The sequence below is a fragment of the Enterobacter sp. JH25 genome (genome assembly GCF_021725435.1).
GTDB lineage: Bacteria > Pseudomonadota > Gammaproteobacteria > Enterobacterales > Enterobacteriaceae > Enterobacter > Enterobacter intestinihominis.
This window is the reverse complement of sequence record NZ_CP091319.1, coordinates 686,904-744,574: the sequence shown is the minus strand read 5'-3', so window position 1 is coordinate 744,574 and position 57,671 is coordinate 686,904. Positions and strand designations below refer to the sequence as shown.

General features: G+C 55.3%; 46 protein-coding genes, 1 pseudogene and 1 riboswitch (1 of these 48 only partly in view). Of the genes and pseudogenes, 23 read left to right on the top strand and 24 right to left on the bottom strand.

The genetic code is table 11. The features are described 5' to 3' along the window. Positions 1-157 precede the first annotated feature (157 nt). The 4 genes from cra to leuO all read right to left on the bottom strand — a co-directional run bounded on the left by cra (position 158) and on the right by leuO (position 4,880). Complete coding sequence (cra, locus tag L2Y28_RS03560) at positions 158-1,162, bottom strand: catabolite repressor/activator (protein WP_003856369.1); 1,005 nt, start codon at positions 1,160-1,162, stop codon at positions 158-160. Between the two features lie 176 nt (positions 1,163-1,338). Next, on the bottom strand, positions 1,339-1,833 hold the full coding sequence (gene ilvN / locus L2Y28_RS03555) for an acetolactate synthase small subunit (RefSeq protein ID WP_001252742.1): 495 nt from the start codon (positions 1,831-1,833) through the stop codon (positions 1,339-1,341). Between the two features lies 1 nt (position 1,834). After that, positions 1,835-3,559, bottom strand: coding sequence for an acetolactate synthase 3 large subunit (gene ilvI, locus L2Y28_RS03550; RefSeq protein ID WP_022647037.1), 1,725 nt, complete (start codon positions 3,557-3,559; stop codon positions 1,835-1,837). 376 nt (positions 3,560-3,935) lie between these two features. Further along, complete coding sequence (gene leuO / locus L2Y28_RS03545) at positions 3,936-4,880, bottom strand: transcriptional regulator LeuO (protein ID WP_022647036.1); 945 nt, start codon at positions 4,878-4,880, stop codon at positions 3,936-3,938. Positions 4,881-5,507: 627 nt separating this feature from the next. Between leuO and leuL the strand changes: the two genes are divergently transcribed. From leuL to leuD, 5 genes are all read left to right on the top strand, one after another. Beyond that, on the top strand, positions 5,508-5,594 hold the full coding sequence (gene leuL / locus L2Y28_RS25550) for a leu operon leader peptide (protein WP_057979999.1): 87 nt from the start codon (positions 5,508-5,510) through the stop codon (positions 5,592-5,594). A gap of 91 nt (positions 5,595-5,685) precedes the next feature. Continuing rightward, the gene (gene leuA, locus L2Y28_RS03540) at positions 5,686-7,257 is read left to right on the top strand and encodes a 2-isopropylmalate synthase (protein WP_022647035.1); all 1,572 of its coding nucleotides are present in this window, start codon (positions 5,686-5,688) and stop codon (positions 7,255-7,257) included. Continuing rightward, entirely contained in the window at positions 7,257-8,348 is a 1,092-nt protein-coding gene (gene leuB / locus L2Y28_RS03535) for a 3-isopropylmalate dehydrogenase (RefSeq protein ID WP_022647034.1), read from the top strand. The genes leuA and leuB overlap by 1 nt, the downstream gene beginning before the upstream one ends. A gap of 2 nt (positions 8,349-8,350) precedes the next feature. Then, the gene (gene leuC / locus L2Y28_RS03530; RefSeq protein WP_022647033.1) at positions 8,351-9,751 is read left to right on the top strand and encodes a 3-isopropylmalate dehydratase large subunit; all 1,401 of its coding nucleotides are present in this window, start codon (positions 8,351-8,353) and stop codon (positions 9,749-9,751) included. Between the two features lie 10 nt (positions 9,752-9,761). Next, the gene (gene leuD / locus L2Y28_RS03525) at positions 9,762-10,367 is read left to right on the top strand and encodes a 3-isopropylmalate dehydratase small subunit (protein ID WP_022647032.1); all 606 of its coding nucleotides are present in this window, start codon (positions 9,762-9,764) and stop codon (positions 10,365-10,367) included. A 90-nt stretch (positions 10,368-10,457) separates the two neighbouring features. Here leuD and L2Y28_RS03520 read toward each other — a convergent pair whose 3' ends face one another. From L2Y28_RS03520 to sgrT, 3 genes are all read right to left on the bottom strand, one after another. Next, the gene (locus L2Y28_RS03520) at positions 10,458-10,610 is read right to left on the bottom strand and encodes a Hok/Gef family protein (RefSeq protein WP_010427008.1); all 153 of its coding nucleotides are present in this window, start codon (positions 10,608-10,610) and stop codon (positions 10,458-10,460) included. Between the two features lie 217 nt (positions 10,611-10,827). Continuing rightward, positions 10,828-12,006, bottom strand: a complete 1,179-nt coding sequence (locus L2Y28_RS03515; protein ID WP_022647031.1) for a sugar efflux transporter — start codon at positions 12,004-12,006, stop codon at positions 10,828-10,830. Positions 12,007-12,126: 120 nt separating this feature from the next. Further along, positions 12,127-12,279 (bottom strand): glucose uptake inhibitor SgrT, encoded by a 153-nt coding sequence (gene sgrT, locus L2Y28_RS03510; protein WP_003856388.1) that lies wholly within the window; start codon positions 12,277-12,279, stop codon positions 12,127-12,129. Positions 12,280-12,367: 88 nt separating this feature from the next. Between sgrT and sgrR the strand changes: the two genes are divergently transcribed. From sgrR to thiQ, 4 genes are all read left to right on the top strand, one after another. Next, the gene (gene sgrR / locus L2Y28_RS03505) at positions 12,368-14,023 is read left to right on the top strand and encodes an HTH-type transcriptional regulator SgrR (protein ID WP_022647030.1); all 1,656 of its coding nucleotides are present in this window, start codon (positions 12,368-12,370) and stop codon (positions 14,021-14,023) included. A gap of 36 nt (positions 14,024-14,059) precedes the next feature. Next, positions 14,060-14,160: riboswitch (TPP riboswitch) on the top strand. A gap of 31 nt (positions 14,161-14,191) precedes the next feature. Further along, the gene (gene thiB / locus L2Y28_RS03500; protein ID WP_022647029.1) at positions 14,192-15,175 is read left to right on the top strand and encodes a thiamine ABC transporter substrate binding subunit; all 984 of its coding nucleotides are present in this window, start codon (positions 14,192-14,194) and stop codon (positions 15,173-15,175) included. Further along, positions 15,151-16,761, top strand: coding sequence for a thiamine/thiamine pyrophosphate ABC transporter permease ThiP (thiP, locus tag L2Y28_RS03495; RefSeq protein WP_022647028.1), 1,611 nt, complete (start codon positions 15,151-15,153; stop codon positions 16,759-16,761). The genes thiB and thiP overlap by 25 nt, the downstream gene beginning before the upstream one ends. Then, on the top strand, positions 16,745-17,446 hold the full coding sequence (gene thiQ / locus L2Y28_RS03490; protein WP_032621321.1) for a thiamine ABC transporter ATP-binding protein ThiQ: 702 nt from the start codon (positions 16,745-16,747) through the stop codon (positions 17,444-17,446). Before thiP ends, thiQ begins: the two co-directional genes overlap by 17 nt. Before the next feature lie 43 nt (positions 17,447-17,489). Here the strand turns inward: thiQ and L2Y28_RS03485 are convergent, their stop codons facing one another. After that, positions 17,490-18,257 (bottom strand): DedA family protein, encoded by a 768-nt coding sequence (locus L2Y28_RS03485; RefSeq protein WP_017383796.1) that lies wholly within the window; start codon positions 18,255-18,257, stop codon positions 17,490-17,492. A 118-nt stretch (positions 18,258-18,375) separates the two neighbouring features. Next, complete coding sequence (gene araC, locus L2Y28_RS03480) at positions 18,376-19,221, bottom strand: arabinose operon transcriptional regulator AraC (protein WP_022647026.1); 846 nt, start codon at positions 19,219-19,221, stop codon at positions 18,376-18,378. Positions 19,222-19,556: 335 nt separating this feature from the next. On the opposite strand from araC, the gene araB reads away from it, so the two are divergent. The 6 genes from araB to rluA all read left to right on the top strand — a co-directional run bounded on the left by araB (position 19,557) and on the right by rluA (position 29,780). Beyond that, positions 19,557-21,266, top strand: coding sequence for a ribulokinase (gene araB, locus L2Y28_RS03475; protein WP_022647025.1), 1,710 nt, complete (start codon positions 19,557-19,559; stop codon positions 21,264-21,266). A gap of 10 nt (positions 21,267-21,276) precedes the next feature. Then, positions 21,277-22,779, top strand: a complete 1,503-nt coding sequence (gene araA, locus L2Y28_RS03470; protein WP_015572656.1) for an L-arabinose isomerase — start codon at positions 21,277-21,279, stop codon at positions 22,777-22,779. Between the two features lie 86 nt (positions 22,780-22,865). Beyond that, entirely contained in the window at positions 22,866-23,561 is a 696-nt protein-coding gene (gene araD, locus L2Y28_RS03465) for an L-ribulose-5-phosphate 4-epimerase (RefSeq protein ID WP_022647024.1), read from the top strand. A gap of 155 nt (positions 23,562-23,716) precedes the next feature. After that, on the top strand, positions 23,717-26,074 hold the full coding sequence (polB, locus tag L2Y28_RS03460) for a DNA polymerase II (protein WP_022647023.1): 2,358 nt from the start codon (positions 23,717-23,719) through the stop codon (positions 26,072-26,074). 127 nt (positions 26,075-26,201) lie between these two features. Then, positions 26,202-29,108 carry an RNA polymerase-associated protein RapA gene (gene rapA / locus L2Y28_RS03455; RefSeq protein ID WP_022647022.1) on the top strand — a complete coding sequence of 969 codons (2,907 nt, stop codon included), beginning with the start codon at positions 26,202-26,204 and terminating at the stop codon, positions 29,106-29,108. 12 nt (positions 29,109-29,120) lie between these two features. Further along, on the top strand, positions 29,121-29,780 hold the full coding sequence (rluA, locus tag L2Y28_RS03450; RefSeq protein WP_003856412.1) for a bifunctional tRNA pseudouridine(32) synthase/23S rRNA pseudouridine(746) synthase RluA: 660 nt from the start codon (positions 29,121-29,123) through the stop codon (positions 29,778-29,780). A 31-nt stretch (positions 29,781-29,811) separates the two neighbouring features. Here the strand turns inward: rluA and djlA are convergent, their stop codons facing one another. Beyond that, entirely contained in the window at positions 29,812-30,627 is an 816-nt protein-coding gene (gene djlA, locus L2Y28_RS03445) for a co-chaperone DjlA (protein WP_023299305.1), read from the bottom strand. A gap of 239 nt (positions 30,628-30,866) precedes the next feature. Between djlA and lptD the strand changes: the two genes are divergently transcribed. Genes lptD through apaH form a run of 6 tightly spaced genes read left to right on the top strand, consistent with a single transcriptional unit; the run spans position 30,867 to position 37,602 of the window. Beyond that, positions 30,867-33,224: an LPS assembly protein LptD gene (lptD, locus tag L2Y28_RS03440; RefSeq protein WP_022647020.1), complete on the top strand. Its 2,358-nt coding sequence runs from the start codon at positions 30,867-30,869 to the stop codon at positions 33,222-33,224. A 53-nt stretch (positions 33,225-33,277) separates the two neighbouring features. Next, entirely contained in the window at positions 33,278-34,564 is a 1,287-nt protein-coding gene (gene surA, locus L2Y28_RS03435) for a peptidylprolyl isomerase SurA (RefSeq protein ID WP_003856417.1), read from the top strand. Further along, positions 34,564-35,550, top strand: a complete 987-nt coding sequence (gene pdxA, locus L2Y28_RS03430) for a 4-hydroxythreonine-4-phosphate dehydrogenase PdxA (RefSeq protein ID WP_022647019.1) — start codon at positions 34,564-34,566, stop codon at positions 35,548-35,550. The genes surA and pdxA overlap by 1 nt, the downstream gene beginning before the upstream one ends. Continuing rightward, positions 35,547-36,368 carry a 16S rRNA (adenine(1518)-N(6)/adenine(1519)-N(6))-dimethyltransferase RsmA gene (rsmA, locus tag L2Y28_RS03425; RefSeq protein ID WP_022647018.1) on the top strand — a complete coding sequence of 274 codons (822 nt, stop codon included), beginning with the start codon at positions 35,547-35,549 and terminating at the stop codon, positions 36,366-36,368. The genes pdxA and rsmA overlap by 4 nt, the downstream gene beginning before the upstream one ends. A 3-nt stretch (positions 36,369-36,371) precedes the next feature. Next, entirely contained in the window at positions 36,372-36,749 is a 378-nt protein-coding gene (apaG, locus tag L2Y28_RS03420; RefSeq protein ID WP_003856425.1) for a Co2+/Mg2+ efflux protein ApaG, read from the top strand. Positions 36,750-36,753: 4 nt separating this feature from the next. Beyond that, positions 36,754-37,602, top strand: a complete 849-nt coding sequence (apaH, locus tag L2Y28_RS03415; RefSeq protein WP_022647017.1) for a bis(5'-nucleosyl)-tetraphosphatase (symmetrical) ApaH — start codon at positions 36,754-36,756, stop codon at positions 37,600-37,602. 39 nt (positions 37,603-37,641) lie between these two features. Here the strand turns inward: apaH and folA are convergent, their stop codons facing one another. The 3 genes from folA to kefF all read right to left on the bottom strand — a co-directional run bounded on the left by folA (position 37,642) and on the right by kefF (position 40,624). After that, positions 37,642-38,121, bottom strand: a complete 480-nt coding sequence (gene folA / locus L2Y28_RS03410; protein WP_003856431.1) for a type 3 dihydrofolate reductase — start codon at positions 38,119-38,121, stop codon at positions 37,642-37,644. A 114-nt stretch (positions 38,122-38,235) separates the two neighbouring features. Further along, positions 38,236-40,101 carry a glutathione-regulated potassium-efflux system protein KefC gene (gene kefC / locus L2Y28_RS03405; RefSeq protein WP_022647016.1) on the bottom strand — a complete coding sequence of 622 codons (1,866 nt, stop codon included), beginning with the start codon at positions 40,099-40,101 and terminating at the stop codon, positions 38,236-38,238. Next, positions 40,094-40,624 (bottom strand): glutathione-regulated potassium-efflux system oxidoreductase KefF, encoded by a 531-nt coding sequence (gene kefF / locus L2Y28_RS03400; RefSeq protein WP_022647015.1) that lies wholly within the window; start codon positions 40,622-40,624, stop codon positions 40,094-40,096. Before kefF ends, kefC begins: the two co-directional genes overlap by 8 nt. A 362-nt stretch (positions 40,625-40,986) precedes the next feature. Here kefF and L2Y28_RS03395 point away from each other — a divergent pair, with 362 nt between their 5' ends. Next, positions 40,987-44,010, top strand: a complete 3,024-nt coding sequence (locus tag L2Y28_RS03395) for an autotransporter outer membrane beta-barrel domain-containing protein (RefSeq protein WP_369702455.1) — start codon at positions 40,987-40,989, stop codon at positions 44,008-44,010. Between the two features lie 49 nt (positions 44,011-44,059). Here the strand turns inward: L2Y28_RS03395 and L2Y28_RS03390 are convergent, their stop codons facing one another. The 10 genes and pseudogenes from L2Y28_RS03390 to L2Y28_RS25545 all read right to left on the bottom strand — a co-directional run bounded on the left by L2Y28_RS03390 (position 44,060) and on the right by L2Y28_RS25545 (position 56,380). Then, positions 44,060-44,293, bottom strand: coding sequence for a YgdI/YgdR family lipoprotein (locus L2Y28_RS03390; protein WP_003856439.1), 234 nt, complete (start codon positions 44,291-44,293; stop codon positions 44,060-44,062). 182 nt (positions 44,294-44,475) lie between these two features. After that, positions 44,476-47,700: a carbamoyl-phosphate synthase large subunit gene (gene carB / locus L2Y28_RS03385; RefSeq protein ID WP_022647013.1), complete on the bottom strand. Its 3,225-nt coding sequence runs from the start codon at positions 47,698-47,700 to the stop codon at positions 44,476-44,478. Between the two features lie 18 nt (positions 47,701-47,718). Continuing rightward, positions 47,719-48,867: a glutamine-hydrolyzing carbamoyl-phosphate synthase small subunit gene (carA, locus tag L2Y28_RS03380; RefSeq protein ID WP_022647012.1), complete on the bottom strand. Its 1,149-nt coding sequence runs from the start codon at positions 48,865-48,867 to the stop codon at positions 47,719-47,721. A gap of 454 nt (positions 48,868-49,321) precedes the next feature. Then, a complete protein-coding gene (gene dapB / locus L2Y28_RS03375) occupies positions 49,322-50,143 on the bottom strand; it encodes a 4-hydroxy-tetrahydrodipicolinate reductase (RefSeq protein ID WP_022647011.1) in 822 nt (273 codons plus the stop codon). Positions 50,144-50,348: 205 nt separating this feature from the next. Then, positions 50,349-51,299: a 4-hydroxy-3-methylbut-2-enyl diphosphate reductase gene (gene ispH / locus L2Y28_RS03370; RefSeq protein WP_022647010.1), complete on the bottom strand. Its 951-nt coding sequence runs from the start codon at positions 51,297-51,299 to the stop codon at positions 50,349-50,351. 1 nt (position 51,300) lies between these two features. Next, a complete protein-coding gene (gene fkpB / locus L2Y28_RS03365; RefSeq protein ID WP_022647009.1) occupies positions 51,301-51,750 on the bottom strand; it encodes an FKBP-type peptidyl-prolyl cis-trans isomerase in 450 nt (149 codons plus the stop codon). Positions 51,751-51,866: 116 nt separating this feature from the next. Continuing rightward, positions 51,867-52,367: a signal peptidase II gene (gene lspA, locus L2Y28_RS03360; RefSeq protein ID WP_022647008.1), complete on the bottom strand. Its 501-nt coding sequence runs from the start codon at positions 52,365-52,367 to the stop codon at positions 51,867-51,869. Beyond that, complete coding sequence (gene ileS, locus L2Y28_RS03355) at positions 52,367-55,183, bottom strand: isoleucine--tRNA ligase (RefSeq protein WP_022647007.1); 2,817 nt, start codon at positions 55,181-55,183, stop codon at positions 52,367-52,369. The genes lspA and ileS overlap by 1 nt, the downstream gene beginning before the upstream one ends. Before the next feature lie 45 nt (positions 55,184-55,228). Beyond that, the gene (gene ribF / locus L2Y28_RS03350) at positions 55,229-56,155 is read right to left on the bottom strand and encodes a bifunctional riboflavin kinase/FAD synthetase (RefSeq protein ID WP_022647006.1); all 927 of its coding nucleotides are present in this window, start codon (positions 56,153-56,155) and stop codon (positions 55,229-55,231) included. Between the two features lie 7 nt (positions 56,156-56,162). Continuing rightward, positions 56,163-56,380: pseudogene (locus tag L2Y28_RS25545) on the bottom strand (DUF2575 domain-containing protein). A gap of 101 nt (positions 56,381-56,481) precedes the next feature. Between L2Y28_RS25545 and rpsT the strand changes: the two are divergent. Beyond that, the gene (gene rpsT / locus L2Y28_RS03345) at positions 56,482-56,745 is read left to right on the top strand and encodes a 30S ribosomal protein S20 (RefSeq protein ID WP_003856458.1); all 264 of its coding nucleotides are present in this window, start codon (positions 56,482-56,484) and stop codon (positions 56,743-56,745) included. Positions 56,746-56,803: 58 nt separating this feature from the next. Here the strand turns inward: rpsT and nhaR are convergent, their stop codons facing one another. After that, positions 56,804-57,671, bottom strand: the 3' portion of a protein-coding gene (gene nhaR / locus L2Y28_RS03340) for a transcriptional activator NhaR (protein ID WP_003856462.1). The gene runs 32 nt beyond the window's last position; the window shows 868 of its 900 coding nt (coding positions 33-900); its start codon lies off the right edge, out of view — the gene reads right to left on this strand; it ends in the stop codon at positions 56,804-56,806.

Sequence of the window (57,671 nt, the reverse complement as noted above, 5' to 3'; positions counted from 1 at the left end):
CAGTCAAAAATTTATAATTGTGCTTTTTAACACCAAAATGGATTCAGAAAAATAGCAGGCTATGAATCTTAGAGATAAATCCTAATTTTTATCCGGGAATTATTTATCGCAATAAATTCGCCGCAAAAGGGGCAGTTATACCGCCCCTGTGGAAATATTAATGGCGGCTCAAAATTCCGCGCCGATAGAGATTACGTTTGATACGCGTAAGCCCGGGTTTCGGCTTGCGGGGTTCATCCAGGCTTGCCAGAACAATCTCCAGCACGCGCTCGGCGACGTCGCGGTGACGCTGAGCCACCGCCAGCACTGGACATTGCAGGAAGTCGAGCAGTTCGTTATCACCGAAGGTAGCAATCGCCAGATCGGATGGCAGCTTGCCATCGCGACGTAACGTCACGTCCATCACTCCCTGCAACAGAGCAAACGAGGTGGTAAACAACGCCTGCGGCATCGGGTGCGTTTCCAGCCATTTCTCGAACAGCTGGGCAGCCGCTTCGCGCTCATAACTGTTGGCATAGAGATAATGAACGTCACGCGGATCGTCTTTCCATGCCGTACGGAACCCTTGTTCACGCAGGAAGCTTACCGAAAGTTCAGGCAAAGCGCCAAGATACAGCACCGTTTCAGCCGGGAAGGTACGCAGCTCGGCAGCCAGCATTTCTGCATCGTCCTGATCGGCACCCACCACGCTGGTGAAATGTTCACGATCGAGCGCACGATCCAGCGCCACTATCGGGAACGGATCGTTCGCCCAGCGCTGATAGAACGGATGCTCGGGTGGTAAAGAGGTCGACACGATGATGGCATCAACCTGACGTTGCAGCAGATGCTCAATGCAGCGCATCTCGTTGTCGGGCTGATCCTCGGAGCAGGCAATCAACAGCTGATAGCCCCGCTGACGAGCCTGACGTTCCAGATAGTTGGCGATGCGGGTATAGCTGGTGTTTTCCAGGTCCGGGATCACCAGGCCAATAGAGCGGGTGCGCCCGGCACGTAAACCTGCGGCGACAGCATTCGGATGGTAATTATGCTCACGAACGACTGCCATCACTTTCTCAACGGTCTTATCGCTGACACGATACTGCTTTGCTTTACCGTTAATCACATAGCTGGCCGTGGTTCTCGACACGCCGGCGAGCCGGGCGATTTCATCCAGTTTCACAATTGCCCCTCAAAAAAAGAAAAGAGTCCATGGCCCTGTCAAGGTTATGGTTAAATATTTTAACATCTAAACGCAGAATAGCCTTCACGGCAACCGCTTTTGTCTGCGTTGTCGGCGGATTACGCAAAAAAAAGCCCGGCTTTGGCTACCGGGCTGAAAGAGGCGAACCTATTGCGCTACTCACGCATGATTTTATCGCCGCGCGAGAGGCCAACAACGCCAGAGCGCGCAACTTCAACAATTTTTGCCACATCCCTGACAGAGGCCAGGAAAGCGTCCAGCTTATCGCTCGTTCCGGCAAGCTGGACAGTATATATAGAAGGCGTGACGTCAATAATCTGCCCACGGAAAATATCCGTGTTGCGCTTGACCTCTTCACGGCCGTAACCGCTGGCCTGAATTTTCACCAGCATCACTTCACGTTCGACGTAAGCCCCCTGCCCCAGCTCGCTGACGCGCAGTACGTCCACCAGCTTGTGCAATTGCTTTTCGATCTGCTCAAGCACTTTCGCATCGCCGACAGTCTGGATCGTCATGCGCGAGAGCGTAGGGTCATCGGTCGGTGCGACGGTCAGGCTTTCAATGTTATAGCCGCGCTGGGCAAAAAGCCCAATAACCCGCGACAGTGCGCCCGACTCATTTTCCAGTAATACAGATAATATCCGGCGCATATCAGGTTCTCTCCGTTTTGCTTAACCACATTTCATCCATACCACCGCCACGAATATGCATCGGATAAACGTGCTCTGTGCCATCGACGATAACGTCCATGAAGACGAGGCGATTGTTTTTAACGTGCTCAAGCGCTTCGCCGAGCTTCGCTTCCAGCTCTGACGGATCGGTTACCCGCATGCCAATATGACCATAGGCTTCAGCCAGACGGACAAAGTCCGGAAGTGATTTCATATAGGACTGGGAGTGACGGCCCGAATAAATCATATCCTGCCACTGTTTTACCATGCCGAGGTAACCGTTATTCAGGTTCAGCACCAGCACTGGCAGTTCATATTGCAGCGCAGTGGAAAGTTCCTGAATATTCATCTGTATACTGCCGTCACCCGTTACGCAAATAACCGTTTCGTTTGGCAACGCCAGCTTTACCCCCAGCGCGGCGGGCAAACCAAAGCCCATCGTGCCGAGCCCGCCTGAGTTGATCCAGCGACGCGGTTTATCAAACGGGTAATACAGCGCAGCAAACATCTGATGCTGGCCCACGTCAGAAGTGACATACGCATCGCCATTAGTCAGACGCCAGATCGTCTCGATCACCGCCTGCGGTTTGATGTTCTCACTTTGCGTGTTGTATTTAAGGCACTGACGGCCACGCCATTGCTCGATTTGTTGCCACCAGTCGCGGATCTCGTCCAGCGGTTGAGAGGCGGTCTCCTGCGCCAGCAGATCCAACATTTGATCCAGCACCTGTCGTGCGTCTCCCACGATCGGCACATCCGCCGGCACCGTTTTAGAGATAGAAGTAGGATCGATATCAATGTGCAGCACCGTCGCATTCGGGCAGTATTTCGCCAGGTTGTTCGTGGTGCGATCGTCAAAACGCACGCCGACGGCAAAAATCACGTCAGAATTGTGCATCGTCATATTGGCTTCGTAGGTGCCGTGCATGCCCAGCATGCCCAGCGCCTGCCGATGCGTGGCAGGGAATGCCCCCAGCCCCATCAGTGATGACGCGACAGGAAGATTGAGCCTCTCGATCAGTTCGCGTAGTTGCGTTTCGCAGGCTGCATTGACGGCGCCGCCCCCCACATAGACCACCGGTTTTTTCGCAGACAGCAGCGTTTGAAGCGCACGTTTAATCTGTCCTTTGTGCCCTTGCGTGGTCGGATTATACGAACGCATACTCACCGACTCAGGCCAAAGGTAAGGCAGTTTATTCGCCGGATTGAGAATATCTTTTGGCAGATCGACAACCACTGGCCCAGGACGACCGCTGGCGGCCAGCCAGAAGGCTTTTTTCAGTACGCCCGGGATATCTTCAGTTTGTTTAACCAGAAAGCTGTGCTTCACCACGGGGCGTGAGATCCCCACCATGTCGCACTCCTGAAACGCATCATAGCCAATCAGCGACGTCGCCACCTGTCCGGAAAGAATGACCAGTGGAATAGAGTCCATATACGCAGTCGCTATGCCGGTAATGGCATTGGTCGCCCCCGGCCCGGAAGTGACCAGCACAACACCCACTTCGCCCGTGGCGCGGGCCAGGCCGTCAGCCATATGCACAGCAGCCTGTTCATGACGAACCAGAACATGATCAATACCGCCTACCGTGTGCAGCGCGTCGTAAATATCGAGAACCGCGCCTCCGGGATAGCCGAACACTTGTTTCACGCCCTGATCGATAAGCGATCGGACGACCATTTCCGCGCCAGACAACATCTCCATGCTTTGCCTCCAGGCTTTTGTTATAGACGGTCTACAGAATTCATTTCCGCGCCGTCTTCTGACAGGGTAAACCCATCTTATAATGTGCAGAGTGATGGATACCTTAACCGCTCGTTATGAGGCAGGCAATTAGCAAACGGGATGCGGGAATGAGCAATAAAAGCAGAAAAAACAGCTGACAGACATGAATATGGTGAATTCGTCTGGTATGAGTGGAGACAATAATAATTCATCTCTTAAAAAGAGGATGGATCAGGAAATCATCTATTTTTGAGCATGCATAAGTAACTGAAAAAATGAACACAGAACATAATATCGCCAGTTTTAAAAATCACAGAATAAACCGCATGATGCCATGCGGTTTATTCACCAGGACCTAGCGACGACAAATATTGATCAGCAGCTCTTCCATCCACTGATGCCCTTTATCCCGACCCGCAGCCTCATGCCAGGAAAGATAACAGGTACGGCTATTAAGCTTGAGCGGCAGAGGTAAAATTTGCAGATTCAGTGAATCGGAGAACTCTTCAGCAAGCCAGCGCGGCGCAATAGCGACTAACTGCGTCTGAGAAACGACATTTAATACACTGACCATGGCCATTCCCTGATAAGCCACGCTGGCTTGTTTATCGGCGGTGTCATACCACGGCTGACTGAATGAGGCATATCTGTCAAGAGCAACAACGGCGTGTTGCTCACTGTAAACATCGCTTTCACGCAGCGGCGAATTCATACGGGGATGTTTTTTACTGGCGACTAACACCATTTCGTCTTTGAACAACGGAACACAGGCAAACTCTGGACGGCGGAACTCTTCGTATCCCAGAACAAACTCTGTTTCCTGATAACGAAGCTGGTGTTCAGTGTTTTGATTTAATGATGATTTAAAAACGAGATGAATATTTGGGGCGATCTGTTCAACTTTATTATATATAACAGACGTCAAATAATTATCTAACGGACTGCAAACACAGAGATGGAAAACCCGCTCACTGCTTAAGGGTTCAAAGCCCGAACCGGGAAGTTCATTTTGAACTAGCTGTAGCGCCTGACGAATCGAACCGAATAGCTGGAATGCACGCGCTGTGGGCTGAATCCCCCTCCCATAACGAACGAATAACTCGTCGTTAAACATCACCTTAAGTCTGGCTACGGCATTACTCACGGCAGGCTGAGACATTCCCAGAGATTGCGCTGCTCGCGTAATATTCTGCTCCTGCATCACTGCATCGAATACAGTTAACAAGTTAAGATCCACTGTGCGTAACTGAGGCTTAACCCCATCATAAGTCTGTGGTTGGTTAATATTATTTTCTGGCATTTCTGACTCCACCGTCACGCTAAATTCCCTTTGCCCAGGTACAGTAATAACTTCGAAAAATATGATTTACCATGCATATACAACAAGCGAAAGGAAATTATTTAAAATTCGGAATATATAAAGAGCCCCATTCACCGAGTGGCTTTACGCACCCCATAAATGAAGAGTTAAAAATCGTTCAAAAGATATCTCAAACTTTATTGTGAGCATGAAACCATAAACCAGACAAATACACAATCAACGCTCTCATTAATAATGACTTAAGCGTTAATAAACTATTAATAGTATACAACGCATATTCATTAACAAATTGATATCAATTTTGATAACTTACTTACCCGTAAATCATTCATGAAGTTTATAAATCAATGATATGAAACACATTCCATTTCATAGCATGTTGGTGAAAATAGTATGTTCAATTGCTACCAATTATATTCAAATTATTCCAGAGATGAATCCCCAGTCCAATAATAGACAATAAAATCGGTTAGCCACGCAAAAACCAGCACAATTAGCTAATGTATTCTCCCTGCGCTGGGTCTCCGTTTTGTCCGGGAGGGGTTGACATGAGTCGGCGTATCCAGTACCACTAAAAGCATATCGCATTCACCTGGAGCAGGATTCATGATTCGCACCCTTCGTTTCACCGGTCTACTACTACTAAACGCATCCACTGTGCGCGGTAGACTGGCGGGCGAAATTCAGCGTTGAATCGTCTTCAGTAAAACTAAAAACCCGCGCCACTGCGCGGGTTTTTTTATGCTCGTAGCAAGGCGCCCTAAGACTGACAAGGACCTAACCCATGAGCCAGCAAGTCGTTATTTTCGATACTACTTTACGTGACGGTGAACAGGCATTACAGGCGAGCCTGAGTGTTAAAGAAAAACTGCAAATTGCGCTGGCCCTGGAACGCATGGGTGTAGACGTAATGGAGGTCGGTTTTCCTGTCTCCTCGCCGGGTGATTTTGAGTCAGTGCAGACTATCGCCCGCACCATCAAAAACAGCCGCGTGTGCGCTCTGGCTCGCTGCGTTGAGAAAGATATCGATGTGGCCGCGGAATCCCTGAAAGTTGCAGAAGCTTTCCGTATCCATACTTTTATAGCCACCTCCCCCATGCACATTGCAACCAAGTTGCGCAGCACGCTGGATGAAGTGATCGAACGTGCGGTGTATATGGTTAAACGGGCGCGTAACTACACTGACGACGTGGAATTTTCCTGTGAAGATGCAGGCCGCACGCCGATTGACGATTTGGCCCGTGTAGTGGAAGCCGCTATTAATGCCGGAGCCAGAACCATCAACATCCCGGATACCGTCGGCTACACCATGCCGTTTGAGTTTGCCAACATCATTACTGGTCTGTATGACCGCGTACCAAATATTGATAAAGCCATTATCTCTGTACACACCCACGATGACCTGGGTCTGGCCGTTGGCAATGCTATCGCGGCGGTGCACGCCGGCGCGCGTCAGGTAGAAGGCGCGATGAACGGCATCGGCGAACGCGCAGGCAACTGTTCGCTGGAAGAAGTGATCATGGCGATCAAAGTGCGCAAAGACATCATGGACGTGCACACACGCATCAATCACAACGAAATCTGGCGCACCAGCCAGACCGTCAGCCAGATTTGCAACATGCCGATCCCGGCCAACAAAGCGATTGTCGGTACGGGCGCGTTCGCTCACTCTTCCGGTATCCACCAGGATGGGGTGCTGAAGAACCGTGAAAACTACGAAATCATGACTCCGGAATCCATCGGTCTGAACCAGGTTCAGTTGAACCTGACCTCACGCTCTGGTCGCGCGGCAGTGAAGCACCGTATGGAAGAGATGGGCTACAAGGACAGCGATTACAACATGGATCAGCTGTACGACGCCTTCCTGAAGCTGGCGGACAAGAAGGGCCAGGTGTTCGATTACGATCTGGAAGCGCTGGCATTCATCAACAAACAGCAGGAAGAGCCAGAGCACTTCCGTCTGGACTACTTCAACGTCCAGTCCGGCTCAAGCGACATCGCCACCGCCTCCGTGAAGCTGGCCTGCGGGGATGAAATTAAAGCGGAAGCCGCCAACGGCAACGGCCCTGTGGATGCCATTTACCAGGCGATTAACCGCGTCACTGAGTACGACGTAGAGCTGGTGAAATACGACCTGACGGCTAAAGGGCACGGTAAAGACGCCCTGGGTCAGGTGGATATCGTCGTCAATTATAACGGTCGCCGCTTCCACGGTGTGGGTCTGGCGACAGATATCGTCGAATCCTCCGCGAAAGCGATGGTGCATGTCCTGAATAACATCTGGCGCGCCGCCGAAGTCGAAAAAGAGTTGCAACGCAAAGCTCAGAATAAAGAGAACAACAAGGAAACCGTGTGATGTCGAAGAATTACCATATTGCTGTGTTGCCGGGTGACGGTATTGGCCCGGAAGTGATGGCACAGGCGCTGAAAGTACTGGAAGCCGTTCGTTCGCGTTTTGCGATGAAAATTACCACCAGCCACTACGATGTGGGCGGTATTGCGATTGATAACCACGGTACGCCATTGCCGAAAGCCACTGTGGAAGGCTGTGAAAATGCCGATGCCGTGCTGTTTGGCTCCGTGGGCGGCCCAAAGTGGGAACACTTGCCGCCAGCAGAGCAGCCGGAGCGCGGTGCGCTGCTGCCGCTGCGTAAACATTTCAAACTGTTCAGCAACCTGCGTCCGGCGAAGCTGTACCCGGGGCTGGAAGAGTTTTGCCCGCTGCGCGCGGATATCGCGGCCAACGGTTTCGATATCCTGTGCGTGCGTGAGCTGACCGGCGGCATCTACTTCGGTCAGCCAAAAGGTCGCGAAGGCAGCGGTCAGCATGAGAAAGCGTTTGATACCGAGGTCTATCACCGTTTTGAAATTGAACGTATCGCCCATATCGCGTTTGAGTCAGCGCGCAAACGCCGCCGTAAAGTGACCTCTATTGATAAAGCGAACGTGCTCCAGTCTTCCATTTTGTGGCGCGAAATCGTCAGTGAAGTCGCTAAGCAGTACCCGGACGTTGCGCTGTCGCATATGTATATCGACAACGCAACGATGCAGCTGATCAAAGATCCGTCTCAGTTTGACGTGTTGCTGTGCTCCAACCTGTTCGGCGATATTCTCTCGGATGAATGCGCCATGATCACTGGCTCCATGGGCATGCTGCCCTCCGCCAGCCTGAACGAAGAAGGCTTTGGCCTGTACGAACCGGCGGGGGGCTCCGCGCCGGATATCGCAGGCAAAAACATCGCCAACCCGATTGCGCAGATCCTCTCCCTGGCTCTGCTGCTGCGCTACAGCCTGGATGCAGGCGATGCAGCAACCGCAATTGAAAACGCCATTAACCGGGCGTTAGAAGAAGGCGTCCGTACCGGTGATTTAGCACGCGGCACGGCGGCAGTCAGTACCGATGAAATGGGCGACATCATTGCCCGCTATGTCGCTGAAGGGGTGTAATCATGGCTAAGACGTTATATGAGAAGTTGTTTGATGCGCACGTTGTTTACGAGACGCCAGACGAAACCCCACTGTTGTACATCGACCGTCATCTGGTACACGAAGTGACGTCTCCTCAGGCATTTGACGGCCTGCGTGCGCACAAGCGCCCGGTGCGTCAGCCGGGTAAAACCTTTGCCACGATGGATCACAACGTTTCCACCCAGACCAAAGACATTAATGCATCTGGCGAGATGGCGCGTATCCAGATGCAGGAGCTGATTAAGAACTGTAACGAGTTTGGCGTGGAGCTGTACGATCTGAACCACCCCTATCAGGGCATCGTCCACGTAATGGGGCCTGAACAGGGTATTACCCTGCCGGGCATGACCATTGTCTGCGGCGACTCCCACACCGCGACGCACGGCGCATTTGGCGCCCTGGCGTTCGGGATTGGCACCTCTGAAGTGGAACACGTTCTGGCGACGCAGACCCTGAAGCAGGGCCGCGCCAAAACCATGAAGATTGAAGTGAAGGGGAAAGCCGCGCCGGGTATCACCGCGAAAGATATCGTGCTGGCGATTATCGGCAAAACCGGCAGCGCAGGCGGTACCGGTCACGTCGTTGAGTTCTGCGGCGACGCTATTCAGGCGCTGAGCATGGAAGGTCGTATGACCCTGTGCAACATGGCCATTGAGATGGGTGCCAAAGCAGGCCTGGTGGCCCCAGACGACACCACCTTCAACTATGTGAAGGGGCGTCTTCATGCGCCGAAAGGACAGGATTTTGACGACGCGGTAGCGTACTGGAAAACCCTGAAAACGGACGAGGGGGCAATTTTTGATACCGTTGTGACGTTGCAGGCGGAAGAGATCGCCCCGCAAGTCACCTGGGGCACCAACCCGGGCCAGGTCATTTCCGTCAACGACAGCATTCCTGACCCGGCTTCCTTCGCCGATCCGGTCGAGCGCGCGAGTGCGGAAAAGGCGCTGGCCTATATGGGGCTGAAACCCGGCGTACCGCTGACCGACGTGAGCATTGATAAAGTGTTCATCGGCTCCTGCACTAACTCCCGTATCGAAGATTTACGCGCTGCGGCAGAAATTGCAAAAGGCCGCAAAGTGGCACCGGGCGTGCAGGCGCTGGTTGTGCCGGGCTCCGGTCCGGTGAAAGCCCAGGCGGAAGCGGAAGGTCTGGATAAGATCTTTATCGAAGCAGGCTTCGAGTGGCGCCTGCCCGGCTGCTCCATGTGTCTGGCGATGAACAACGACCGCCTGAATCCGGGCGAGCGCTGTGCCTCCACCAGCAACCGTAACTTTGAAGGCCGTCAGGGCCGCGGTGGGCGCACCCACCTGGTCAGCCCGGCAATGGCCGCCGCTGCGGCAGTCACCGGTCATTTCGCCGATATTCGCAGCCTGAAATAAGGAGACAATCATGGCAGAGAAATTTACCCAACATACGGGCCGTGTTGTCCCGCTGGACGCCGCTAACGTCGATACTGACGCGATCATTCCTAAACAGTTTTTGCAGAAAGTGACGCGCACGGGTTTTGGGGCGCATCTGTTCAACGACTGGCGCTTCCTCGACGATAAAGGCGAAGTGCCGAACCCGGAGTTCGTCCTGAACTTTCCGCAATACAAAGGCGCCTCCATTCTGCTGGCGCGGGAAAACTTTGGCTGCGGATCGTCGCGTGAACACGCGCCATGGGCATTGACCGACTACGGTTTTAAAGTGGTTATCGCCCCAAGCTTCGCGGATATCTTCTACGGCAACAGCTTCAACAACCAGCTGCTGCCGGTGACGCTGAGTGACGAACAGGTCGATGAACTGTTTGCGCTGGTGCAGGCAAATCCGGGGATGTCGTTTGAAGTGGATCTGGAAGCAGAAGTGGTGAAAGCCGGTGACAAGACCTACAGCTTTAGCATTGATGCGTTCCGTCGCCACTGCATGCTGAACGGTCTGGATAGCATTGGCCTGACGCTGCAGCACGAAGAGGCTATCTCCACCTACGAGAAAAAACAACCTGCGTTTATGGGCTAAAGGCAATGGCCCGCAGGGCGCGGGCCATTGATAAGGGTGCGTTGAGGCGTAACCACTCTGGAGAGGCGGGGAAAAAACCCGCCAATACCGCTAACGTTTTGCTTCGTAAGCCAACACTGCCGCCAGCTCTGTTTTCTCCTGTCTGAAGTGCAGCTCACACAGCGAGTCACGCACCATCCAGGTGAAGATCAACAACGTCGTACAGATCAGAAACAAACCTAACAGCAGAGTACGTTTTGGCATTCCAGCCTCCTTATTGCTTTTCGGCAATGAAGAGACTAACCTCGCAATGTTGGTTGTGAAGTTGGTCTCCCCATCAGTTTTTTTGATGTGGGACTCTCCACTGTTTGCCTCTTGCGAAAGCCTGAGGCAAACAGCCTCAAGCACCCGTCACGCACTTTATGCGCCTTCTCTGCTCCTGTCAGAAAATCGTTTCATTTCGTGAAGCCGCCTTCCAGAATCAAACGTCTTTAACCCGGCACGTTAACACAAGCGTGATGACCGAAATCGCTGCGATCACCCAGTACACGGATGCATGTCCATAGCTTTGCGACAGCGCCCCCTGAATCACCCCTGCCAGAATCACGCCGGTAGAGATACTGTTAGTAAACAGCGTGGTCGCGGAGCCTGCTCGCCCCGGCATTAAATCCTGGAACCAGAGCATGCCGATCCCGGCAACGATTCCGATAAATACCGCGTTAAATAGCTGTAACGCCAGCAAAGCTTCACGCGAATGGAAAAGGATTAACCCCGCGTAGAACACCACCCCAGCCGCCACGGCGACGACCATCATCCGACGCTTTCCGAAACGTTTTACGTAGTAACCCGCCAGAATCATCGCCGGGATCTCCAGCCCGGCAGCGGTGCCCATCAGGATCCCCGCGAGCTTGTCGGGCAGTCCCAGATCGCTGCTGATCCACAGCGGCATATCGATAATGTACATGGTGTTGCAGGTCCACATCAGCGTGGAGGCGATAAACAACATGCGGACGTTTTTATCCTGCCAGCCGCTTACCTGGGTGATGGGCTTGTCCGTCACCTGCTCTACGCGCGCCACCGATGGCAGCACAAAGGCTATCAGCGCCAGGCTGATGGCAAAAATTCCCGCGGCGATGGTGAACATGACGGTGAAACCGTAGTTCAGCGCCAGCATGAACGCCAGCGGGGGGCCGATGACCCATGCGAGAGAGAGCTGCGCACGCATCACCGAGCTGAACATCACCACTTCCCGCGCCGAGTTGTCGGCGTACTCCCGGGCCAGGGCGAAGAGCTGCGGCATGGCGGTGTTCGCCAGAGAGGCCAACAGCACGCCACAGGTGATAAGCGTCAGGTAGTGACGATTAAAGGCAAACAGCAACGCGTTGCCCACGGCCATGGCGCAACAAAAGAGGATCAGCTTGCGGCGATCGCCCTGGCTGTCGGATCGTTTCGCCAGCCACAGGCTGACGAGGATCCCGGCAATGGCGTTGACGGTGTAGAACAGGCCTACCCAAAATGGCTGCGCCCCAACCTCACGACTGAGAAACAGGCTCAGCGTCGGCGCCTGTAGCGCACCGGCCACGCCCATCATGAAGGCCACCAGCATAAAAGCGGCGTACACGCCGTTCAGGCGTCGCCCCATCGTCATCAACCAGAGCATGCGCAAGTCCTTATGAAAGCGAATCGAAATTGGGTGAAATAGTAAACGAAAAAAGCCAGCAAAAACATTTTGCTGGCGGGTGATTAGCACCAATACTCAGTCACACATGATCGAGGCGAGTTAGCGAGAAGAGGTCGGTTTCGTAACGTCCCACTGCATCAGATCTTCCAGTATTCTCAGCCGCTGCTCTGCGCACTGGCGGGCCAGCCAGGACACTCCCTTTGTCGCTGAAAAATAGTGCTGATAAAACTGACGTGCGGTAGACCTCTTCATAATTTACCTCCTCGCTTCATCGATAAGGATTATTGGCTTAATATAGGGATTAATAAATTGCTGATTTTTTGTCAGGAGTTCCTCTTTTATGCCTTCTGGTCGTCTGCAACAACAATTTATCCGCCTCTGGCAGTGCTGCGAGGGGCAATCGCAGGAGACCACGCTGAACGAGCTGGCTGAGCTCCTCAACTGCTCCCGGCGTCATATGCGTACCCTCCTTAACACCATGCAGCAGCAGGGCTGGCTAAACTGGGAGGCCGAAGCCGGACGCGGTAAGCGCTCGCGCCTGACTTTCCTCTATACCGGCCTGGCGTTGCAGCAACAGCGGGCGGAGGATCTGCTGGAGCAAGACCGCATCGATCAGCTGGTCCAGCTGGTGGGCGACAAAGCCGCCGTGCGCCAGATGCTGGTCTCGCATCTGGGACGCAGCTTTCGTCAGGGACGCCACATTCTGCGAGTGCTTTACTATCGCCCAATGAAAAATCTGTTGCCCGGTACGGCGTTACGTCGCTCTGAAACCCACATGGCCCGGCAGATTTTTAGCGGCCTGACGCGGATAAATGAGGAAAACGGGGAACTGGAAGCGGATATTGCCCATCACTGGCAACAGGTGTCTCCGTTGCACTGGCGCTTCTTTTTACGTCCCGGCATTCATTTCCACCATGGACGCGAGCTGGAGATGCGCGACGTTATCGACTCCTTAGAACGCGCCCGCACGCTGCCGCTCTACTCGCATATCGCGCGGATCCACTCCCCAACGGCATGGACGCTGGATATTGAGCTATCGCAGCCGGACAAATGGCTTCCGTGGCTTCTGGGCTACGTGCCCTCGATGATCCTGCCTGCCGAGTGGCGATCCCTGAACAATTTTTCCAGCCAGCCGATTGGTACGGGCCCCTACTCCGTTTCACGGAACAACAGTAATCAGCTGAAGATCCGCGCCTTTGATGATTACTTTGGCTATAGGGCGCTGATCGACGAAGTCAACGTCTGGGTACTGCCGGATCTCAACGAAGAGCTGAGCGCAGGCCTGACGCTGGAAGGGCCAACAGCCGGTGAAAAGGCGTTCGAAAGCCGCCTGGAGGAGGGCTGCTACTACCTGCTCTTCGATAGCCGCAGCCATCGCGGGGCGAATCACGACGTACGCAGGTGGATCAGCCATGTTCTGGCGCCCGCTAACCTGATTTATCACGCAGAGGAGCAATACCAGACCTGGTGGTTCCCGGCCTATGGCCTGCTTCCGCGCTGGCACCATGCGCAGCCAGTACGCAGTGAAAAACCTGCCGGACTGGAGACCATCACCCTCAGCTACTATCGCGATCACATTGAACACCGGTTTATCGCAAGGATCATGAGTAAGCTGCTGGCAGCCGAGGGCGTGACGCTGGCGATACAGGAAGTGGACTATGATGAATGGCACCGTGGAGATGTTATCAGCGATATCTGGCTCAACAGTGCGAACTTCACGCTGCCGCTTGATTTTTCGCTCTTCTCTCACCTGTATGAAGTGCCCCTGATTCAGCACTGTATCAATCGGGACTGGCAGCGAGACGCCGCACGGTGGCGGGCAGGAGAAATGGATCTGGCCGCCTGGTGTCAGGAGCTGCTGGCCGGGCAGACGATCGTACCGCTGATTCACCACTGGCTGCTGATCCAGGGTCAGCGCAGCATGCGCGGCCTGCGAATGAATACCCTGGGCTGGTTTGATTTTAAATCCGCGTGGTTTGCGCCGCCGGAGCCATAACGCTTTCGTAATATTCACCAAATCATTACAATAGCGCCGTTCTCAACGGGGTGCTGCATCACTGATGTGCGCTGAGATAATACCCGTCGAACCTGATCCGGATAACGCCGGCGAAGGGATTTGAGGCTGTCTCTCAAAATCCTTTGCCACTCAACCCTGAGGTGCAAAGTGTTAAAAAACGTTCTTCCTCTGCTGGCGCTGTTTGCGCTGCCTGTTTTTGCTAAGCCTGTCCTGACGGTCTACACCTACGACTCCTTCTCCGCCGACTGGGGCCCCGGCCCGGCGGTGAAAAAAGCCTTTGAAGCCGACTGCAACTGCGAGCTGAAATTCGTGGCACTGGAAGATGGTGTCTCTCTGCTTAACCGGCTGCGTATGGAAGGCAAAAACAGCAAAGCCGACGTGGTGCTCGGGCTGGATAACAACCTGCTGCAAGCCGCCACTCAAACCAGACTGTTCGCCAAAAGCGGCGTGGCGGCAGATGCCGTCAACGTGCCGGGCGGCTGGAAAAACGACACCTTCGTTCCCTTTGATTACGGTTACTTTGCGTTTGTCTACGATAAAAACAAGCTGAAGAATCCGCCCAAAAGCCTGAAAGAGCTGGTCGAAAGCGATCAGAAGTGGCGCGTGATTTATGAAGATCCGCGCACCAGCACGCCGGGTCTGGGGCTGCTGTTGTGGATGCAGAAAGTCTATGGCGACAAAACGCCTGAGGCGTGGCAGAAACTGGCTGCGAAAACCGTTACCGTCACCAAAGGCTGGAGCGAAGCCTACGGCCTGTTCCTGAAAGGCGAAAGCGACCTTGTGCTGAGCTACACGACTTCTCCGGCCTACCACATTATCGCCGAGAAGAAAGACAACTACGCTGCCGCGAACTTTGCTGAAGGGCATTATTTGCAGGTGGAAGTGGCCGCCCGCACCGCCGCGAGCAAACAGCCGGAGCTCGCCGAGAAATTCCTGAAGTTTATGGTTTCACCGGCATTCCAGAATGCTATTCCGACAGGAAACTGGATGTACCCGGTCACTGATGTTGCGCTGCCGGCAGGTTTTGAGCAGCTGAACAAACCGCAAACCTCCCTGGAATTTACGCCGCAGCAGGTTGCCACCCAGCGCGCCGCATGGATAAGTGAATGGCAACGCGCCGTCAGCCGCTGATCCCCGGCTGGTTAGTTCCCGGGCTGCTCGCCGCTATACTGATGGTGGTCGTCAGCCTGGGTGCATTCCTTGCGCTGTGGTTTAACGCGCCAGAGAGCGATCTGCTTGCCCTCTGGCACGACAGCTATCTCTGGCACGTCATCCGTTTCTCCTTCTGGCAGGCGTTTCTTTCCGCGCTGCTGTCGACGCTCCCGGCCATTTTCCTCGCGCGCGCCCTCTATCGCAGACGTTTCCCCGGCAGGCTTGCCCTGCTGCGGCTGTGCGCGATGACGCTGATCCTGCCCGTGCTGGTGGCGGTGTTCGGCATTCTGAGCGTCTATGGTCGGCAGGGATGGCTGGCATTCCTTTTCAACCTGCTTGGTCTGGAATGGACCTTCTCGCCATACGGCCTGAAAGGCATTCTGCTGGCGCATATTTTTTTCAATATGCCGATGGCCACGCGCCTCTTTTTACAGGCGCTGGAAAACATTCCCGGTGAGCAGCGTCAGATTGCCGCCCAGCTTGGCATGCGCGGCTGGTCGTTCTTCCGCTTTGTCGAATGGCCGTGGCTGCGACGCCAGATTGCCCCGGTTGCCGCGCTAATCTTTATGCTCTGCTTCGCCAGCTTCGCGACCGTACTTTCTCTCGGCGGCGGGCCGCAGGCCACCACCATTGAGCTGGCGATCTATCAGGCTTTAAGTTACGACTACGATCCGGGCCGCGCCGCGCTGCTGGCGATCGTGCAGATGGTATGCTGTCTGGCACTGGTGTTACTCAGCCAGAGGCTAAGCAAAACGATCCCCGCAGGAAGCAATAACATGACAGGCTGGCGCGATCCGCAGGACAGCCTGTATAGCCGCGTCGCGGATTTTATGCTGATCGCACTGGCACTCCTGCTTTTGCTGCCCCCGCTGCTGGCCGTTATCGTTGATGGACTGAATCGCAATGTGTTGTCGGTACTGCAACAACCTGTCCTGTGGCAAGCGACGTGGACCTCCTTGCGCATTGCGCTGGCAGCCGGGCTACTGTGCGTGATTCTGACCATGATGCTGCTCTGGAGCAGCCGCGAGCTGTACGCGCGTCATGCCCGTAAAGCCGGACACGCGCTGGAACTGACGGGTATGCTGATCCTGGCGATGCCGGGCATTGTGCTGGCGACCGGATTCTTTTTACTGTTCAACAGCACCATCGGCCTGCCGGAAAGCGCCGACGGCATCGTCATTTTTACCAACGCACTGATGGCCATCCCTTACGCGCTCAAGGTACTGGAAAACCCGATGCGCGACGTCAACAGCCGCTACAGCTTGCTGTGTCAGTCGCTGGGCATGCAGGGCTGGCAGCGCCTGAAGGTGGTAGAATTGCGCGCACTGAAACGTCCGCTCGCCCAGGCGCTGGCGTTTGCCTGCGTGCTGTCGATTGGCGATTTTGGCGTAGTGGCGCTCTTCGGCAACGAGGATTTCCGCACGCTGCCGTTCTGGCTTTATCAGCAAATTGGCTCTTACCGTAGCCAGGACGGCGCCGTCACGGCGCTGCTCCTGTTGCTGCTGTGCTTTGCGTTATTTACCGTTATCGAAAAACTTCCGGGGCGTGATGTTAAAACTGACTGATGTAACCTGGCTTTATGAGCACCTGCCAATGCGTTTTACCCTCTCCGTTCGTCAGGGAGAGCGAATCGCAGTGCTTGGCCCCAGCGGGGCCGGAAAAAGTACCCTGCTCAATCTGATCGCCGGTTTTCTGCAACCTGCCAGCGGGTCGATCGTCATTGATAACGGCGAGTTTACCTACGCTCCGCCGGCTAAGCGCCCGGTGTCGATGCTGTTTCAGGAAAACAATCTGTTCAATCATCTTACGGTCTGGCAGAACATCGCGCTGGGTATGGATCCGGGGTTAAAGCTCAGTGCTGCGCAGCGTCAGACGCTGGAGGCGATCGCCGAACAAATGGGCCTGTCTGCGTTTATCAACAGACTACCGGGGGAGCTTTCCGGCGGCCAGCGCCAGCGCGTGGCGCTGGCACGCTGTCTGGTGCGCGAGCAGCCGCTGCTGCTGCTCGACGAACCCTTTTCGGCGCTCGACCCGGCTCTGCGTCAGGAAATGCTCTCGCTGGTTGAGGAGGTGTGCGAGCGCGAACAACTGACGATGCTGATGGTTTCGCACAGCATTGAAGATGCCGCACGCATCGCGCCGCGATCGGTGGTGATCGCGGAGGGCCGTATTTTGTGGGATGGAGAAACAGAAGAACTTCTGAGTGGTAACGCAGGGGCATCTTCATTGTTGGGTATTCGTGCGGTCTGATGCCCTCACCCTAACCCTCTCCCACGGGGAGAGGGAAAACACCTTAACGGCTCACCACCTTCAACAGGATCTCGCCGTACACCGGCATCAGCGGGTGGCGGATCAGCGCCACCAGCGCTACCACCGCCACGCCGAGCGTAAGTGGGGCCAGCCAGAGCAGGCGCGTGCGCGGGAGATAGCGGGTCAGGCGATCGACGCTCGCTTTCGCGCTGCGCCACAGGCGCCAGCAGAGCCAAACCGCCAGCCACAGCAGCACCGCCGTACCCAGCAGCAGCCATTTAAACTCACCGCTTTGCATACCGTCAGGAATATCAATCGCCGCGCCCGCCAGGATACCCGGCAGGAAGTAGAACGGCGGCCAGAAGACGCAGCCGATGATATTCGGCACCACAAACTTCGCGACGGGCAGATCCAGCATCCCGGCCACCATCGGCACCAGTGGACGCGTTGGCCCAACGAAGCGCCCCACGAGGATGGTGAACATGCTGTGCTGGTGCAGCGCGTGCTCGGTTTTATCCAGCAGCGCTTTGTTTTTTTTCATGAACGACCAGCGGTGTAGCGGCTTCTTAAAGCGCCAGCCCAGCCAGAAGGAGATCCAGTCCCCCAGCAAACAGCCGATAATACCGGCCATCCACGCCTGCCAGAAATTGACCTCGCCGCTGCCGATAAGCGCCCCAAGCCCCGCCATCATCACGGTGCCGGGCAGGATCAGCCCGACCAGCGCCAGCGACTCCAGAAACGCCACCAGCGCCACGGCGATGAGCGAATACATAACGGACTGGGTAATAAAATGTTCCAGCAATGCCTGCATAACTATTCCGGTCAGAAAACGAATCAGCGATTCTGCTTAGCGCCCTGCACCGCGTCAAGGCATCAATTGTCTGAATAGTTTACAAGATGCGCCTGAAGTTCACCTGAATGTTTACCGATTATTCACATCCCGCACGGAATTCGCTCGGGCTGGCACCGGTGCACTTCTTAAACACGCGAGAGAAATAGAGCTGATCTTCAAAGCCAACGTTACGCCCGACGGTGGCGATAGGCATTCGGGTGGTGCTGAGCAGCAGTTTCGCCTGGCTGATGCGCTGATCCTCGCGCCAGCTGAGTACGCTCACGCCAAGCTGCTGGCGGAACAGATGCGACAGCCGTGACGGCGACAGGCACACATGCTGGGCGACGCTGGCAATATCAAACTGGCTGTCGGCAAGGTGGTCGCTGATGTACTGGCAGGCGTCGCGGACGCGGTTGTCCAGCGGCGGATTAAGCGACTCGTTGATGGCCTCCATGCGGCGCAGCAGCACCTGTTCAAGCAGGTTGATGGCCAGCAGTTCGGCGTAGCGCCCTCCCGCCTGCCCTGCCTCAATAATCTGTGCAAACAGCTCACGGAACTGCGCCAGATGCGCCTCATCCGGGCGATATAAACCGGTATGGGCGAAAATGGCCGGCCACGAGAGCCACTCCTGCCAGTAGGCGCGCGGACGGAAATAGACCCACTGGTGATACCACTCTTTGGCATCCGGGTGGCGTCCGTAGTGGTGGATCTCCCCCGGCGGGAACAGCAGCATATCACCAGGGCGGCAGATAAACTGCCGATCGCCGTTTTTGATCACCCCTTCCCCGCGAACGGTCAGGTTCAGAATATACCCTTTCATTCCGAGCGGTCGATCGACGTAGAAATCGAGATACCCCTCGGCCTCAATGGGCGTCAGCCCCGCCACCAGATGGGCGTTAAATGAGTATCCCGGCAGCAGGGGATCGTTTTGCGGTTCGGCCATAGATTCAGTTCTCCCAAGGGTCCTGAAGGAAACCAATTGTCCATATCGATAAAAGCAGTATAAAAATGGCCCGCGAAAAGATCCAAAAAGCATCACGCCTCTTTTACGTCCGCCATGTTTCAGCCTTTCCCCCTGATTTCTCCGCCAGCACGGGCGGTTAAGCAGTAACAAAAGTGTCTATAAGTACGGCAGAAATGTCCACATTGAATATTTGCACGGCGTCACACTTTCCGCTGCTACAGCAATTTAGTCCATAAGATTAGCGGATCCTGCCTGACGATCTTTGTCCTCAGTCTCTAATGTTCTTCCATACCTGTTTTGGATGGAGCAACACCATGGCAATTGCAATTGGCCTCGATTTTGGCAGCGACTCAGTTCGCGCGCTGGCAGTGGACTGTACGACTGGCCGGGAGATAGCAACCAGCGTTGAGTGGTATCCGCGCTGGCAAGAGGGGCGCTACTGCGATGCGCCGAACAACCAGTTCCGTCACCACCCGCGCGATTACATTGAATCAATGGAAGCGGCGATCAAAACCGTGCTGGCGGAGCTGACGGATGCCCAGCGGGCCGACGTCGTGGGGATTGGCGTCGACAGTACCGGTTCAACGCCGGCCCCGGTTGATGCAGAAGGCCGCGTACTGGCGCTTCGCCCGGAGTTTGCCGATAACCCGAACGCCATGTTTGTGCTGTGGAAAGACCATACCGCCGTGGAAGAGGCGGAAGCCATCACCCGCTTATGCCACCAGCCGGGCAAAACCGACTACTCGCGCTACATCGGCGGGATCTACTCCAGCGAATGGTTCTGGGCAAAAATCCTGCACGTTACCCGCGCGGACGCGTCGGTCGCACAGGCAGCGGCGTCATGGATTGAGCTGTGCGACTGGGTTCCCGCCCTGCTTTCCGGCACCACTCGCCCGCAGGCTATTCGCCGTGGCCGTTGCAGCGCCGGGCATAAATCGCTGTGGCATGAAAGCTGGGGTGGTCTGCCTCCGGCAGCGTTCTTCGATGAACTCGACCCGATCATCAACAAAAACCTGACATACCCGCTGTTTACCGACACCTTCACCGCCGATATTCCGGTCGGCATGCTCTGCGAAGAGTGGGCGAAACGCCTCGGTCTGCCGCAAAACGTGACCATTTCCGGCGGCGCGTTCGACTGCCATATGGGCGCCGTGGGCGCGGGTGCGCAGCCTAACACGCTGGTGAAAGTGATTGGCACCTCCACCTGCGACATTCTGACGGCGGATAAAACGACCGTTGGCGACCGCGCGGTGAAGGGTATCTGCGGTCAGGTTGACGGCAGCGTGGTGCCCGATTTTATCGGCCTCGAAGCGGGTCAATCCGCGTTTGGCGATATCTACGCCTGGTTTGGCCGGGTGCTCGGCTGGCCGCTGGATCAGCTGGCGGCCGCGCATCCTGAACTGAAAAACCAGATTACCACGAGCAAAAAACAGCTCCTGCCGCAGCTCACCGAAGCCTGGGCAAAAAATCCGTCTCTCGATCACCTGCCGGTGGTGCTGGACTGGTTCAACGGCCGTCGTACGCCGTTTGCCAACCAGCGTCTGAAAGGGGTGATTACCGATCTCAACCTGGCGACCGACGCGCCCGCGCTGTTTGGCGGCCTGATCGCCGCCACCGCGTTCGGCGCGCGCGCCATTATGGAGTGCTTCACCGGGCAGGGCATTGACGTGAACAACGTGATGGCTTTGGGCGGTATCGCCCGTAAAAACCCGGTGATCATGCAGGCCTGCTGCGATGTGCTCAACCGTCCGCTGCAAATTGTGGCTTCCGATCAGTGCTGTGCGCTGGGCGCAGCGATTTTCGCGGCCGTGGCCGCAGGCGTCCATGCGGATATCCCGATCGCGCAACAGCATATGGCGAGCGCCGTCGAAAGTACGCTCCAGCCGCAGGCACAGCAGGCACAACGCTTTGAACAGCTTTATCAGCGCTACCAGCAATGGGCAAAAAGCGCCGAACTTCACTATCTCCCTGTCGCCGCCCCGGCCAAAAGCACCGCGGACACTACGGCAACCCTGACACTTTAAGGACACGATAATGACCATTTTTAATAATTATGAAGTGTGGTTTGTGATTGGCAGCCAGCATTTATACGGACCGGAAGCGTTGCAGCAGGTGACGAAACACGCGGAGCACGTTGTGAATGCGCTGAACGCGGAAGCCAAACTGCCGTGCAAACTGGTGCTGAAGCCGCTGGGTACTACGCCGGACGAAATCACTAACATCTGCCGCGATGCCAATTACGATGACAAATGCGCTGGCCTGGTGGTGTGGCTGCACACCTTCTCGCCAGCCAAAATGTGGATCAACGGCCTGGCTATCCTCAACAAACCGCTGCTGCAATTCCACACTCAGTTCAACGCCTCCCTGCCGTGGGACAGCATCGACATGGACTTCATGAACCTGAACCAGACCGCGCACGGCGGCCGCGAGTTCGGCTTCATCGGCGCGCGCATGCGTCAACAGCATGCCGTAGTGACCGGGCACTGGCAGGACGGTCAGGCACAAAAACGCATTGGCTCCTGGATGCGTCAGGCGGTCTCTAAGCAGGATACCCGTCACCTTAAAGTGGTGCGTTTCGGCGACAACATGCGTGAAGTTGCCGTAACCGACGGCGACAAAGTGGCCGCGCAGATCAAGTTCGGCTTCTCCGTGAATACCTGGGCAGTGGGCGACCTGGTGCAGGTGGTGAATGACATCAGCGATGGCGACGTTAACGCGCTGGTGGACGAGTACGAAAGCAGCTACCGCCTGACGCCTGCGGCACAGGTCAACGGCGACAAGCGCCAGAACGTGCTGGATGCCGCACGCATTGAACTGGGCATGAAGCGCTTCCTGGAACAGGGCGGCTTCCATGCCTTCACCACCACCTTTGAAGATCTCCACGGCCTGAAACAGCTCCCGGGTCTGGCGGTACAACGTCTGATGCAGCAGGGCTACGGTTTTGCGGGCGAAGGCGACTGGAAAACTGCCGCTCTGCTTCGCATCATGAAGGTGATGTCAACCGGTCTGCAGGGCGGCACCTCTTTTATGGAGGACTACACCTACCACTTCGAGAACGGCAACGATCTGGTGCTCGGCTCGCACATGCTGGAAGTGTGTCCCTCTATCGCCGTCGAAGAGAAACCGATCCTCGATGTGCAGTACCTCGGCATTGGCGGCAAAGCGGATCCGGCCCGTCTGATCTTCAACACCCGTACCGGCCCGGCCATTAACGCCAGCCTGATCGACCTCGGCGACCGTTTCCGCCTGCTGGTGAACTGCGTCGATGCTGTGGAAACTCCGCATTCTCTGCCGAAACTACCGGTCGCGAACGCCCTGTGGAAAGCGCAACCTGACCTGCCAACCGCGTCGGAAGCCTGGATCCTGGCCGGCGGCGCGCACCACACCGTCTTCAGCCACGCGCTTGACCTGAACGATATGCGTCAGTTTGCCGAGCTGCACGACATCGAACTGACCGTGATTGATAACGACACCCGTCTGCCAGCCTTTAAAGACGCGCTGCGCTGGAACGAAGTCTATTACGGTTCAAAACGCTAAGCCCTGAATGCCCGGTGGCACTTCGTTTACCGGGCCTACGGTTCTGTAGGCCGGATAAGCGCAGCGCCATCCGGCAGGAGACGACAATGTTAGAAGATCTCAAACGTCAGGTACTCGAAGCCAACCTGGCGCTGCCAAAACATAACCTGGTGACCCTGACTTGGGGCAACGTCAGCGCCGTTGACCGGGAAAAAGGCGTGTTCGTGATCAAGCCTTCGGGCGTGGATTACACGGTGATGACCGCGGAAGATATGGTGGTGGTCAGCATCGAAACGGGTGAAGTGGTTGAAGGCGATAAAAAGCCCTCCTCCGATACGCCCACTCACCGCCTGCTGTATCAGGCCTTCCCGACCATCGGTGGGATTGTGCATACCCATTCGCGTCACGCGACCATCTGGGCGCAGGCGGGCCAGCCAATTCCGGCCACCGGCACCACCCACGCGGACTACTTTTACGGCACCATTCCCTGCACGCGTCTGATGACCGATGCGGAGATCGGCGGTGAGTACGAATGGGAAACCGGGAACGTGATCGTCGAAACCTTCGAAAAACAGGGTATCGACGCGGCGCAAATGCCCGGCGTGCTGGTGCACTCCCACGGTCCGTTTGCCTGGGGTAAAAACGCGGAGGACGCGGTGCACAACGCGATCGTGCTGGAGGAAGTCGCCTACATGGGGATCTTCTGCCGCCAGCTGGCACCGCAGTTGCCGGATATGCAGCAAACCCTGCTCGATAAGCATTATCTGCGCAAGCACGGCGCGAAGGCGTACTACGGGCAGTAAAACATTGTCCGGTGGCGCTGCGCTTATCGGTCCTACGGATCCTGTTGGCCGGATAAGCGTAGCGCCATCCGGCAAAACAGGCACTGTATAAAACCCCAGCAAACACCCCTCAACCAGGCTATAATCAGGCCTGGTTTGTTTTGTGGGATAGCGGCGTGGCACAGGCGCAAGAAGGCTTTTTACTGACCCGACACTGGCGGGATACCCCTCAGGGCACCGAGGTTGCGTTCTGGCTGGCGACGGATAACGGCCCGCTGCACGTTACCCTGCCGCCTCAGGAGTCCGTGGCGTTTATCCCTGAACACCACGTCGAGAAAGTAAAGCAGCTGCTGCGCGGTGAAAACGGCTGGCGCCTTACTCCCCTTGAGCTAAAAGACTTCCACCGCCAGCCGGTTTATGGCCTCTACTGCCGCGCCCATCGCCAGCTGATGCGCTATGAAAAATTGCTCCGCGAAGCGGGCGTGACGCTCTATGAAGCGGACATTCGCCCGCCGGAACGTTTTCTGATGGAGCGGTTTATCACCGCCCCCGTCTGGGTGGACGGCGCTGAGCAGAACGGTTGTCTCGTGAACGCGCGCCTGAAGCCTAACCCGCACTATCGCCCGCCGCTGAAGTGGGTCTCGCTGGATATCGAAACCACCCGTCACGGCGAGCTGTACTGCATCGGCCTGGAGGGCTGTGGGCAGCGGGTTGTCTATATGCTCGGGCCCCCGAACGGCGATGCGTCCGCGCTGGATTTTCATCTGGAATACGTTATCAGCCGACCACAGCTGCTGGAGAAGCTTAACCAGTGGTTTGCCGAGCACGATCCCGACGTGCTGATCGGCTGGAACGTGGTGCAGTTTGACCTGCGCGTGTTGCAAAAACATGCCGAGCGGTACCGCATTCCCCTGACGTTAGGGCGCGGAAACACGGAGCTGGAGTGGCGTGAGCACGGTTTTAAGAACGGCGTATTCTTCGCACAGGCTAACGGTCGCCTGATAATCGACGGCATCGAGGCGCTGAAATCCGCCTTCTGGAACTTCTCTTCCTTCTCGCTGGAAGCGGTCGCCCAGGCGCTGCTCGGCGAAGGTAAATCCATCGACAATCCCTGGGACCGAATGGACGAGATCGACCGGCGCTTTAATGAGGATAAGCCAGCGCTCGCTACCTATAACCTGAAAGACTGTGAGCTGGTAACGCAGATTTTCCATAAAACCGAGATCATGCCCTTCCTGCTGGAACGCGCAACGGTAAACGGCCTCGCGGTCGACAGGCACGGCGGCTCGGTAGCGGCCTTCAGCCACCTCTATTTCCCGCGGATGCACCGGGCGGGCTATGTGGCCCCTAACCTCGGTGACGTGCCGCCGCAGGCCAGTCCCGGAGGTTACGTGATGGATTCACGGCCCGGGCTGTATGATTCGGTGCTGGTGCTGGATTATAAAAGTCTGTACCCGTCGATTATCCGCACATTTCTGATTGATCCGGTAGGGCTGGTCGAGGGGATGGCGCAGCCAGACGATGCGCACAGTACTGAAGGTTTTCTCGGGGCACGCTTCTCGCGCGAAAAACACTGCCTGCCTGAGATCGTGGGAAACATCTGGCACGGCCGCGACGAGGCAAAACGCCACGGCAACAAGCCGCTCTCACAGGCGTTGAAAATTATTATGAATGCCTTTTACGGGGTGCTGGGCACCAGCGCCTGCCGCTTCTTTGATCCGCGTCTGGCGTCGTCCATCACCATGCGCGGGCACGACATTATGCGCCAGACCAAAGCGTTGATTGAATCCCGGGGTTATGACGTTATTTATGGCGACACCGATTCCACCTTTGTCTGGCTGAAATCGGCCCATTCAGAAGACGACGCCGCGCAAATCGGCAAAGAACTGGTCGCCTTCGTGAACGCCTGGTGGCGCGAAAATTTGCAAAAAGAGCGGTTAACCAGCGCGTTAGAGCTGGAGTTTGAAACCCATTTTGCCCGCTTCTTAATGCCGACCATTCGCGGAACCGACCAGGGCAGCAAGAAGCGCTACGCCGGACTGATTCAGGAAGGCGACAAGCAGCGGATGGTGTTTAAAGGGCTGGAGACAGTGCGCACCGACTGGACGCCGCTGGCACAGCAGTTTCAGCAAACCCTTTATCTGCGGGTGTTCCGCAATGAGCCGTATCAGGACTACGTGCGCGAGACGATAGCCAGCCTGATGGCAGGCGAACTTGACGCGCAGCTGGTGTATCGCAAGCGCCTGCGCCGCCCGCTGGCGGACTACCAGCGTAATGTTCCTCCGCACGTCCGCGCGGCGCGGCTGGCGGATGAAGAGAACGTTCGCCGGGGCCGCGCGCCGCAGTATCAGAACCGGGGAACGATCAAATACGTCTGGACAACGAACGGACCAGAACCCGTTGATTACCAGCAGTCTCCGCTCGATTACGATCACTACCTGACCCGCCAGCTTCAGCCTGTTGCGGAGGGAATTTTACCTTTCATCAACGACGACTTTGCTACACTAGTGACAGGACAACTTGGGCTATTTTGACGCGTGACGAAACCGTTGCCATCCAGTACCATAGCGCCCTTTCCATTCCCGGACCCATTTTTCGATGACCGTCTTTTTTGACGGGGTCGAACTATTGCCTGCAATTAAAGATTAGAGCCGAACAACTATGCCTTTTACACTTGGTCAACGCTGGATCAGCGATACAGAAAGCGAACTTGGATTAGGAACCGTCGTTGCCGTCGATGCGCGCATGGTTACCCTCCTTTTCCCTGCTACCGGTGAAAACCGCCTGTACGCTCGCAATGACTCCCCTGTTACCCGCGTAATGTTCAATCCGGGTGATACCGTGACCAGCCATGACGGCTGGCAACTGAAGGTTGAAGACGTAAAAGAAGAGAATGGACTGCTCGCCTACATCGGAACGCGTCTTGATACCGACGAGACGAATGTCATCCTGCGTGAAGTGCTGCTCGACAGCAAACTGGTGTTCAGCAAGCCGCAGGACCGTCTGTTTGCCGGGCAAATCGACCGAATGGATCGCTTCTCCCTGCGCTACCGCGCGCGTAAGTTCCAGAGTGAGCAGTACCGCATGCCGTGGAGCGGCCTGCGCGGTCAGCGTACCAGCCTTATTCCCCATCAGCTGAATATCGCCCATGACGTGGGCCGTCGCCATGCGCCTCGCGTGCTGCTGGCTGACGAAGTGGGCCTGGGTAAAACCATCGAAGCAGGCATGATCCTGCACCAGCAGCTGCTCTCTGGCGCTGCCGAGCGCGTGCTGATTGTGGTTCCAGAAACGCTGCAACATCAGTGGCTGGTTGAAATGCTGCGCCGCTTTAACCTGCGCTTCTCCCTGTTCGACGATGAGCGCTATGCCGAAGCCCAGCACGACGCGGACAACCCGTTTGAAACCGAACAGCTGGTCATTTGTTCCCTGGACTTCGTGCGCCGCAGCAAGCAGCGCCTGGAGCATCTGTGCGACGCTGAATGGGATCTGATGGTCGTCGACGAAGCGCACCACCTCGTCTGGAGCGAAGACGCGCCAAGCCGTGAATACATGGCGATTGAGCAGCTTGCCGAGCGCGTACCGGGCGTTCTGCTCCTGACCGCCACGCCGGAGCAGCTGGGTCTTGAGAGCCACTTCGCCCGTCTGCGTCTGCTCGATCCCAACCGTTTCCACGATTTTGAGCACTTTGTTGAAGAGCAGAAAAACTACCGCCCGGTGGCGGACGCCGTCGCGCTGCTGCTGGCCGGTAATCGTCTCTCTAATGATGAGCTTAACACTCTCAGCGATCTGATTGGCGAGCAGGATATTGAGCCGCTGCTTCAGGCCGCGAACAGCGACAGCGATAATGCGGGATCCGCGCGTAAAGAGCTGATCGACATGCTGATGGATCGCCACGGTACCAGCCGCGTGCTGTTCCGTAACACCCGTAACGGCGTGAAAGGCTTCCCGAAACGCGAGCTGCACACCATCAAACTGCCGCTGCCGACCCAGTACCAGACGGCGATTAAAGTCTCCGGCATTATGGGTACCCGTAAATCTGCGGAAGATCGCGCGCGCGACATGCTCTACCCGGAGCAGATTTATCAGGAATTCGAAGGCGACACCGGCACCTGGTGGAACTTCGATCCGCGCGTGGAGTGGTTGATGGGCTACCTCACCGCTCACCGTTCCCAGAAAGTGCTGGTGATCTGCGCCAAAGCCGCTACCGCATTGCAGCTGGAGCAGGTTCTGCGTGAGCGCGAAGGCATTCGCGCCGCCGTGTTCCACGAAGGCATGTCCATAGTTGAGCGCGATCGTGCAGCAGCCTGGTTTGGTGAAGAGGACAGCGGCGCGCAGGTTCTGCTGTGCTCTGAAATCGGTTCTGAAGGCCGTAACTTCCAGTTCGCCAGCAATCTGGTGATGTTCGATCTGCCGTTTAACCCGGATCTGCTGGAGCAGCGTATCGGCCGTCTGGATCGTATCGGGCAGGCGCACGATATTCAGATCCACGTGCCGTATCTGGAGAAAACCGCCCAGTCCGTGCTGGTGCGCTGGTACCACGAAGGGCTGGACGCGTTTGAACACACCTGCCCGACCGGCCGCACCATTTACGATCAGGTCCATGGCGATCTGATCGGTTACCTGGCCGCGCCTGAAAATAGCGAGGGCTTTGATGAGCTGATTAAATCCTGCCGTGAGAAGCACGACGCACTGAAAGCGCAGCTGGAGCAGGGTCGCGATCGCCTGCTGGAGATCCACTCCAACGGCGGTGAAAAAGCGCAGCAGCTGGCCGAAAGCATTGAAGAGCAGGACGACGACACCAGCCTGATCAGCTTCTCCATGAATCTGTTCGACATCGTCGGTATAAACCAGGACGATCGCGGCGAGAACATGATCGTGCTGACCCCGTCCGATCATATGCTGGTGCCGGATTTCCCGGGCCTGCCGGAAGACGGCTGCACTATCACCTTTGAGCGTGATGTGGCGCTGTCCCGCGAAGACGCACAGTTCATTACCTGGGAGCACCCGCTGATCCGCAACGGTCTGGATCTGATCCTCTCCGGCGATACCGGCAGCAGCACCATTTCCCTGTTGAAGAACAAAGCCTTGCCTGTGGGCACGCTGCTGGTGGAGCTGATCTACGTTGTGGAAGCGCAGGCGCCGAAACAGCTTCAGCTTAACCGCTTCCTCCCGCCAACGCCGGTGCGTCTGCTGCTGGATAAAAACGGTACGAATCTGGCCGGCCAGGTGGAGTTTGAAAGCTTCAACCGTCAGTTGAGCGCGGTGAACCGCCATACCGGCAGCAAGCTGGTGAATGCGGTGCAACAGGACGTGCATGCCATTCTGCAACTGGGTGAAACCCAGGCCGAAAAAGCGGCCAGAGTGCTGATTGATGCGGCGCGCAGCGAAGCCGATGAGAAGCTTTCTGCCGAGCTGTCGCGTCTGGAAGCGTTGAAAGCGGTGAACCCGAACATTCGTGACGATGAGCTGGCCGCAATTGAGAGCAACCGCCAGCAGGTGCTGGAAAGTCTGAATCAGGCGGGATGGCGTCTCGACGCCCTGCGTCTTATCGTTGTGACGCATCAATAAGCGGAGCGCAAAATGGTAATGGAGCCCTACAATCCCCCGATGGATCCGTGGCTGGTCATTCTGTATCAGGACGAGCACATTATGGTGGTTAACAAGCCGAGCGGCCTGTTGTCCGTGCCGGGGCGTCTGGAAGAGCATAAAGACAGCGTGATGACGCGTATCCAGCGCGATTATCCCCAGGCCGAGTCTGTCCATCGTCTGGATATGGCGACCAGCGGCGTGATTGTGGTGGCTCTTAATAAGGCGGCAGAACGTGAGCTGAAGCGTCAGTTCCGCGAGCGCGAGCCGAAGAAGCAGTATGTCGCCCGCGTGTGGGGCCATCCGGCGCAGGCGGAAGGGCTGGTGGATTTACCGCTGATTTGCGACTGGCCGAACCGGCCAAAGCAGAAGGTGTGTTATGAAACCGGCAAGGCTGCGCAGACCGAGTATGAAGTGCTGGAGTACGCGCCGGATAATACCGCGCGCGTCCTGCTGAAGCCGATTACCGGGCGCTCCCATCAGCTGCGTGTGCATATGCTTGCGATGGGTCACCCGATTCTGGGTGACAGATTCTATGCGCCGCCGGAAGCGCTGGCGTTAGCGCCGCGCCTGCAACTGCATGCGCAGACGCTCACCATCACCCACCCTGCTTTCGGCAACGCCATGACGTTCAAAGCCCCGGTGGACTTCTGAAAAAATGGCCCGACACTGTCGGGCCATTTTTTTATTTAAAACCTTTCTGCTCTTTAATCAGCTCGTAGGCTTTCTGGATTTCCTGCGCTTTCTGTTTCGCCATCTCCATCATCTCAGGCGGCAGGCCTTTCGCCACCAGCTTATCCGGATGGTGCTCGCTCATCAGCTTACGATAGGCGCGTTTGATGGTCGTGACATCGTCAGAGGGCTTCACGCCGAGGACATTACAGGCATCTTCAAGCGTAGGGCCACGCTGCGCCTGCTGCCACCCGCCACCGGACGATTGCTGTTGATAACCGCCGCCAAAGTGCGCGCCGCCCTGCATCATGCGCAGGAACTGATCGAACTGCATGCGGGAAATGCCCAGCTCTTCAGCAATCACATACAGGACGTCCCGTTCATTCGGATGCAGAGAGCCATCCGCGAAGGCGGCCTGGATTTGAATTTCCAGAAACATCCGAATTAAATCAAAGCGCCCGAAGCAGATGCTACGGAACTGCCGCATTTTTTCACGCAGCGGGTAGTTATCCGCTTTACCAATCCGGAATGCATTCTGCGCCGCGACGCGGGATTCGCCGTGCAGATTCATGCGATCCATAAAGACGCTGGCAACCTGAATATCGGCTTCCGTTACGCGCCCTTTTGATTTGGTTAAGTGCCCCATCACCTCGAAGGTGGTGGAGAAGAAGAGTGACTGGCGCTCGCGCTGGTTGGCAAACCAGGCCATTTTGCGGCTGCGTGCTTTATCAAACATATGGCCGATAATGAGGCCAAGAACAACACCCCAGAATCCGGCACCCATAATAATTGCGAACGCAACGCCGATTATTTTACCCCAATACTGCATATACTCCCCGAATGGTCATGTTCCTGGCCGACGCAACGCCATCATTACAGTGGTCGCGCCACGGTCAATTGAGGGACATCGCCTATAATTTGCATTATCATACTCGTCATTCGATAGCGAGCCTAACACTCTGGCGCGCAAACGGGCAGGATTAACGCTGGTACTGCGCTGATGAGTAAGATAGTCTCTGAGCGTTTGTAAGCCGTAGCCACTGATGACGGAACAATAAAATACAACGTATGAAAAAACGTATCCCCACCCTTCTGGCCACAATGATTGGCACCGCCCTGTACAGCCAACAGGGGCTCGCAGCCGATCTCGCCTCGCAGTGTATGCTTGGCGTCCCAAGTTACAATCGCCCACTGGTGAAAGGCGATACGAATGACTTACCCGTCACCATTAATGCCGACAGCGCAAAAGGTAATTATCCTGACAATGCAACCTTTACGGGCAATGTCGATATTAACCAGGGTAACAGCCGTCTGCTGGCTGACGAAGTGCAATTGCACCAGAAGCAGCCGGAAGGTGCTCAGGCGCCTGTCCGTACGGTGGATGCGCTGGGTAATGTGCACTATGACGACAATCAGGTCATCCTGAAAGGTCCGAAAGCCTGGTCGAATCTGAATACCAAAGACACCAACGTCTGGGAAGGTGATTATCAGATGGTCGGTCGTCAGGGGCGCGGTACCGCAGACCTGATGAAGCAGCGCGGCGAGAACCGCTACACCATTCTCGAAAACGGCTCGTTTACGTCCTGTTTGCCAGGGTCAAATACCTGGAGCGTTGTGGGCAGCGAAGTGATCCACGACCGTGAAGAACAGGTTGCGGAGATCTGGAACGCCCGTTTTAAACTCGGCCCGGTGCCCATTTTCTATAGTCCTTACCTGCAACTGCCTGTGGGTGACAAACGTCGTTCAGGCTTCCTGATCCCGAACGCCAAGTACAGCACGTCGAACTACTTTGAGTTCTACCTGCCGTACTACTGGAACATTGCGCCCAACATGGACGCCACGATCACGCCGCACTACATCCATAAGCGCGGTAACATCATGTGGGAGAACGAATTCCGCTATCTGACCAAAGCGGGCGCGGGTCTGATGGAGTTTGATTATCTGCCATCAGATAAGGTGTTCCAGGACGAACATCCGAGCGAAGGTGATAAGCACCGCTGGATGTACTACTGGCAGCACGCCGGGGTAATGGATCAGGTTTGGCGCTTCAACATCGACTACACCAAAGTCAGCGATCCGTATTACTTCAACGACTTCGACTCTAAATACGGGTCCAGTACCGACGGTTACGCCACGCAGATATTCAGCGTGGGCTACGCCATTGAAAATTTTGACGCAACGGTGTCGACCAAGCAGTTCCAGGTGTTTGATACGCAAACAAACAGCACCTACGGTGCAGAGCCGCAGCTGGACGTGAACTGGTACCAGAACGATGTGGGTCCTTTCGACACGCACGTTTACGCTCAGGCGGTCCATTTCGTCAACACCAACTCAGATATGCCGGAAGCTACGCGTCTGCATATCGAGCCGACGATCAACCTGCCGTGGTCAAACGACTGGGCGAGCCTGAATACCGAAGCCAAAGTGATGGCCACCCACTACCAGCAGAAAAATATTGATAAATACAATGCGAATCCGAACAACGCGAACGATCTTGCAGATTCAGTAAACCGTGTCCTCCCTCAGTTTAAAATGGACGGCAAGCTGATCTTCGAACGCGATATGGGCATGCTCGCAGATGGATATACCCAGACGCTTGAGCCACGTATGCAGTATCTGTACGTGCCTTATCGCGATCAGAGCAAGATTCAAAACTACGACTCGTCCTTACTGCAATCTGACTATAGCGGCCTGTTCCGCGATCGTTCCTACGGTGGCCTTGACCGTATTGCGTCAGCAAACCAGTTAACGACCGGCGTCACAACGCGCGTTTATGATGATGCTGCCGTTGAACGTTTTAACGTTTCTGTTGGTCAAATCTACTATTTCACAGAATCACGCACTGGCGATGATAAAATTCAGTGGGAGAAAGACAACAAAACGGGCTCACTGGTATGGGCGGGCGACACTTACTGGCGCATGACGGATCGTTGGGGTCTGCGCGGTGGTGTTCAGTACGATACACGACTGGACAATATCGCGACGGGCAGCGCTGCCATCGAATATCGTCGTGATGAGGACCGTATGTTGCAGTTGACATACCGTTACGCCAGCCCGGAATACATTCAGGCGACACTGCCTAATTATTCCACTTCCGACCCATACAAAGACGGTATTTCACAGGTGGGTACCGCCGCGAGCTGGCCTATCGCCGATCGTTGGTCAGTCGTCGGAGCCTACTACTATGACACGAATACCCAAAAACCTGCTGACCAGATGCTGGGTCTGCAATATAACTCCTGCTGTTACGCAATACGTGTCGGTTACGAACGCAAACTTAACGGCTGGGATACGCAAAACAGTCAGGGCAAATACGATAACGTGATTGGCTTTAATATCGAGTTGCGCGGCCTGAGCTCTAACTACGGTCTGGGCACGCAGCAGATGCTGCGCTCGAACATTCTGCCGTATCGTAGTTCATTGTAATGTGCTTGATTTACAACGTAATCCGCTTTGCGGTTAATTGAAATGGAAAAAGTATGAAGAACTGGAAAACGCTGCTACTCGGTGTCGCTATGGTTGCGAATACCAGCTTCGCGGCCCCACAGGTTGTCGATAAAGTCGCGGCTGTGGTTAACAACGGCGTCGTGCTTGAAAGTGACGTTGACGGTTTGATGAAATCTGTAAAGCTCAACTCGGGCCAGGCAGGTCAACAACTTCCGGATGACGCTACGCTGCGCCACCAGATCCTGGAACGTCTGATCATGGATCAGATTGTCCTGCAAATGGGCCAGAAAATGGGTGTGAAGATCTCTGACGAGCAGCTCGATCAGGCGATCGCTAACATTGCAAAGCAGAACAACATTACCCCGGACCAGATGCGTAGCCGCCTGGCCTATGACGGCATCAGCTATGCCACCTACCGTAATCAGATCCGTAAAGAGATGCTGATTTCAGAAGTGCGTAACAATGAAGTCCGTCGCCGCGTCACCATCCTGCCTCAGGAAGTGGATGCCCTGGCGAAACAGGTGGGTAATCAGAATGATGCCAGCACTGAACTTAACCTGAGCCACATCCTGATCCCACTGCCGGAAAACCCAACCTCCGATCAGGCGGCTGAGGCGGAAAGTCAGGCGCGCGCTATCGTTGAGCAGGCGCGTAATGGCGATGACTTCGGCAAACTGGCGATCACCTACTCTGCTGACCAGCAGGCGCTGAAAGGCGGCCAGATGGGCTGGGGCCGTATTCAGGAGCTGCCATCCCTGTTTGCCCAGGCGCTGAGCACGGCGAAGAAAGGCGACATCGTCGGTCCAATCCGTTCCGGTGTGGGCTTCCACATTCTGAAAGTGAACGACCTGCGCGGTCAGAGCCAGAACATTTCGGTTACCGAAGTGCATGCGCGCCATATCCTGCTCAAACCGTCTCCGATCATGACTGACGATCAGGCCCGTGCGAAGCTGGAACAGATCGCCGCAGACATCAAGAGCGGTAAAACCACCTTCGATAAAGCGGCAAAAGAGTTCTCTCAGGATCCTGGCTCTGCAAACCAGGGCGGTGACCTGGGTTGGGCGGCAGCGGATATTTACGATCCAGCTTTCCGCGATGCGTTAATGAAGCTGAATAAGGGTCAGATGAGCGCGCCAGTGCACTCCTCCTTCGGCTGGCATCTGATCCAGCTGATGGACACGCGCAACGTGGATAAAACCGACGCGGCGCAGAAAGATCGTGCGTATCGGATGCTGTTTAACCGTAAGTTCTCTGAAGAAGCCGCAACCTGGATGCAGGAACAACGCGCCAGCGCTTACGTGAAAGTGTTGAGCAACTAATGAAACCGCATCGTGTTGTGATCACTCCCGGCGAACCCGCCGGGATTGGGCCTGACCTTGTGGTTCAGCTCGCCCAGCGCAGCTGGCCGGTAGAGTTGGTTGTTTGCGCAGATGCAACACTGTTACAAGACCGGGCAGCCTTGCTCGGTCTGCCTTTAACGCTCCTCCCTTACGTTGAAGGCCAACAGCCCGCACCGCAGCAGGCTGGTACTCTCACCCTGCTTTCAGTTCCGCTCCGTGCACCTGTTGTCCCCGGTGAGTTACACATCGAAAACGGCCACTACGTTGTCGAGACGCTGGCGCGCGCCTGTGACGGTTGCCTTCAGGGCGAATTTGCCGCCCTGATCACCGGTCCGGTGCATAAAGGCGTAATCAACGACGCGGGCATTCCGTTTACCGGGCATACCGAATTTTTCGAAGAGCGTTCGCACAGCCCGAAAGTGGTGATGATGCTGGCAACCGAAGCAATGCGCGTTGCGCTGGTAACAACGCACCTGCCGATCAAAGCCATTCCGGATGCCATTACGCCTGAACTCCTGCGTGAGATCATTGGCATTTTGCATCACGATCTGCAAACCAAATTCGGTATTCCGCAGCCGCATGTGCTGGTTTGCGGCCTGAATCCGCACGCGGGTGAGGGCGGACATATGGGCACTGAAGAGATCGACACCATCATTCCGGTGCTTGAGGAGATGCGGGCGAAGGGGATGAACCTCAGCGGGCCACTGCCTGCCGACACCCTTTTCCAGCCCAAATACCTGGATAAAGCCGATGCCGTACTCGCGATGTACCACGATCAGGGTCTGCCCGTGCTAAAATACCAGGGATTTGGTCGCGGGGTGAATATCACCCTCGGCTTACCCTTTATTCGAACGTCCGTTGACCACGGTACTGCGCTGGATCTGGCAGGCCAGGGAAAAGCAGATGTCGGCAGTTTTATCACGGCGCTTAATCTCGCCATCAAAATGATTGTTAATACTCAATGACTAATCGAGTCCATCAGGGCCACTTAGCCCGTAAACGCTTCGGGCAAAACTTCCTCAACGATCAGTTTGTGATCGACAGTATCGTTTCTGCCATTAATCCGCAGAAAGGCCAGGCCATGGTCGAAATCGGCCCGGGTCTTGCCGCGCTGACCGAGCCGGTAGGCGAACGCCTTGACGAACTGACCGTTATCGAACTCGACCGCGATCTGGCCGCGCGTCTGCAAACGCACCCTTTCCTCGGGCCGAAGCTGACGATTTATCAGCAGGATGCGATGACCATGAACTTTGGCGAACTGTCAGAAAAAATGGGACAGCCGCTGCGCGTGTTCGGTAACCTGCCGTACAACATCTCCACCCCGCTGATGTTCCATCTGTTTAGCTATACTGATGCCATTGCCGACATGCACTTCATGTTGCAAAAAGAGGTCGTTAACCGTCTGGTTGCAGGGCCGAACAGTAAAGCGTATGGTCGTTTAAGCGTGATGGCGCAATATTACTGCAACGTGATCCCGGTATTAGAAGTGCCGCCTTCCGCGTTCACGCCACCACCAAAAGTGGATTCTGCGGTTGTGCGCCTGGTGCCACATAAAACGATGCCGTATCCGGTCAAAGACCTGCGCGTGCTGAGCCGTATCACGACTGAAGCCTTTAACCAGCGCCGTAAAACGATTCGTAACAGCCTTGGCAATCTGTTTACCGTTGACGTGTTAGCTGAGTTGGGCATCGACCCGGCAATGCGTGCGGAAAATATTTCCGTAGAGCACTACTGCAAGCTGGCTAATTACATCAGCGACAATGCGCCGCCGAAGGAGAGCTAAGCCATGATTGATTCGCCCCGCGTCTGTGTTCAGGTTCAAAGCGTCTACATTGAGTCCCAATCCACACCGGATGAAGAACGTTTTGTCTTTGCTTATACCGTAACCATTCGCAATCTGGGGCGGATGCCTGTGCAACTGCTCGGGCGCTACTGGCTTATCACCAACGGCAATGGCCGCGAAATTGAAGTCCAGGGTGAAGGTGTGGTCGGTGAACAACCCCATATCGCCCCTGGCGAAGAGTATCAGTACACCAGCGGTGCGGTCATTGAAACGCCACTGGGTACCATGCAAGGCCATTACGAAATGGTCGATGCCGACGGTAATGCTTTCCGCATTGCTATTCCTGTGTTCCGTCTCGCCGTACCTACACTTATTCATTAATCTAATGTCTACATATCTGATTGGCGACGTTCACGGTTGCTACGATGAACTGATCGCATTATTAAAACAGGTCGATTTTACTCCCGGGCAGGACACGCTCTGGCTTACAGGCGATTTAGTGGCGCGCGGCCCTGGCTCCCTTGACGTCCTGCGTTACGTCAAATCTCTGGGCGACAGCGTGCGGCTGGTACTGGGCAACCACGATCTGCATCTGCTGGCCGTATACGCCGGGATCAGCCGTAATAAGCCGAAAGATCGCATTACCCCCCTGCTGGAAGCACCGGATGCCGATGAGTTGCTCAACTGGCTGCGTCGCCAGCCACTGCTACAGATTGACGAAGAGAAAAAGCTGGTGATGGCTCATGCCGGCATCACGCCTCAGTGGGATCTTGAGACGGCAAAAACCTGTGCGCGCGACGCCGAAGCGGTGCTGGCGAGCGACTCCTACCCGTTCTTCCTCGATGCGATGTACGGCGACATGCCGAATAACTGGAGTGATGACCTCAGCGGCCTGGCGCGGCTACGTTTTATCACCAATGCTTTTACGCGGATGCGCTACTGCTTCCCGAACGGGCAGCTGGATATGTATTGCAAAGATACGCCGGAAAATGCCCCTGCGCCGCTTAAGCCATGGTTTGCGATTCCGGGCCCCGTGACAAACGAATATAGCGTGGTATTTGGGCACTGGGCATCACTGGAAGGAAAAGGCACCCCGGAAAATATCTATGCGCTGGATACCGGATGCTGCTGGGGCGGGGATTTAACCTGCTTACGCTGGGAAGATAAAACCTACTTTGTCCAGCCATCCAACCGACAGCTGGATTTAGGCGAGGGAGAGGCGGTCGCCTCCTGAAGATGTTTATCCTCTCCCTTTGGGGAGAGGATAAAAACGTTAACGACGTTCCAGAATTTCGAAGCAGTAGCTGTGCGAGTTCTGCGCATCCGCATCGTGAAACTCACTGAATACGGACTCCCACTCGTCCGGATCGTAATCCGGAAAATGGGTATCCCCTTCCACTTCCGCATCAATGTGCGTCAGATACAGTTTCTGCGCTTTTGGCAGGAACTGCTCATACACGCGACCACCACCGATCACCATGATCTCTTCGGCATCGCCGCAGGCGGCAATCGCTTCATCAACGGATTTCACCCACTGCACGCGATCGTCAGTGCCCGGCTGGCTACTGATCACAATATTCTTACGACCCGGCAATGGACGACCAATCGACTCCCAGGTCAGGCGGCCCATCACTACCGGCTTGTTTAACGTAGTACGTTTAAACCATGCGAGATCGGCAGGCAGGTTCCACGGCATGGCGTTTTCCATGCCGATAACGCGGTCTACCGCCAGCGCTGCAATCAGACTGATCATTGAAAATTTCCCGGATGCAAAAAATTGCCGCCACTATACGGAAAGCTTAATCTTTCGTCGACTGGCGGCAGGGTAAAGAATTAGAAATTTTTTAATATTGCTGGCAACTCCACTTCACGCAGAGGGTTTACTCTCCGGTTCATCCGCAGGATCGCCGGTATGCTTGCCCTCTTCCGTCCCTTGCCAGCCGTGGCGCTGAACCAGCGACAGGTGATTACGATCTTCGTTGATGATTTCCGTCAGCATGGTGCTGGTGCGTTTAAACACCGCTGCGCGTTCGGTTGCCGTACTGCTCGCCATCGCCACCATCTCTTCCACCATCTCATGGTTAAAGCGGCGGAACAGATCGGCACGTTCACGCGCTTCATACGCACCAAGCCCCAGACTTTCCAGCGCCATGCGGCCAGATTTGAGCGCCCCTTCGAAGGTTTCACGTTCAGGGGCTGCCACCCCCGCCTGACGCAGCTGGATGTAGTGATCCACATCGCGCGCACGGGAGATAATGGTCAGATGCGGAAAATGCTCTTTAACCAGCTCAACCATCTGCATGCTGGTCTCAGGATCGTCGATGGCGTTAATCAGCACCTCGGCTTTCGCCGCCCCGGCGGATTCCAGCAGGTCCGCCCGGGTCGCATCACCATAAAACACTTTCATATCGAATTTACGCAGCGTATCAACATGGTCAGGATCGTGATCGAGGATAACCATTTTCACACCGCTGGAGAGCAGTAAACGGCCGGCGATCTGCCCGAAGCGGCCAAATCCGGCGATGATCACGCGAGGCTGCTCCTCGTCGATCTCATCGGCTTCTCGCTCCTGTTCGCTTCCCGTTTTTTCCAGACGCGTCAGCAGCACCAGCAGAATTGGCGTTGCGGCCATCGACAGCGCGACCGCCAGCGTCAGCGCTTTTGCCCATTCCGGATCGAGTACATTTGCCATTTGCGCTGCGCCAAAGACCACGAAAGCAAACTCACTCCCCTGCCCCAACAGCACGGCAAACCAGCGGCGTTGCGGTTTTGGCACGTTTAACGGTCGGGCAATCAGCCACAGCATCGCCATTTTAATGACCAGGAAACCCACCAGCAGAATGATGATGCGCAGCGGGTGGGTTACCAGCGTCCCGAAGTCGATAGACATCCCGACGCCGATGAAAAACAGCCCAAGCAGCAATCCTTTAAACGGCTCGATATCGCTTTCCAGCGCGTGACGATATTCGGAGCTTGCCAGTAAGACCCCTGCGAGGAAAGCGCCCATCGCCATCGACAGCCCAGCCTCTTCAAGCAGCAATCCAAAACCAAACACCAGGAATAACGCAACGGCGCTGAATACTTCGCGCAGGCCAGAGCGAGCCACAAAGCGCAGCAACGGACGCGTTACGTAGCGCCCCAAAAGAATTACCAGCGCCAGCGCACCGACAACCTTCAGCGCAGATAAGGCAAATGCCCCCAGCGTCGTTGATGCGCCGCTGGTTGCCAGCAGCGGGATCATCGCTACCAGCGGGATGGCGGCAATATCCTGGAACAGCAGTACGGAGAAGGTGCTGCGCCCCATTTGCGAGACCGTCAGGTTACGTTCGTTCATTGCCTGCATGGCAATCGCCGTCGAGGAGAGCGCCAGCGTCATGCCAATCAGCTCTGCGACTTTCCACTCCATCCCCAGCAAAATGCAGAACCCGCCCAACAGCAGACCGCAGGCCAGCATTTGCAAAGCGCCACCGCCAAACACCGAGGCGCGCAGTTTCCACAGCCGCTGCGGATCCAATTCCAGGCCAATCACAAACAGCATCAGCACCACGCCGATTTCCGCAAAATGCAGGATTGACTCGGCATCCGTCACCAGCCGAAAGCCCCAGGGGCCAATCACACACCCGGCAATCAGATAGCCGAGCACCGAGCCCAGCCCCAGACGGACCGCCACGGGCACAATTAATGCCGCCGCGCCGAGGTAAATCAGCGCCTGTATCATCGTATGGCTATCCATTGTGCCCCTCCTGCCACTCGAGTAAGCGTTGTTTGTAGTGACGAGCCTGCGCCTGCAAGGTTTCATCGTCGCAGATAAAGGTACAGTGCATTGCAAAGGGCGGAAGCCAGTTCAGGCCACAGTAAAGGGCGGTAGCCTGAAGCGGCTGCGCCAGCACGTCAAATCCGGGGAAAGCGCCAATCTCAAAGTGGCTTTCACCCCCACCGGTGGTTACAGCCCACATCAGGCTTTTTCCCTGAAGCGCTTTGCCGTTGTGTCCGTATGCCCAACCGTGCGACAAGACTTTATCGATCCACAATTTCAGCAGCGGAGGTGTGCTGTACCACTGCATCGGATGCTGCCAGACGATCAGATCGGCACGAGAGAGCGCCTCCTGTTCGGCGGCGACATCGATACTGAAATCAGGATAGAGTTGATAGAGGGAACGTATCTCAACGTTTTCGAGCGTCCTTGCCTGCTCAAGCATCCGTTTATTCGCATGCGAATGTTGCGGATAGGGATGCGCATAAATTATCAGAACCATGAATATGCCTGTCTTTTACTTTTCTTGTAGCATTGAGTGTAGACAGTTACCACCCCGACTTAAAGGGGCTATCTAACGGTTAAAAGTAAAACGCAAGTATTGGCAACCCATCCCACCTTACCAGCGACAGTGGCGCTAAACACGAAGAGCGATACGCGAGACAAATTCATCCTACAAAATAGTTATGGCCATTCATATTATCAACAGATATTTTTAGCGAAACTTAAGTCATTATTTAATAAATCAACCTGTACATAACCCATTGAAAAAATAATAATTTTATGCTTTTTTGTTTTAAGCTCACGCTTTAAGACGGACTAAATACGTTTTACGCACGTTATCTAATGTTCCTTCTCACTCAAATGGATGTGTACATGAGCAACAATTTCTTTAGATTAAATCATACAACCAAAACTCTTGGAAAGATATTTCCTGCCTTGTTGATATGCACCCCTGCGGTTGCATTTTCTGCAACGATTGACCAATCAACTTCTGTTCCTCAAGATTTCTCAGCCGATGCTGAATATATTATTAATAAAAACGTGACGATCTCCTCCGCCGGTAGTGAAGCGGCGGTATCGGTCTCTGGGTTTGCTCTCACCAATGTCACTAACGAAGGGAATATTTCTGGCACGGGAAATGGCCTGAATATAAATACTGGTGTACAGCGCATTGTAATTAATAACGACATCGGCGCAACCATTTCCTCCACCACCGCGAATGCGGTGAATATTCAGTCACTACTCGGTGATTTTAATAACAGTGGAAACATTACTGGCTCGGAAAATGGCATTTTTGTCAGTGAAAACTCCTCCGCAGTAAATATTACCAATACCAGTACCGGAACGATAAAAGGAAAAACAGGTCTTAGTACTCAGGTTGGCATTGGCATTAATAACAGTGGCGAAATTATCGGTACAAACGGTGATGCTATTACGGCAAATGATGGCAACACTAAGATTTTTAACAGTGCCACTGTGCAGGGAACCCAGTACGGAATCAATGTAAAAGATACAGCAAAATTAGATATCAAAAATAGCGGAACGATTAGTGGTGAAACAAACGCTATTATGTTTGCCAGCGATAAAAATAACACGCTACTGCTCGACACTGGCTCCAACCTCATCGGTGACGTAATATCCACAAATTCCAGAGGAAATACCCTGACGTTGATCGGCACCGGTACGGAAGACAGTAACTTCGTGGGTCTGAATGAAGGCGACGGTTTTGCCAGCGTAAAAATGGAGGGTGAAAGCTGGGCACTGTCGGGCGATCTCGACATTATTGGCTCTGGCGACTCCTTGCTGATAGAGACTGGCGCGTTAACCCTGTCGGGTGCGGTATCGAATACCGGTAATACGCGGGTGGCCAAAGACGCCTCGCTGCAACTGGGCGATGGCGAAAAAACTGCGACGCTCAGCGGTGGGCTCACCAACAATGGTACCGTCATTTTTAATCAGGGTAGCGATTTCACTTTCGCCACCGACATGACCGGTAGCGGTAACGTCGAAAAAGTTGATTCCAACACGCTGACCCTGACAGGCAAAAATAGCTATACAGGGAATACGGTTCTGCACGGTGGCACCACGCTGGTCTCCACCGGAGCAACGCTCGGCGTCAAGGGCAGTAACGCCACCGTTACCGTTGAAAACGGCGCGACCTTTGCCACCGCAGGCGAAGTGAACAACAACATCGCGATTCTTAGCGGCGGTACGCTGGCGGCATGGAATGCAGTCCAGGGTAACTCCACGCTCAGCGCTTCCGGTGTTGATACCATCAACGGCAACGTGGCTAATGGCGGCACGCTGTTGCTGAGTGCGGCTGATAATAGCGTTGGCAATAATTTTACGATTAATGGCGACTACACCGGCTCTGACGGTAGCCAGATTGTGATGAACAGCACTCTGGGTGAAGATAACTCACCAACTGACCACCTCACCATTACGGGCAGCAGCTTCGGTCAGTCCGGCGTCAGCATTACCAACATTGGCGGCGCAGGCGCGCAAACCATTAACGGTATGGAAATTGTCAGCATTGGCGGCAGTTCCGAAGCCCAGCTGACGCTGGCAAAACCGGTCGTCGCAGGCGCCTGGGAATATAACCTCTACCAGCACAGTGACGGAAACTGGTATCTGGAATCAAAGGCGACGCCTTCTGATGATCCTTCCGACGACACCGATGACGGTGGCAATAATGATGACGGCGGTAACACCGATGACGGTGGCAACACCGATAATGGTGGTAACACCGATGACGGTGGTAACGCCGATGATGGTGGTAACACCGACAACGGCGGCAACACTGACAACGGCGGCAACACTGACAACGGCGGCAACACCGATAACGGCGGCAACACCGATAACGGCGGTAACACCGATAACGGTGGTAACACCGACAACGGCGGCAACACCGATAACGGCGGCAACACCGATAACGGCGGTAACAGTGCCCCGGAAGTTATGGCACCTGAAGTGGGTGCTTACTTAGGTAACTACCTTGCCGCGCAGAGCATGTTCCTGCATAAGCGCGACGATCGCGACCAGCTCACTTTCCGCAATGAAGACGATCTGAACACCTGGATGTACGTTAAGGGTCGCTATCATGAGAACGATGCGGGTGGCGATAAAGTCAGCTACGACACCACCACCACCGTTCTGCAAGTCGGCAGCGATTTCATGAGCAAGCCAATGGATAACGGCATCCTGCGTGCCGGTGGTATGTTCGGTGCAGGCCAGGCGAAGACCCACTCTGATGCGAAGCACAACGTGCGTGACGCACAGGGTAAAGTTGATGGCTTTAATGTTGGGCTGTACGCCACCTGGCAGGAAGATCAGAAATTACGTCTGGGCAGCTACGTTGATACCTGGGCCGCTTATAGCTGGTACAACAACAAAGTCACCAGCAATCGTAACGATGAAGATTACGATAGCGAAGGTTTCGCCGCGTCTGTTGAAGTCGGCCACGCGTGGGTTATCCAGTCTGAAAATGAACGTACATGGAAGATCGAGCCACAGGCGCAGGTGATCTACAGCTATCTCGATCAGGAAAATCACACCGATCGCGACGGCGTACGCGTAACCACGCTGGACAATGACAGCGTCTTTGGTCGTCTTGGCGTTAAAGCAAGCTACTTCCAGCAGAAGGACGTCAATGCCTGGCAGCCATACGTCGCAGTTAACTGGTTGAAAGGTGCTGGTCAAAACGATCTGGCATTCAACGACGAAACCGTCAGCAACGATACGCCAGAAGATCGTGGTCAGTTAGAGCTGGGCGTAACCGGCAACCTGAACGAAACCACAACGATCTCCCTGCGTGCCAGCGGTGAGTGGGGTGAAAACAGCTATGCCGCTTACGGCGGTCATATTTTGTTAAACCATCGCTGGTAATCGATCATTCTGACGCAAAAAAAGCAGTGGCATGTGCCACTGCTTTTTTTTAGTTATCCAGCTCACCCATTGATTTAACCTGGTCACGGTTTATCTGTTCAGTTTGACCGGTTTCGGCGTTTTTGTACGATACCAGACCGGTATCGTCATCCACCTGCGGTTTCCCGTCAGTAACGATAGTTTTACCATCGGTGGTTTTTACGGCCTGATTTGACGAACAGCCCGCCACGGTGAACATTGCAGTGGCAGCCAGAACGGAAGCGATCAGTAGTTTATTTTGCATGGTGTTTTCCCCTGCTCTCAGTTGAATTTTCGTTATCGACCTAACCATTTTAGGCTAACTGACTGAAAGCGGATGAAAAACCAGAAGGTTCTTAAGATGGGTAAAGAAAACCGTAGGGCGGGTAAGCGAAGCGCCACCCGCCACTTGCCCGGCGGCGCTAACGCTTGCCGGGCCTACGCAGATTACTTGCTAATCTGAGCGTGCATTTCCTGCACCGAAATCACCTTCTCGGTGGCATCCGCATTCAGCGCCATGGCCGTCGCGAAACCGCCGTTCAGGGTGGTGTCGTAATGCACTTTATACTGGAGCGCGCTGCGGCGAATCAGCTTGGAGTCTTCAATCGCCTGGCGACCTGCGGTGGTGTTGATGATGTAGGTGTACTCACCATTCTTGATACGGTCCTGAATGTGCGGACGACCTTCATGCACCTTGTTCACCAGACGCGGGTTGATCCCAGCTTCACCCAGCACAATTGCCGTGCCGTGGGTTGCATCCAGCTCGAAGCCCTGTTTAAGCAGCTTGGCGGCCAGGTCAACCACGCGCTCTTTATCGCCTTCGCGAACGGAGAGCAGCGCACGGCCCGATTTTCTCATGGTGGAGCTGCTGCCCAGCTGTGCCTTGGCAAACGCTTCTGCGAAGGTGCGGCCCACGCCCATCACTTCCCCGGTAGAGCGCATCTCTGGCCCTAACAGTGGGTCAACGCCCGGGAATTTGTTGAACGGCAGCACCACCTCTTTCACCGAGTAGTACGGCGGGATGATTTCTTTCGTGACGCCCTGCTGAGTCAGCGTCTGGCCAGCCATCACGCGCGCCGCCACTTTCGCCAGCGGAATACCGGTCGCTTTAGAGACGAACGGTACGGTACGTGCCGCACGCGGGTTGACTTCAATCAGATAAACTTCGTTGTCTTTCACTGCGAACTGGACGTTCATCAGGCCGCGAACCTGTAGCTCGAAGGCCAGCTTCTGCACCTGCTGACGCATCACATCCTGAATCTCCTGGCTCAGGGTGTACGCAGGAAGAGAACATGCGGAGTCACCGGAGTGCACACCAGCCTGCTCGATGTGCTCCATAATGCCGCCAATCAGCACCATTTCGCCGTCGCAGATAGCGTCAACGTCGACTTCAACCGCGTCGTCGAGGAAGCGGTCGAGCAGCACTGGCGCATCGTTGGAAACGCTCACCGCCGTCTGGAAGTAGCGACGCAGGTCGGCTTCGTCATAGACGATTTCCATCGCACGGCCGCCCAGTACGTAGGATGGACGCACCACCAGCGGGTAACCAATCTCTTTCGCTTTCTCAACGGCCATTTCAATCGCGGTCACGGTGGCGTTCGCCGGCTGTTTCAGCTTGAGACGATCAACTGCCTGCTGGAAACGCTCGCGGTCTTCCGCACGGTCAATAGCGTCCGGGCTGGTGCCGATGACCGGCACACCTGCTGCTTCCAGCGCACGCGCCAGCTTCAGCGGAGTCTGGCCGCCATACTGCACGATCACGCCTTTCGGCTTCTCGATGCGCACGATTTCAAGCACGTCTTCCAGCGTAACCGGCTCGAAGTAGAGGCGGTCGGAAGTGTCGTAGTCGGTCGAGACGGTTTCCGGGTTACAGTTGACCATGATGGTCTCGTAACCGTCTTCGCGCAGCGCCAGCGAGGCATGCACGCAGCAGTAGTCGAACTCAATGCCCTGGCCGATACGGTTTGGACCGCCGCCCAGCACCATAATCTTGTCGCGGTCGACGGACGGGTTCGCCTCGCACTCGTCTTCATAGGTGGAGTACATGTACGCGGTATCGGTCGAGAACTCTGCCGCACAGGTGTCCACGCGCTTGTAAACCGGGTGCAGGTCATACTGGTCGCGCAGCTTGCGGATCTCCGCTTCACGTACGCCCGCCAGTTTAGCCAGACGCGCATCGGCGAAGCCTTTACGCTTCAGCATGCGCAGGAAGTCTGCGTCCAGGCCGTTGATGCCCAGCTCTGCCACTTTCTCTTCCAGACGCACCAGCTCTTCAATCTGCACCAGGAACCAGCGGTCGATGTTAGTCAGGTTAAATACGCCGTCGACAGAGAGGCCCGCACGGAAGGCATCGGCGATGTACCAGATACGCTCTGCGCCCGCGTCTTTCAGCTCGCGGCGGATTTTGGTCAGTGCTTCCGGGTCGTCCAGGCTGACTTTCGGGTCAAAGCCGGTCGCGCCCACTTCCAGGCCACGCAGCGCTTTTTGCAGGGATTCCTGCTGCGTGCGGCCAATCGCCATGACTTCACCAACGGATTTCATCTGGGTAGTCAGACGGTCGTTCGCGCCGGCGAATTTCTCGAAATTAAAGCGAGGAATTTTGGTCACAACGTAGTCGATGGACGGTTCGAAGGACGCTGGCGTGCGGCCACCGGTGATGTCGTTCATCAGCTCGTCAAGGGTGTAACCCACCGCCAGTTTCGCCGCCACTTTCGCAATCGGGAAGCCGGTGGCTTTGGAGGCCAGCGCGGAGGAACGGGACACGCGCGGGTTCATTTCGATAACAATCAGACGGCCGGTTTTCGGGTTCACCGAGAACTGCACGTTCGAGCCGCCGGTTTCCACGCCGATTTCACGCAGTACCGCCATCGAGGCGTTACGCATGATTTGGTACTCTTTGTCGGTCAGCGTCTGAGCTGGCGCAACGGTGATGGAGTCGCCGGTGTGGATCCCCATCGCGTCGAAGTTTTCGATGGAGCAGACGATGATGCAGTTGTCGTTTTTATCACGCACCACTTCCATCTCGTACTCTTTCCAGCCAATCAGCGATTCATCAATCAGCAGCTCTTTGGTTGGGGAGAGATCCAGACCGCGTTCGCAAATCTCTTCGAACTCTTCGCGGTTGTAGGCGATACCGCCGCCGGTGCCGCCCATAGTGAATGATGGACGGATGATGCACGGATAGCCCACGTCAGCCGCGACGGCCAGCGCTTCTTCCATGTTGTGTGCGATACCGGAACGCGCGGTGTCGAGGCCAATTTTTTTCATTGCCACGTCGAAGCGACGACGGTCTTCTGCTTTATCAATCGCGTCGGCGGTTGCCCCAATCATGGTCACGCCGAACTCTTCCAGCACACCCTGACGCTCCAGCTCCAGTGCACAGTTCAGCGCCGTCTGGCCACCCATGGTCGGCAGCACCGCATCCGGACGCTCTTTCTCGATAATTTTGCGTACCACTTCCCAGTGAATCGGCTCGATGTAGGTCGCATCTGCCATTTCCGGGTCGGTCATGATAGTGGCCGGGTTAGAGTTGACCAGGATGACGCGGTAACCCTCTTCACGCAGGGCTTTACACGCCTGCGCACCGGAGTAGTCAAATTCGCAGGCCTGGCCGATCACGATCGGGCCAGCGCCAAGGATCAGGATGCTTTTTATGTCTGTACGTTTTGGCATGGTCTTCTCAGCTCCTGATTATTTAGCAGTCTTACGGTATTGCTCGATAAGTTCGATGAAGTGATCGAACAGCGGCGCGGCATCGTGTGGGCCCGGGCTGGCTTCAGGGTGGCCCTGGAAGCTGAACGCAGGCTTATCGGTGCGATGGATACCCTGCAAGGTACCATCGAACAGTGACTTATGCGTCACACGCAGGTTAGCGGGCATCGTCGCTTCATCCACAGCGAAGCCGTGGTTCTGCGCGGTGATCATTACCGTGTTGTTGTCGATATCTTTCACCGGGTGGTTACCACCATGGTGGCCGAACTTCATCTTGACGGTGTTCGCTCCGCTCGCCAGCGCCAGCAGCTGATGGCCGAGACAGATGCCGAATACCGGGATATCGGTTTCAAGGAAGTACTTAATGGCGTCGATAGCGTAGTCACACGGCGCCGGGTCGCCAGGACCGTTAGAGAGGAAGATACCGTCCGGGTTCATCTTCAGAACATCTTCCGCAGACGTTTGTGCCGGGACGACCGTCAGGCGGCAGCCACGGTCAACCAGCATACGCAGGATGTTGCGCTTGGCACCAAAATCGTAGGCCACCACGTGGAACGGCAGCTCGCTTTCCGGTTTCGCTTCCGGCAGGTCGCCTTCCAGCGTCCAGCTTCCCTGCGTCCAGCTGTAGGCTTCTGTGGTAGTCACTTCTTTCGCCAGGTCCATCCCGTTCAGGCCCGGGAAGGCTTTCGCTTTTTCCAGCGCCAGCGCCGCATCGAGGTTGTCCCCTGCGATGATGCAGCCATTTTGTGCACCCTTCTCGCGCAGCAGACGCGTCAGCTTACGGGTATCGATATCGGCAATCGCCACAATGTTATGGCGCTTCAGGTAAGAAGAGAGGTCTTCGGTGTTGCGGAAGTTGCTGGCAATCAGCGGCAGGTCGCGAATGACCAGGCCTTGCGCATGTACCTGAGAGGATTCTTCGTCAGCCGCATTGGTGCCGACATTGCCGATATGAGGATAAGTAAGAGTAACGATTTGGCGAGAATAGGAAGGATCAGTGAGGATTTCTTGATAACCGGTCATTGAAGTATTGAAAACGACTTCCCCAACCGCCGAACCCGTTGCCCCTATGGCCCGACCGATAAACTGGGTTCCGTCTTCCAGAACCAATAGCGCTGACTTAATCAAAACACCCTCCAGAGAATATTCACTCACTTTATTTGCATATTAATTCATAACCATGTCATGGATCAATGCAAATGTGTTGCCAGCGGATTTTTGGCAAACGGCGGCATTCTGGGGATTTGCCATGTAAAAGTCAACTTAAAACGGGGATTTAGTTTATTCTTTTGCAGGCCTGATGGCTTGATTTCAAATTAAGCGGCAAAAAGATCAACTAAATCACTGTGGAAATCGCTTGCGCAGGCAGTTTAAAAGAAACAATCGTCTCGCGGGAATAAAAAGTGGACCAGATGGTCAAAATTTACAGTACAGCAACATAAAATAGCATGAAAACACTTACTTTAAATGAGTTAAATGCAATAATCCTTTTAAATAGTCAAAATAAAAGGGCAATAAAATATTGCCCTATGCAATCAAACAGTTACGACTGCAATAACCACATCACGATGGGTAATAACGCTTACAAATTGTTGAGTTCGAGCACATCTCGCATGTCAAAAAGACCATTTGGCTTACCTTTTAGCCACAGTGCGGAGCGTACCGCCCCGTTTGCAAACGTCATGCGGCTGGATGCTTTATGTGTGATTTCGACCCTTTCACCAATATCGGCGAACATAGCGGTATGTTCGCCGACGATATCACCCGCGCGAACGGTGGCAAAACCAATGGTGCCAGGCACGCGCTCGCCAGTGTGACCTTCGCGAGAATAGACCGCGATGTCTTTCAAATCTTTATCCATTGCATAAGCAATCGCTTCGCCCATCGCCAGCGCCGTGCCAGATGGGGCATCGACTTTATGGCGGTGGTGCGCTTCAATAATCTCAATGTCGGTATAGTCGCCCATCACCTTCGCTGCCTTTTCCAGCAGTTTCAGCATAACGTTAACGCCTACGCTAAAGTTCGCGGCGAAGACAATTGCAATGTCGGCGGCTGCTTCCTGAATGGCCTGTTTACCGGCATCATCGAAACCGGTGGTGCCAATCACCATCCCTTTACCGTGCTGGCGGCAAAACGCCAGGTGAGTCAAAGTGCCTTCCGGACGGGTAAAGTCGATGAACACGTCAAAGTCTTCTTTCACCGCCTCCAGGTTGCTCTGCACGGTAACGCCTGTCTTGCCCGCGCCTGCCAGTTCGCCCGCATCGGAGCCCAGCAGGGATGAACCTTCACGCTCCAGCGCCGCGCCAAGTGCCACGCCATCCATCTGTAGTGCCGCCTGAATCAGCTGGCGACCCATACGTCCACCCGCGCCCGCAATGGCGACACGGATCTGTGCATCATGCATAGTTATTCTCTTACGTTAAAATGATGTAAACCGTTTTCAGATTAACCAGCCTTCGCTAAGGCTGCCAACTGAAAACACCAATAATTAGAATTTAACGTGAAACCGACTCAGATATCAGTAAAAGACATGATTTTGTCGTCACGATAAGATACGAAGCAAAAAAAAGGCCAGCACAGAAGGTGCTGGCCTTTCATCAGAAAAGAAATTATTCCACTTCGCGGGCGTCGATTCGCAGCTCTTTCGGCACTTCAAAGACAATGTTCTCTTCACGGCCTTCCAGCGGCACCGCTTCGCCACCACCCAGCTCTTGCAGGCGGGCAATGACGTTTTGCACCAGAATATCCGGCGCTGAAGCACCTGCGGTAACACCGACGCAGGCCGCGTTTTTCACCCACGCTTCCTGAATGTCCGTTGCGTCGTCGATCAGAAACGCCGCTTTCCCCATACGCTGCGCCAGTTCGGCCAGACGGTTAGAGTTAGAGGAGTTTTTTGAACCGACCACCAGCACCACGTCCGCCTGTTCAGCCAACGCGCGCACGGCTTCCTGACGGTTGGTGGTTGCGTAGCAGATATCATCTTTGCGCGGCCCGACGATTTTTGGGAAGCGCTGGCGCAGGGCGTCAATCACGTCTGAGGTGTCGTCCACGGAAAGCGTCGTCTGGGTCATAAACGACAGACGCGCTTCGTTTTTCACATTCAGCGTAAAAACGTCTTCCGGCGACTCAACCAGATACATACCCCCTTCCGGGTTGCTGTACTGACCCATGGTGCCTTCAACTTCCGGGTGACCGGCATGGCCAATCAGAATCGACTCTTCACCACGACGGCTTGCACGCGCCACTTCCATATGCACCTTGGTCACTAACGGACAGGTGGCATCGAATACGGTCAGATCGCGGCTTTTGGCTTCGTTACGTACGGCCTGGGATACGCCGTGCGCGGAGAAGATGAGGATTGCGCCGTCCGGCACTTCGCTGATCTGCTCGATAAAAATCGCACCGCGCTCGCGCAGGCTGTCGACCACGTAGCGGTTGTGCACCACTTCGTGACGCACGTAAATCGGCGCGCCGTAAATCTCCAGCGCATTTTCAACAATGCTGATAGCGCGGTCTACACCGGCGCAAAAACCGCGCGGGTTAGCCAACAGGATCTGCATCTCAGTCCTCCAGCGCCGGATCGATCTCCAGCACTTCTACATCAAAATGAACGGTACGCCCGGCAAGCGGATGGTTGAAGTCAACGGTGATGGAATCCCCGTTGATTTCGCGGATCACGCCAGGCATTTCGCTGCCGTCCATAGCGGTAAAGAGCATAATCGCCCCGATCTCCGGTTCACCCGCATCCATAAACTCACGGCGCGAGAAGTACTGAATCAGATCCGGGCTTGGCACACCGAATGCCGCATCCGGCTCCAGTGAGAACGCTTTTTTCTCACCCTCTTTCAGCCCGAGAAGCTGTTGTTCGAGGCCTTCAGACAGGGAGGTGTCGCCCAGACGAAACAGCGCCGGTTTGCCATTGTTGCGGGTGGACTCGGCCGTGGAGCCGTCATCCAGCTTCAGCGTGAAATGAACGAGAACCGCGCTGTTGCTCTGTACGGATTTAGACATGCAAATTGCTCGCTTGTTTTGGGTCACCTGTTGCCCGGTGGCGCTACGCTTACCGGGCCTACGGGGGCCACAAATTCTGTAGGCCGGGATCGCTACGCGTCACCCGGCTGGTTTTGTTACGCCTGCTCTTTCGCGGCCGGTTTAGGCAAGAAGCCTTCCAGCACGATTAACGCTGCACCAACGCATATTGCGCTATCGGCGAGGTTAAAGGTCGCAAAGTGCCAGTTGCCGACGTAGAAGTCGATCATATCGACTACAAAGCCGTGCCACAGGCGGTCAAACAGGTTACCCAGTGCGCCACCAATGATCAGCGCGTAGGCGATGTTATTCAGCTTTTGCGTGGCCTTCGAGCGGTACATCAGCACCGCGAGCACGACGCAGATACCCATTGCGATACCTGCGAAGAACCAACGCTGCCAGCCACCGCTGTCGGCAAGGAAACTAAACGCCGCGCCGTAGTTGCGGGCGTAGTGCAGGTTAAGCGACGGGAACAGCGGGACCGTATCCCCCAGAGCGAAATTCTGGAGGATCAGGAACTTGCTGCCCAAATCAATAATCAGCACCACTACCACCAGCCACAGCCAGCGCAGTCCTGTTGAACAGAGAGTTTTACTCATCAGGCAAACTTACGTTTTTCGCCGTCGCCGGCGACGTTGCTTACACAGCGTCCGCAGATGTCTGCGTGTTCCGCCACCTGGCCGACATCGGTAGTGTAATGCCAGCAACGCGGGCATTTTTCACCATCGGCTTTGCTCAGTGCGACCTTCAGTCCTTTGAGCAGTTCGCTCTGCTGAGCATCAGCAGATGCCTCGGCATAATCCGCAACTTTCGCACCGGAGGTCAACAGGACAAATCGTAATTCATCGCCCAGCGCGGTCAGCTTCGCGGCCAGCTCAGGCTCTGCGTACAGGGTCACCGTCGCTTCCAGAGAGCCACCGACTTTCTTGTCAGCGCGCGCCTGCTCGATAACCTTGTTCACTTCGCCACGCACTTTCAGCAGCTCGTCCCAGTAGGCGTCGTTCATTGCTTCAGTGCTGGAGAGGTCGAACAGACCTTCGTACCACTCGCCGGTGAAGACATACTTCTCACGTTCGCCCGGCAGGTAACCCCAGATTTCATCTGCGGTGAAGGACATGATCGGCGCCATCCAGCGTACCAGCGCCTCTGCGATGTGGAACAGCGCGGTCTGGCAGCTACGACGCGCCACGCTGTCCGCTTTCGCGGTGTACTGGCGGTCTTTGATGATGTCGAGATAGAACGACCCCATCTCAATGGAGCAGAAGCGCATCAAGCGCTGCACCACTTCGTGGAAGTCGTAAGACTCATAGGCTTTCAGAATATCTTCCTGTGCCGCTTTCGCGCAGCCTACCGCCCAGCGATCGAGCACCACCATCTCTTCCGGCTTCACCATGTCTTTTACCGGATCAAACCCGTTCAGGTTCGCCAGCAGGAAGCGCGCAGTGTTACGGATACGACGATAGCTGTCAGCAGCACGTTTCAGGATCTCGTCAGACACCGCCATTTCGCCCGTGTAGTCGGTGGATGCCACCCACAGGCGTAGAATATCCGCGCCCAGCTTGTTCATCACGTCCTGCGGAGAAACGGTGTTACCGATGGATTTGGACATCTTACGGCCCTGACCATCCACGGTGAAGCCGTGGGTCAGTACCTGGCGGTAAGGTGCTTTGCCCTTCATGGCGGTGGAGATCATCAGGGATGACATGAACCAGCCGCGGTGTTGGTCGGAGCCTTCCAGATACATGTCGGCAGCGTGACCGGCGAACTCAGGGCGCACGTCAACCACGGAGGAGTGGGTAGACCCGGAGTCGAACCACACGTCCAGGGTATCCGGCACTTTCTCGTAGTTGTCCGCGTCAGCGCCCAGGATGTCACGGGAATCGAGATCCCACCACGCCTGAATGCCGTCAACTTCAACGCGCTTAGCCACCTCTTCCATCAGTTCCAGGGTGTTCGGGTGCAGTTCCTGCGTCTCTTTATGCACGAACAGCGACATCGGCACGCCCCAGGTGCGCTGACGGGAGATACACCAGTCAGGACGGTTAGCCACCATGGATTCGATACGCGCCTGGCCCCAGTCCGGGATCCACTGCACGCCTTTGATCTCTTTCAGAGACTGCTCGCGCAGGCCTTTCTGGTCCATGCTGACGAACCACTGCGGGGTCGCACGGAAGATAATCGGGGTCTTATGGCGCCAGCAGCACGGATAGCTGTGCTGCATTTTCTCAACGTGCAGCAGCGCGCCGCTGGTGCGAAGCATGTCAACGATGATGTCGTTGGCTTTAAAGACGTTGATACCGTCCAGCGCCGGGTAGGTGCCAGGCAGGTAAGAGCCATCCGGACCGACCGGGTTGGCGATTTCCAGACCGTATTTCAGGCTGATGTTGTAGTCGTCAGGACCGTGGCCGCCGGCGGTATGCACCGCACCGGTACCGGCGTCCAGCGTGACGTGGTCGCCCAGGATCGCCGGAACGTCGAAGTCCAGGAACGGGTGTTTGAAGCGCATCAGCTCCAGCGCGTCGCCTTTTACGGTACCCAGCACGCTGTAATCAGTGATGTTCGCGCGTTTAAGCACGCTTTCAACCAGATCTTTTGCCAGGATAACCGCGCGACCATCAATTTGTACCAGCGCGTACTCAAACTCACCGGACAGGGAAATGGCACGGTTGGCTGGTAACGTCCACGGGGTGGTGGTCCAGATAACCAGCGAGACTGGACCGCTTACGCCTGGCAGGCCAAATTTAGCTTTGATCGCATCCTGATCGACCGCTTCGAACGCCACGTCGATAGAAGGCGAGGTTTTGTCGTAATACTCTACTTCCGCTTCTGCCAGCGCAGAACGGCAGTCCACGCACCAGTGCACCGGCTTAGCGCCTTTATGCAGGTGACCGTTGCCGATGATTTTACCCAGCGCACGGATAATGTTGGCTTCGGTTTTGAAGTCCATGGTCAGGTACGGGTGCGACCAGTCGCCCAGCACGCCCAGACGGATGAAGTCAGCGCGCTGACCGTCTACCTGGGTGGCAGCGTATTCGCGGCATTTCGCGCGGAACTCTGCGGCGGTGAACTTCTCACCCGGCTTACCGTACTCTTGCTCCACTTTCAGCTCGATTGGCAGACCATGGCAGTCCCAGCCCGGAACATAAGGCGAGTCATATCCCGCGAGTCCTTTGGACTTCACGATAATGTCTTTCAGAATCTTGTTTACAGAGTGACCAATATGAATGCTGCCATTCGCATAGGGAGGGCCATCATGCAGAATGAAGGTTTTTTTGCCTTTTTTGGCTGCACGAATGATGCCGTACAGGTCATCATCAGTCCAACGCGCCAGCATTCCCGGTTCGCGCTTGGCGAGATCGCCGCGCATCGGGAACCCTGTTTCCGGCAAATTCAGGGTTGATTTATAGTCACTCATCAGATTCTCGGTTCCGTATTTATCACGTAGGCAGTTAAGCCGGTTCTAAAGCCCAAAAAACTCGCGGGCCGTTAATTCATCTCGCGCGATTTGCGCCTTAAGTTCATCCAGCGAAGCGAATCGCTGTTCATTGCGTATTTTTTTACGCAGTATCACATCTATATGGCGACCGTAGAGGTCCATTACAACGTCCAGCAGGTGTACTTCTAACTGTTGACGCACACCGGAAACCGTTGGACGTGTACCAATGTTGGCAACACCGTAGAAAGGCTTCTCACCCAGTCCTGCCACTTCCACCGCATAGACCCCTTTAACCGGGGAGACCTGACGACGCAGCGGTATATTCGCCGTCGGAAAACCTATCGTGCGGCCCAGCGCATCGCCATGGACCACACGACCTGAAATTGTGAACGGATGACCCAGCAGCGTTTCTGCCGTGTCCAGTTCATCGTTCGCCAGAGCCTGACGTACCGCCGTGCTGCTGACGCGCACCCCGCCCTCACAGAAGGTCATCGTACTGGTGACGTCAAACCCGTACTCCAGGCCAGCCTTCTGTAATAACAAGAAATCGCCCTGACGACCAGCGCCAAAGCGGAAATCATCGCCCACGGCGAGAAACTGCACGCCAAGCTGCCTGACCAACAGATCGCTGACAAAGTTTTGTGCGGTCAGCGCGGCAAACCGACGGTCGAAGCGTACGCACAGGACGTAGTCCACGCCGGACTCCGCCAGGTAGCGTAACTTCTCACGCAGACGCGTCAGCCGCGCGGGGGATTTCTCGCCAGCAAACAGCTCCAGCGGCTGCGGTTCGAAAATCATCACCACAACGGGCAGGCCACGCGCCTCCCCTTCTTTACGCAATCCCTGCAACAGCGCCCGATGCCCACGATGCACGCCGTCAAAATTACCAATGGTCAGTACGCACCCGTGCGGGGCTTGACTGAGATTATGTATGCCGCGTATCAGCTTCATGACTGGCTCAAAACAGTGAAAATCGCCAAAGTATACCTTGTACGGCGGTTAAGGTTAACCGGCGATTGTTCACGCGAAACAGAAAGCCGTATGATTTCATCAGGCTGACCTTTCACAGCAAAAAAATCTGCCCGAGAACTGCGATTTTTATGCCGAAAGGCTGTATTCACGAAAGACAAGCTGGTAGAATCCTGCGCCATCACTACGTAACGTAGCGTCGCTCATTAACGGCGCTTATTTGCACAAATCCATTGACAAAAGAAGGCAAAGAGGGCATATTCCTCGGCCTTTGAATTGTCCACATAGAACATATTTGGGAGTTGGACTTGGCTAATATCAAATCAGCTAAGAAACGTGCCGTTCAGTCTGAAAAGGCTCGTAAGCACAACGCAAGCCGTCGCTCTATGATGCGTACTTTCATCAAGAAAGTATACGCAGCAATCGAAGCAGGCGACAAAGCTGCAGCGCAGAACGCATTTAACGAAATGCAACCAATCGTGGATCGTCAGGCTGCTAAAGGTCTGATCCACAAAAACAAAGCAGCGCGTCATAAAGCAAACCTGACCGCGCAGATCAACAAACTGGCTTAATCGCTACTTGTTGTTGCTTGTTTGAAAGAACCCGCTTAACGCGGGTTTTTTTATGTCTTCAGATTGCCGGCGGCGTAAACAGCGCCGAGTAGTCGCGGTTGCAGATTCGCTGCACCGCCGGGTGCTGAATCATCCTTTCGGCGAATATGGCGTGATACTCTTCCATCACGTTATCCACCCTGCCAATCTCGGTAATCTTGTCGTCTGAATAGAGATCGTGCGCGTACAGCGTCGGGGCAACGAAGATAGCGTTGTGCGCCTCGCCAAAAGCCTTCATCAAAGCCGCATCGTCGAACTCACCGAGGATCTCCACGTTCAGCCCCTGCGAGTTAAACCAGTTCAGCAGCTTACGTCCGAGCATAGACCGCCTACCCGGCACCAGCAGGCGGCGCTCTTCCAGGCAAGCAGGAAACGGTTTTTCCGGCGGCGGATTAATGCACCAGAAACTGACGCCGCATTCGCCAATTTTCACCGAGAACAAGCCTTCCTGCTGCGTGGAGTCGATTGGGCAGTCCGAGATAATCATATCCAGCTTATGCTGGCTCAGCTGTTCCAGCAGCATCTCGTGAGTGGACTCAAAGCAGCGTAAATGAATCTGTTCATCTTCCACCACCGCCGCATCCAGCACACCGCTTACCAGCCGTTTGGACAACGCATCCGCCACGCCCACGTCAAAGAGCAGGTTCGACTCTTTGCGATAGTTAACGATATCCAGCATCTCCTGGCTCAGGGTGAACATCTTGTCCGCATAGCGGAACACCAGTTCGCCCAGCTCGCTCGGCTCAATGCCACGTCCTTTCCGCTTAAAAAGCTTGCCCTGTAAGCGCTCTTCCAGGGCTTTGATTTGCCCGGTAATAGTTTGTGGTGTCAGGTAGAGCGCCTCTGCCGCTCCCACGACCGAGCCCTGCTTGTAGACATGCCAGAAG

Excerpts from the sequence above, each read along its gene's own strand:
- lspA (WP_022647008.1), bottom strand. The coding sequence starts at position 52,367 with ATGAGTAAAACTCTCTGTTCAACAGGACTGCGCTGGCTGTGGCTGGTG.
- leuL (WP_057979999.1), top strand. The coding sequence starts at position 5,508 with ATGATTCGCACCCTTCGTTTCACCGGTCTACTACTACTAAACGCATCC.
- araB (WP_022647025.1), top strand. The coding sequence starts at position 19,557 with ATGGCAATTGCAATTGGCCTCGATTTTGGCAGCGACTCAGTTCGCGCG.
- ispH (WP_022647010.1), bottom strand. The coding sequence starts at position 51,299 with ATGCAGATCCTGTTGGCTAACCCGCGCGGTTTTTGCGCCGGTGTAGAC.
- rapA (WP_022647022.1), top strand. The coding sequence starts at position 26,202 with ATGCCTTTTACACTTGGTCAACGCTGGATCAGCGATACAGAAAGCGAA.
- thiP (WP_022647028.1), top strand. The coding sequence starts at position 15,151 with ATGGCAACGCGCCGTCAGCCGCTGATCCCCGGCTGGTTAGTTCCCGGG.
- folA (WP_003856431.1), bottom strand. The coding sequence starts at position 38,121 with ATGATCAGTCTGATTGCAGCGCTGGCGGTAGACCGCGTTATCGGCATG.
- fkpB (WP_022647009.1), bottom strand. The coding sequence starts at position 51,750 with ATGTCTAAATCCGTACAGAGCAACAGCGCGGTTCTCGTTCATTTCACG.
- rluA (WP_003856412.1), top strand. The coding sequence starts at position 29,121 with ATGGTAATGGAGCCCTACAATCCCCCGATGGATCCGTGGCTGGTCATT.
- thiQ (WP_032621321.1), top strand. The coding sequence starts at position 16,745 with ATGTTAAAACTGACTGATGTAACCTGGCTTTATGAGCACCTGCCAATG.
- apaG (WP_003856425.1), top strand. The coding sequence starts at position 36,372 with ATGATTGATTCGCCCCGCGTCTGTGTTCAGGTTCAAAGCGTCTACATT.
- lptD (WP_022647020.1), top strand. The coding sequence starts at position 30,867 with ATGAAAAAACGTATCCCCACCCTTCTGGCCACAATGATTGGCACCGCC.
- L2Y28_RS03515 (WP_022647031.1), bottom strand. The coding sequence starts at position 12,006 with ATGCTCTGGTTGATGACGATGGGGCGACGCCTGAACGGCGTGTACGCC.
- djlA (WP_023299305.1), bottom strand. The coding sequence starts at position 30,627 with ATGCAGTATTGGGGTAAAATAATCGGCGTTGCGTTCGCAATTATTATG.
- kefC (WP_022647016.1), bottom strand. The coding sequence starts at position 40,101 with ATGGATAGCCATACGATGATACAGGCGCTGATTTACCTCGGCGCGGCG.
- kefF (WP_022647015.1), bottom strand. The coding sequence starts at position 40,624 with ATGGTTCTGATAATTTATGCGCATCCCTATCCGCAACATTCGCATGCG.
- ilvN (WP_001252742.1), bottom strand. The coding sequence starts at position 1,833 with ATGCGCCGGATATTATCTGTATTACTGGAAAATGAGTCGGGCGCACTG.
- leuB (WP_022647034.1), top strand. The coding sequence starts at position 7,257 with ATGTCGAAGAATTACCATATTGCTGTGTTGCCGGGTGACGGTATTGGC.
- leuD (WP_022647032.1), top strand. The coding sequence starts at position 9,762 with ATGGCAGAGAAATTTACCCAACATACGGGCCGTGTTGTCCCGCTGGAC.
- leuA (WP_022647035.1), top strand. The coding sequence starts at position 5,686 with ATGAGCCAGCAAGTCGTTATTTTCGATACTACTTTACGTGACGGTGAA.
- ribF (WP_022647006.1), bottom strand. The coding sequence starts at position 56,155 with ATGAAGCTGATACGCGGCATACATAATCTCAGTCAAGCCCCGCACGGG.
- L2Y28_RS03520 (WP_010427008.1), bottom strand. The coding sequence starts at position 10,610 with ATGCCAAAACGTACTCTGCTGTTAGGTTTGTTTCTGATCTGTACGACG.
- leuO (WP_022647036.1), bottom strand. The coding sequence starts at position 4,880 with ATGCCAGAAAATAATATTAACCAACCACAGACTTATGATGGGGTTAAG.
- L2Y28_RS03485 (WP_017383796.1), bottom strand. The coding sequence starts at position 18,257 with ATGCAGGCATTGCTGGAACATTTTATTACCCAGTCCGTTATGTATTCG.
- ileS (WP_022647007.1), bottom strand. The coding sequence starts at position 55,183 with ATGAGTGACTATAAATCAACCCTGAATTTGCCGGAAACAGGGTTCCCG.
- araD (WP_022647024.1), top strand. The coding sequence starts at position 22,866 with ATGTTAGAAGATCTCAAACGTCAGGTACTCGAAGCCAACCTGGCGCTG.
- sgrT (WP_003856388.1), bottom strand. The coding sequence starts at position 12,279 with ATGAAGAGGTCTACCGCACGTCAGTTTTATCAGCACTATTTTTCAGCG.
- carB (WP_022647013.1), bottom strand. The coding sequence starts at position 47,700 with ATGCCAAAACGTACAGACATAAAAAGCATCCTGATCCTTGGCGCTGGC.
- dapB (WP_022647011.1), bottom strand. The coding sequence starts at position 50,143 with ATGCATGATGCACAGATCCGTGTCGCCATTGCGGGCGCGGGTGGACGT.
- apaH (WP_022647017.1), top strand. The coding sequence starts at position 36,754 with ATGTCTACATATCTGATTGGCGACGTTCACGGTTGCTACGATGAACTG.
- pdxA (WP_022647019.1), top strand. The coding sequence starts at position 34,564 with ATGAAACCGCATCGTGTTGTGATCACTCCCGGCGAACCCGCCGGGATT.
- surA (WP_003856417.1), top strand. The coding sequence starts at position 33,278 with ATGAAGAACTGGAAAACGCTGCTACTCGGTGTCGCTATGGTTGCGAAT.
- araC (WP_022647026.1), bottom strand. The coding sequence starts at position 19,221 with ATGGCCGAACCGCAAAACGATCCCCTGCTGCCGGGATACTCATTTAAC.
- rsmA (WP_022647018.1), top strand. The coding sequence starts at position 35,547 with ATGACTAATCGAGTCCATCAGGGCCACTTAGCCCGTAAACGCTTCGGG.
- sgrR (WP_022647030.1), top strand. The coding sequence starts at position 12,368 with ATGCCTTCTGGTCGTCTGCAACAACAATTTATCCGCCTCTGGCAGTGC.
- leuC (WP_022647033.1), top strand. The coding sequence starts at position 8,351 with ATGGCTAAGACGTTATATGAGAAGTTGTTTGATGCGCACGTTGTTTAC.
- L2Y28_RS03395 (WP_369702455.1), top strand. The coding sequence starts at position 40,987 with ATGGATGTGTACATGAGCAACAATTTCTTTAGATTAAATCATACAACC.
- L2Y28_RS03390 (WP_003856439.1), bottom strand. The coding sequence starts at position 44,293 with ATGCAAAATAAACTACTGATCGCTTCCGTTCTGGCTGCCACTGCAATG.
- araA (WP_015572656.1), top strand. The coding sequence starts at position 21,277 with ATGACCATTTTTAATAATTATGAAGTGTGGTTTGTGATTGGCAGCCAG.
- ilvI (WP_022647037.1), bottom strand. The coding sequence starts at position 3,559 with ATGGAGATGTTGTCTGGCGCGGAAATGGTCGTCCGATCGCTTATCGAT.